Source organism: Paenisporosarcina sp. P4_B8, from assembly GCF_056402175.1.
On the sequence record NZ_JBFUHX010000018.1, the window covers coordinates 1 to 57,671 of the forward strand.

At 39.1% G+C, this 57,671-nt stretch carries 52 protein-coding genes and 1 pseudogene (1 of these 53 running past the window's edge); 39 read left to right on the plus strand and 14 right to left on the minus strand.

Annotation, left to right across the window (positions count from 1 at the left end):
* The first annotated feature begins 309 nt into the window (after window positions 1–309).
* The 6 genes from AC1DSK_RS14545 (at window position 310) to AC1DSK_RS14570 (ending at window position 4,975) form a co-directional block, all read left to right on the plus strand.
* Entirely contained in the window at window positions 310–897 is a 588-nt protein-coding gene (locus tag AC1DSK_RS14545) for a histidine phosphatase family protein (RefSeq protein WP_477598317.1), read from the plus strand.
* A 118-nt stretch (window positions 898–1,015) separates the two neighbouring features.
* The gene (locus AC1DSK_RS14550) at window positions 1,016–1,468 is read left to right on the plus strand and encodes a hypothetical protein (protein WP_477546376.1); all 453 of its coding nucleotides are present in this window, start codon (window positions 1,016–1,018) and stop codon (window positions 1,466–1,468) included.
* A 214-nt stretch (window positions 1,469–1,682) separates the two neighbouring features.
* Window positions 1,683–2,567: an aminoglycoside phosphotransferase family protein gene (locus AC1DSK_RS14555; RefSeq protein WP_477546377.1), complete on the plus strand. Its 885-nt coding sequence runs from the start codon at window positions 1,683–1,685 to the stop codon at window positions 2,565–2,567.
* 385 nt (window positions 2,568–2,952) lie between these two features.
* Window positions 2,953–3,501: a hypothetical protein gene (locus AC1DSK_RS14560; protein WP_477598319.1), complete on the plus strand. Its 549-nt coding sequence runs from the start codon at window positions 2,953–2,955 to the stop codon at window positions 3,499–3,501.
* A 303-nt stretch (window positions 3,502–3,804) separates the two neighbouring features.
* Window positions 3,805–4,269 (plus strand): DUF3291 domain-containing protein, encoded by a 465-nt coding sequence (locus AC1DSK_RS14565; RefSeq protein ID WP_477546379.1) that lies wholly within the window; start codon window positions 3,805–3,807, stop codon window positions 4,267–4,269.
* 280 nt (window positions 4,270–4,549) lie between these two features.
* Window positions 4,550–4,975 carry an ester cyclase gene (locus AC1DSK_RS14570; RefSeq protein WP_477546380.1) on the plus strand — a complete coding sequence of 142 codons (426 nt, stop codon included), beginning with the start codon at window positions 4,550–4,552 and terminating at the stop codon, window positions 4,973–4,975.
* A gap of 174 nt (window positions 4,976–5,149) precedes the next feature.
* Here AC1DSK_RS14570 and pstA read toward each other — a convergent pair whose 3' ends face one another.
* The 7 genes and pseudogenes from pstA to AC1DSK_RS14605 all read right to left on the minus strand — a co-directional run bounded on the left by pstA (window position 5,150) and on the right by AC1DSK_RS14605 (window position 16,254).
* Entirely contained in the window at window positions 5,150–6,049 is a 900-nt protein-coding gene (gene pstA, locus AC1DSK_RS14575; protein WP_477546381.1) for a phosphate ABC transporter permease PstA, read from the minus strand.
* Window positions 6,050–6,051: 2 nt separating this feature from the next.
* Entirely contained in the window at window positions 6,052–6,981 is a 930-nt protein-coding gene (gene pstC / locus AC1DSK_RS14580; RefSeq protein ID WP_477546382.1) for a phosphate ABC transporter permease subunit PstC, read from the minus strand.
* Between the two features lie 78 nt (window positions 6,982–7,059).
* On the minus strand, window positions 7,060–7,920 hold the full coding sequence (locus AC1DSK_RS14585; RefSeq protein ID WP_477546383.1) for a phosphate ABC transporter substrate-binding protein: 861 nt from the start codon (window positions 7,918–7,920) through the stop codon (window positions 7,060–7,062).
* The gene (locus tag AC1DSK_RS14590) at window positions 7,917–9,707 is read right to left on the minus strand and encodes a stalk domain-containing protein (protein ID WP_477598322.1); all 1,791 of its coding nucleotides are present in this window, start codon (window positions 9,705–9,707) and stop codon (window positions 7,917–7,919) included. Before AC1DSK_RS14590 ends, AC1DSK_RS14585 begins: the two co-directional genes overlap by 4 nt.
* Window positions 9,708–10,078: 371 nt before the next feature.
* Complete coding sequence (locus tag AC1DSK_RS14595; RefSeq protein WP_477546466.1) at window positions 10,079–11,356, minus strand: endonuclease; 1,278 nt, start codon at window positions 11,354–11,356, stop codon at window positions 10,079–10,081.
* Between the two features lie 135 nt (window positions 11,357–11,491).
* Window positions 11,492–11,899 (minus strand): annotated as a pseudogene (locus tag AC1DSK_RS14600) (DUF6359 domain-containing protein); the annotation flags it as partial.
* A 38-nt stretch (window positions 11,900–11,937) separates the two neighbouring features.
* Window positions 11,938–16,254 carry a 5'-nucleotidase C-terminal domain-containing protein gene (locus AC1DSK_RS14605; RefSeq protein ID WP_477546385.1) on the minus strand — a complete coding sequence of 1,439 codons (4,317 nt, stop codon included), beginning with the start codon at window positions 16,252–16,254 and terminating at the stop codon, window positions 11,938–11,940.
* A 361-nt stretch (window positions 16,255–16,615) separates the two neighbouring features.
* On the opposite strand from AC1DSK_RS14605, the gene bcsD reads away from it, so the two are divergent.
* The gene (bcsD, locus tag AC1DSK_RS14610) at window positions 16,616–17,143 is read left to right on the plus strand and encodes a cellulose biosynthesis protein BcsD (RefSeq protein WP_477546386.1); all 528 of its coding nucleotides are present in this window, start codon (window positions 16,616–16,618) and stop codon (window positions 17,141–17,143) included.
* A gap of 116 nt (window positions 17,144–17,259) precedes the next feature.
* Window positions 17,260–17,418, plus strand: a complete 159-nt coding sequence (locus tag AC1DSK_RS14615) for a hypothetical protein (RefSeq protein WP_016428133.1) — start codon at window positions 17,260–17,262, stop codon at window positions 17,416–17,418.
* Window positions 17,419–17,456: 38 nt separating this feature from the next.
* On the opposite strand, the gene AC1DSK_RS14620 is transcribed toward AC1DSK_RS14615, so the two are convergent.
* Window positions 17,457–17,867 carry a hypothetical protein gene (locus AC1DSK_RS14620; RefSeq protein WP_016428132.1) on the minus strand — a complete coding sequence of 137 codons (411 nt, stop codon included), beginning with the start codon at window positions 17,865–17,867 and terminating at the stop codon, window positions 17,457–17,459.
* Between the two features lie 437 nt (window positions 17,868–18,304).
* On the opposite strand from AC1DSK_RS14620, the gene AC1DSK_RS14625 reads away from it, so the two are divergent.
* From AC1DSK_RS14625 to AC1DSK_RS14740, 24 genes are all read left to right on the plus strand, one after another.
* On the plus strand, window positions 18,305–19,894 hold the full coding sequence (locus tag AC1DSK_RS14625; RefSeq protein WP_477546387.1) for a SpoIID/LytB domain-containing protein: 1,590 nt from the start codon (window positions 18,305–18,307) through the stop codon (window positions 19,892–19,894).
* A 235-nt stretch (window positions 19,895–20,129) separates the two neighbouring features.
* Window positions 20,130–21,101: an N-acetylglucosamine kinase gene (locus AC1DSK_RS14630; RefSeq protein WP_477598324.1), complete on the plus strand. Its 972-nt coding sequence runs from the start codon at window positions 20,130–20,132 to the stop codon at window positions 21,099–21,101.
* 10 nt (window positions 21,102–21,111) lie between these two features.
* Window positions 21,112–22,068 carry a GNAT family N-acetyltransferase gene (locus tag AC1DSK_RS14635; RefSeq protein ID WP_477546389.1) on the plus strand — a complete coding sequence of 319 codons (957 nt, stop codon included), beginning with the start codon at window positions 21,112–21,114 and terminating at the stop codon, window positions 22,066–22,068.
* Window positions 22,069–22,072: 4 nt separating this feature from the next.
* On the plus strand, window positions 22,073–23,125 hold the full coding sequence (locus tag AC1DSK_RS14640) for a serine hydrolase domain-containing protein (RefSeq protein WP_477546390.1): 1,053 nt from the start codon (window positions 22,073–22,075) through the stop codon (window positions 23,123–23,125).
* Window positions 23,126–23,136: 11 nt separating this feature from the next.
* A complete protein-coding gene (locus AC1DSK_RS14645) occupies window positions 23,137–23,844 on the plus strand; it encodes a PIG-L deacetylase family protein (RefSeq protein ID WP_477546391.1) in 708 nt (235 codons plus the stop codon).
* Window positions 23,845–23,859: 15 nt separating this feature from the next.
* Window positions 23,860–25,428, plus strand: coding sequence for a beta-N-acetylhexosaminidase (gene nagZ / locus AC1DSK_RS14650; protein ID WP_477546392.1), 1,569 nt, complete (start codon window positions 23,860–23,862; stop codon window positions 25,426–25,428).
* Window positions 25,429–25,548: 120 nt separating this feature from the next.
* On the plus strand, window positions 25,549–26,697 hold the full coding sequence (locus tag AC1DSK_RS14655) for an anhydro-N-acetylmuramic acid kinase (RefSeq protein WP_477546467.1): 1,149 nt from the start codon (window positions 25,549–25,551) through the stop codon (window positions 26,695–26,697).
* A gap of 24 nt (window positions 26,698–26,721) precedes the next feature.
* On the plus strand, window positions 26,722–28,056 hold the full coding sequence (locus AC1DSK_RS14660; RefSeq protein ID WP_477546393.1) for an ABC transporter substrate-binding protein: 1,335 nt from the start codon (window positions 26,722–26,724) through the stop codon (window positions 28,054–28,056).
* A 60-nt stretch (window positions 28,057–28,116) separates the two neighbouring features.
* Window positions 28,117–29,061 (plus strand): carbohydrate ABC transporter permease, encoded by a 945-nt coding sequence (locus AC1DSK_RS14665; protein ID WP_477546394.1) that lies wholly within the window; start codon window positions 28,117–28,119, stop codon window positions 29,059–29,061.
* A gap of 14 nt (window positions 29,062–29,075) precedes the next feature.
* Window positions 29,076–30,047: a carbohydrate ABC transporter permease gene (locus AC1DSK_RS14670; protein ID WP_477546395.1), complete on the plus strand. Its 972-nt coding sequence runs from the start codon at window positions 29,076–29,078 to the stop codon at window positions 30,045–30,047.
* Complete coding sequence (locus tag AC1DSK_RS14675) at window positions 30,044–31,210, plus strand: exo-beta-N-acetylmuramidase NamZ family protein (RefSeq protein ID WP_477598326.1); 1,167 nt, start codon at window positions 30,044–30,046, stop codon at window positions 31,208–31,210. The genes AC1DSK_RS14670 and AC1DSK_RS14675 overlap by 4 nt, the downstream gene beginning before the upstream one ends.
* Before the next feature lie 12 nt (window positions 31,211–31,222).
* The gene (gene murQ, locus AC1DSK_RS14680) at window positions 31,223–32,137 is read left to right on the plus strand and encodes an N-acetylmuramic acid 6-phosphate etherase (RefSeq protein ID WP_477546397.1); all 915 of its coding nucleotides are present in this window, start codon (window positions 31,223–31,225) and stop codon (window positions 32,135–32,137) included.
* Window positions 32,138–32,143: 6 nt separating this feature from the next.
* Window positions 32,144–33,091, plus strand: coding sequence for a GNAT family N-acetyltransferase (locus AC1DSK_RS14685; protein ID WP_477546398.1), 948 nt, complete (start codon window positions 32,144–32,146; stop codon window positions 33,089–33,091).
* Between the two features lie 53 nt (window positions 33,092–33,144).
* Window positions 33,145–34,023, plus strand: coding sequence for a MurR/RpiR family transcriptional regulator (locus AC1DSK_RS14690; protein ID WP_477546399.1), 879 nt, complete (start codon window positions 33,145–33,147; stop codon window positions 34,021–34,023).
* 29 nt (window positions 34,024–34,052) lie between these two features.
* The gene (gene nagA, locus AC1DSK_RS14695; RefSeq protein ID WP_477546400.1) at window positions 34,053–35,231 is read left to right on the plus strand and encodes an N-acetylglucosamine-6-phosphate deacetylase; all 1,179 of its coding nucleotides are present in this window, start codon (window positions 34,053–34,055) and stop codon (window positions 35,229–35,231) included.
* Window positions 35,212–35,943 carry a glucosamine-6-phosphate deaminase gene (nagB, locus tag AC1DSK_RS14700; RefSeq protein WP_477546401.1) on the plus strand — a complete coding sequence of 244 codons (732 nt, stop codon included), beginning with the start codon at window positions 35,212–35,214 and terminating at the stop codon, window positions 35,941–35,943. Before nagA ends, nagB begins: the two co-directional genes overlap by 20 nt.
* 36 nt (window positions 35,944–35,979) lie before the next feature.
* Window positions 35,980–37,077, plus strand: coding sequence for an ABC transporter ATP-binding protein (locus AC1DSK_RS14705; RefSeq protein ID WP_477546402.1), 1,098 nt, complete (start codon window positions 35,980–35,982; stop codon window positions 37,075–37,077).
* A gap of 181 nt (window positions 37,078–37,258) precedes the next feature.
* The gene (gene glcD / locus AC1DSK_RS14710; protein ID WP_477546403.1) at window positions 37,259–38,671 is read left to right on the plus strand and encodes a glycolate oxidase subunit GlcD; all 1,413 of its coding nucleotides are present in this window, start codon (window positions 37,259–37,261) and stop codon (window positions 38,669–38,671) included.
* The gene (locus AC1DSK_RS14715) at window positions 38,664–39,977 is read left to right on the plus strand and encodes a (Fe-S)-binding protein (RefSeq protein ID WP_477546404.1); all 1,314 of its coding nucleotides are present in this window, start codon (window positions 38,664–38,666) and stop codon (window positions 39,975–39,977) included. Before glcD ends, AC1DSK_RS14715 begins: the two co-directional genes overlap by 8 nt.
* A 6-nt stretch (window positions 39,978–39,983) precedes the next feature.
* Window positions 39,984–40,388 carry a diguanylate cyclase domain-containing protein gene (locus tag AC1DSK_RS14720; RefSeq protein ID WP_477546405.1) on the plus strand — a complete coding sequence of 135 codons (405 nt, stop codon included), beginning with the start codon at window positions 39,984–39,986 and terminating at the stop codon, window positions 40,386–40,388.
* 531 nt (window positions 40,389–40,919) lie between these two features.
* Window positions 40,920–41,537, plus strand: coding sequence for a pyroglutamyl-peptidase I (gene pcp / locus AC1DSK_RS14725; RefSeq protein WP_477598329.1), 618 nt, complete (start codon window positions 40,920–40,922; stop codon window positions 41,535–41,537).
* A 616-nt stretch (window positions 41,538–42,153) separates the two neighbouring features.
* A complete protein-coding gene (locus tag AC1DSK_RS14730; RefSeq protein ID WP_477598332.1) occupies window positions 42,154–42,897 on the plus strand; it encodes an ABC transporter ATP-binding protein in 744 nt (247 codons plus the stop codon).
* A gap of 1,379 nt (window positions 42,898–44,276) precedes the next feature.
* Window positions 44,277–44,591: a hypothetical protein gene (locus AC1DSK_RS14735; protein WP_016428128.1), complete on the plus strand. Its 315-nt coding sequence runs from the start codon at window positions 44,277–44,279 to the stop codon at window positions 44,589–44,591.
* Between the two features lie 526 nt (window positions 44,592–45,117).
* Window positions 45,118–45,372: a hypothetical protein gene (locus AC1DSK_RS14740; protein WP_477546468.1), complete on the plus strand. Its 255-nt coding sequence runs from the start codon at window positions 45,118–45,120 to the stop codon at window positions 45,370–45,372.
* A 347-nt stretch (window positions 45,373–45,719) separates the two neighbouring features.
* On the opposite strand, the gene AC1DSK_RS14745 is transcribed toward AC1DSK_RS14740, so the two are convergent.
* Window positions 45,720–46,574: a dimethylarginine dimethylaminohydrolase family protein gene (locus AC1DSK_RS14745; protein WP_477546410.1), complete on the minus strand. Its 855-nt coding sequence runs from the start codon at window positions 46,572–46,574 to the stop codon at window positions 45,720–45,722.
* A gap of 177 nt (window positions 46,575–46,751) precedes the next feature.
* On the opposite strand from AC1DSK_RS14745, the gene AC1DSK_RS14750 reads away from it, so the two are divergent.
* Together AC1DSK_RS14750 and AC1DSK_RS14755 are read left to right on the plus strand one after the other, a co-directional pair.
* Window positions 46,752–47,498: a YqcI/YcgG family protein gene (locus AC1DSK_RS14750; protein ID WP_477546411.1), complete on the plus strand. Its 747-nt coding sequence runs from the start codon at window positions 46,752–46,754 to the stop codon at window positions 47,496–47,498.
* A gap of 348 nt (window positions 47,499–47,846) precedes the next feature.
* On the plus strand, window positions 47,847–48,842 hold the full coding sequence (locus AC1DSK_RS14755) for a YecA family protein (protein WP_477546412.1): 996 nt from the start codon (window positions 47,847–47,849) through the stop codon (window positions 48,840–48,842).
* 96 nt (window positions 48,843–48,938) lie between these two features.
* On the opposite strand, the gene AC1DSK_RS14760 is transcribed toward AC1DSK_RS14755, so the two are convergent.
* On the minus strand, window positions 48,939–49,844 hold the full coding sequence (locus AC1DSK_RS14760; RefSeq protein WP_477546413.1) for an LCP family glycopolymer transferase: 906 nt from the start codon (window positions 49,842–49,844) through the stop codon (window positions 48,939–48,941).
* A 211-nt stretch (window positions 49,845–50,055) separates the two neighbouring features.
* Here AC1DSK_RS14760 and AC1DSK_RS14765 point away from each other — a divergent pair, with 211 nt between their 5' ends.
* Window positions 50,056–50,328: an excalibur calcium-binding domain-containing protein gene (locus tag AC1DSK_RS14765; RefSeq protein WP_477546414.1), complete on the plus strand. Its 273-nt coding sequence runs from the start codon at window positions 50,056–50,058 to the stop codon at window positions 50,326–50,328.
* Window positions 50,329–50,389: 61 nt separating this feature from the next.
* Here the strand turns inward: AC1DSK_RS14765 and AC1DSK_RS14770 are convergent, their stop codons facing one another.
* Complete coding sequence (locus AC1DSK_RS14770; protein ID WP_477546415.1) at window positions 50,390–51,265, minus strand: SDR family oxidoreductase; 876 nt, start codon at window positions 51,263–51,265, stop codon at window positions 50,390–50,392.
* Window positions 51,266–51,622: 357 nt separating this feature from the next.
* On the opposite strand from AC1DSK_RS14770, the gene AC1DSK_RS14775 reads away from it, so the two are divergent.
* Complete coding sequence (locus tag AC1DSK_RS14775) at window positions 51,623–52,345, plus strand: gamma-glutamyl-gamma-aminobutyrate hydrolase family protein (protein WP_477546416.1); 723 nt, start codon at window positions 51,623–51,625, stop codon at window positions 52,343–52,345.
* A gap of 86 nt (window positions 52,346–52,431) precedes the next feature.
* On the opposite strand, the gene AC1DSK_RS14780 is transcribed toward AC1DSK_RS14775, so the two are convergent.
* Window positions 52,432–53,931 carry a UDP-N-acetylmuramoyl-L-alanyl-D-glutamate--2,6-diaminopimelate ligase gene (locus AC1DSK_RS14780; protein ID WP_477546417.1) on the minus strand — a complete coding sequence of 500 codons (1,500 nt, stop codon included), beginning with the start codon at window positions 53,929–53,931 and terminating at the stop codon, window positions 52,432–52,434.
* Window positions 53,932–54,187: 256 nt separating this feature from the next.
* Between AC1DSK_RS14780 and AC1DSK_RS14785 the strand changes: the two genes are divergently transcribed.
* A complete protein-coding gene (locus tag AC1DSK_RS14785; protein ID WP_477546418.1) occupies window positions 54,188–55,147 on the plus strand; it encodes an NAD-dependent epimerase/dehydratase family protein in 960 nt (319 codons plus the stop codon).
* 584 nt (window positions 55,148–55,731) lie between these two features.
* Here AC1DSK_RS14785 and AC1DSK_RS14790 read toward each other — a convergent pair.
* Together AC1DSK_RS14790 and AC1DSK_RS14795 are read right to left on the minus strand one after the other, a co-directional pair.
* The gene (locus AC1DSK_RS14790) at window positions 55,732–55,944 is read right to left on the minus strand and encodes a hypothetical protein (protein ID WP_477546419.1); all 213 of its coding nucleotides are present in this window, start codon (window positions 55,942–55,944) and stop codon (window positions 55,732–55,734) included.
* Window positions 55,945–55,959: 15 nt separating this feature from the next.
* A complete protein-coding gene (locus AC1DSK_RS14795; RefSeq protein ID WP_477598335.1) occupies window positions 55,960–56,115 on the minus strand; it encodes a nitroreductase family protein in 156 nt (51 codons plus the stop codon).
* A 67-nt stretch (window positions 56,116–56,182) separates the two neighbouring features.
* Here AC1DSK_RS14795 and AC1DSK_RS14800 point away from each other — a divergent pair, with 67 nt between their 5' ends.
* A complete protein-coding gene (locus AC1DSK_RS14800; RefSeq protein WP_477546421.1) occupies window positions 56,183–57,013 on the plus strand; it encodes an STAS domain-containing protein in 831 nt (276 codons plus the stop codon).
* 141 nt (window positions 57,014–57,154) lie between these two features.
* Window positions 57,155–57,671, plus strand: the start of a protein-coding gene (locus AC1DSK_RS14805; protein WP_477546422.1) for a YflT domain-containing protein. It continues 773 nt past the right edge of the window; 517 of the gene's 1,290 nt are visible here — the first part of the coding sequence; it begins with the start codon at window positions 57,155–57,157; its stop codon lies off the right edge, out of view.

Below are 57,671 nucleotides of genomic sequence, written 5' to 3' on the forward strand. Positions count from 1 at the left end.
TACTACGTGAATTTGCACAAATGCTTACAGAACACTTAGCATTGGCACATTGTGAAGTAATAATAAAGATTTATCAAGAGAACCCTGATAAAGCGATAGAACTAATGATGTTAACGAAATATGGTTTTAAAGAATCAGACATACCATTAGATAAGTTATTGCATTTTAATCAAGAGTAGAGGCCTTTAGTTCTTGTTCTACTAACTGGTGCTTTACTTCAATAAGGAGTACAGCCTTTTTTCTTATTGAACTAACGGGGCAGTAGAGTTGAAGAAGGAAAAATAAGAGAAACTTATTGGGGGGAATATATTGAGTACAGTTGTTTATATGGTGAGACACGGTGAGTCGCCAAAAGAAGGAAATGATARAACAAGAGGATTAACCGAAAAAGGTTATTTAGATGCTCAACGAGTAACTGATATATTGAAAGATGAAAAAATCGATGCAGTTGTTTCAAGCCCATACATACGTTCAATATTGACTGTTGAAAAGATAGCTCAACATATAGGGCAAGAAGTTTTAGTCTTTGAGGATTTAAAAGAGAGGATATTTTCTTCTGAAAACAAAAGATTAGCTGATAAGGAATTGGTTCAGATTTTGGAAAAGTCGTTTTTCGATTCGAATTTCTCCTTAGAGGGAGGAGAATCAAATGCTGATTGTCAAAAAAGAGCTATAAAAGTTTTAAAAGAACTATTAGATACTTTGAGAAATAAAAAAGTAGTGATAGGAACTCACGGGGCTATTATGACCTTGATGATGGGATATTTCGATAACACCTATGACTTGAATTTTTTACATAGCACATCAAAACCTGATATTTATAGAATGGAATTCAATGAACAGGAATTACTGAACGTTCAAAGAATATGGGGTGTAAGTATTAGCGTTAACCAATAAAAATTATTTCTTGTTCTTCAACTAACGGATGCTTTAGTTGAGTAATACATTCTAAGCTTTACTTATACCCGTAAATAACAAGCTTCACTGTTGATGTATAGAAAGAAGGGGCAATTAAATGAAATACCAATTACATTTTACCATTTCAGAATACTTTCAGGGGGTTGATGGATATCCGGTGCCTGAAGATTATGGGTATTGGGTTCCGTTAATGAAACACTTCATTGAGAGGTCGGATACAGTTGAAATCCATTGTTGGAATGAAGAAAAAGAAGTGATCAAGGAAATGAACGCCTTAGTTCAAAGTCATCCTAGGTTGCCAAAAGATGTAAACTTAACTATTTTTCACTGCAGTCTAACGGACGAGGTTGCACATCATCTCCTATATGAACACATAGCTGAAACGGAAAATATAAAATGGTTCTCTATTTTCTTAAGCAAAGGCGATATTACAATGTTTCACTCTGAACATTGGGGAACAGAATTTTTTGCCCCTGATCTTAGTCAAGAAGATATAGCGTATATTAGATCTGTTATGCCAAAGGTTACAAATTTCCACGAATACAAGTAGGGTGATTAATGAACAGTTAGCTACTATGTCATCTCTTTTTCTTCTTTAACTAACGGGGCAGGATAGTGGAATAAGAAGTCATTGTAGTAGTAAGTATATGGTACATTAAATGTAATCAAATTAAAGGGGTTGATAAGGATGCGTTTATCAAATAAATTTGTGACTGTAACTGGGTTTTGGGTGATGAATAAATAAAATTATAGGGAGAAATTAAATGATAAAAATCGACGTAGATTTAGTATCGAAGTTAATAAATAGCCAATTTCCAGAGTGGTCTAATTTGGAAATAAAGCCTGTTAAAAAAAGTGGAAATGATAATAAAACTTTTCACTTAGGCAACAGTATGAGCGTTAGGTTACCAAGTGATGAAGCCTATGTACCCCAAGTTGAAAAAGAACAAAAATGGTTACCCATTTTAGCCAAGCATCTTTCTACACCAATATCTGAACCATTAGCTAAAGGAGAACTAAGTGAGGATTACCCACATCCTTGGTCAGTCAACAAATGGTTGGATGGAGAGACATTAACTTTAGAAAATATAGATGATTCAAATCAATTTGCAAATGATTTGGGGAAATTTTTAGTTGAATTACAATCTATTGACGCCAGTGAAGGTCCCTTCGCTGGCGAACATAATTTTTATAGAGGCGGAGATATTGTTGTATACGATGATGAGTGTAGAGATGCCATTAATAATAATGTAAATACTTTTAATAAACACCTATTGAAAGAAATTTGGGAATTGGCATTAACTTCAAAGTGGGCTGGTGAACCAGTTTGGGTCCACGGTGACATAGCCCCAGGAAATATATTAATTGAAAATGGTAAATTGTGTGCGGTTATTGATTTTGGGATATTGGGAGTAGGAGACCCTTCTTGCGATGCTGCAATGGCTTGGACTTTTTTTGATGATAGTAGCAGAAAGACATTTAAGAATGCATTGAATTTTGATGCAGAAACTTGGAATAGAGCAAGAGGTTGGGCTTTATGGAAGGCTTTAATAACCTACAACTATAATAAACAATCTAACAAAGCAGTCGCAGATGAACAATGTAATATTATAGAAGTAATCATTAATGATTACGAAACTGAAAGATAAAGGCATTAAAATAGAATTTTTTATTGAACTAACGGGTGCTTTAGTTAAATACCCGGCAGCCTTTACAAGGCGGCTTTTTCTTATGGCCTAGATTTAATCGTGTACCTATACTTAGCTGTCGTATAGGTTACTGAACTTAGATTATTGAAAAAGTTCTTGAACATTAATAAAAGAATTAACCTCACAAAACACTGTAAATATAGGGTGTTTGTTCATTAACTCCTGGTTTTCTGAACAAAACCCTTCGGTTCAGTGATTGAATCGGGCTTTATAAGATCTTTGAATAAAACGTTACTAAACGGCGAATTATTTGGTAATTCATTTACAGGGGAGTTTATCTGTGGTAATATAACTAAATATTCCCAAGATTAAAGGAGATTGAATGATGAAAAAACTATTATTGCTTATTGCTTCACTTTCTTTAGTTCTTGCAGCTTGTACTGAAGACAAAGAAGACAAAGAAGAGAAAAAAGTTACAACGACTGTAGGAACTAAATCTGAAGAAACTGCATCTGAAGAAAAAGCGAACCCTGCTGGAGATATGATGAAGTTTTACTTATCAATCTCTCAATCTATTAATGCTGTAGATTCAGATCTAAATGCTTTTGAAAATGTAGATGTAGAAGCACCTCCAGAAGCTGCTGAGCTTAAAAAAATGCGGGATGCTGCAAAAACAGCTGCTGCAAATACTGCGGTTAAAGTAGAAGAATTAGAAGTTCCTGCTGAATTAAAAGATCATCAAGAAAMAATTGACTCAGCATTAAACAAAATGCAAGAAGCTTATACAATGAAAGCAGACGCATTAGCTGCAGAAGGTGAYGTTGTATTAGATGAGGCAAATGCTAAATTTGAAGAGGCTGAAGCTGAATTAAATGAGGTACTTAAAGAAGTTGGCTTAGCAGAATCAAGCATTGCCAGCGAAGTAGCACAATAAGAAAAAATCGTCCGATTGAACGGACGATTTTTTTATTTTACATTATGTCAGTTGGATTATATACAAATGTGTAGCCAGCTGCCTTTAAATGGCAGCTTTTCTTATGGAGTAATGAAATCGAATACTTCCCAATCCGGGTGTTATGTCTACTAGGAGTGCATGCAGCACACTCGTTCAGCGATAGAATAGATATGTTACAGATTGCATTTTTTCTTCAACTAACGAGGCAGGTTAGCTGAAGAAGGAATTTTCACATTTTTACTTGAATATATCTAGGAAAAGACTATAGATGGAGGGCTGTTTATGGCATTAGTTTCAATCTATACTGTTGGTAGGCTAAACCACCCCTATGACCACCCTGCCTCTCGTGAATTTTTTCAAGTGGGAAATGAAGTATATCGTCAGGCAACTAAATCAGGACTTATAGAGGCGTTTTCACCTGAAGGAGTCTCTTTCCCTGAAGAAACCGTAAAGGGAAATGGTTCTCCTATTCTTACACTAACAGTATGGAGAAGCCTTCAATCCTTATATCGGTTTACCTATTCAGGACAGCATATGCAAGCATTACGAGATAGAAGCAGATGGATTGAGCCATATCCAGAGAAACACCTATCTTATGTAGTTTGGTGGACAGAAAAGGTTAAGGATGTCTCATGGGAGGAGGCATTCAAGAGATACAACTATTATATTCAGCATGGTCCCACTCCTTTTGCATTTGACTTTAAGCATGCATTTGATGAAAAAGGGGAGACGTTCTTGATGAAGTAGCAGGGGGGACCCTTTATTAATTGGGGAATTATCCATTGAAACTAATGGTGACGTTAAGGAGTAATACACCTTCCTGTGACATTTTTATCGCCATTTTTATTTATTCTAGAGGAAATTGTGAAGTATTACACTTCAACTATCGGGTACGTTAGTTGAAGATCAATGAGCTGCATTGACGGCTCTTTTTTCATGTTAAACTAACGCACTCGTTAGTTTAATAGTTAGCTAAAATCACCTATGATATTATTAGTTTTGAATTCATTAATAAGGGGGTTTTTAAATGACACCAGAACAAATTGTTAGAGAATTTTTTGAAGAAGTACGTTCAGGTAATAATCCTGATTACTCAAATCAATTAATGGCAGAACAAGTATTGGCACATCAAATTGTATCTGAAGAAGAACAAACAGTTTTGAGGACACCTAAAGATTATGCTGAACACGTAAGAGAAATGATTGACGCATATGGTAATTTTTCTTTAGAAATTCAAGAATTTTTAGTACAAGGAAATAAAGTATATGTACGTTGGAAACAAGTAGGTAAACACGTAGGAGAAATCGATGGTTTTTCCCCAACGGGTCTTCCAGTAATTGAAATTGCAAGTGCTGTATATAAAATAGAAAATGAAAAAATTGCTGAGTATTGGATTCAAATTGATAGGTCAGGTATTCAAAAACAATTAGAAAGTAATAAAAATATTAAGTAGTTTATTTTCCGAACTAATCGTGTCATTTCTGTCATTTAACCAAAAAAAATAACCCATCCTAGTTAGACGCAAAAGATGGGTTACTTCTTCATAAGTGAAGTTGTCATCCATAGTAAGAAGAACCAGCTGCCTTAAAAGGGAGCTTTTTTCTATGGAGTAATGAGGTGTTACTTCCTATTTCATACGACTTCTCATTTTGTAATCTCTCAACCAGAGTGGAAATCTCATCGTTAAACTAATTATTAAGACGATTAACACTAAAACCGCTGCAGACATGTCTGCAATATCTGCAGCATCTTCTACAATCGCGCTTGATTGAAGATACCAAAGATGGACAGGTAAGGTTCCACCTTGCGAAAGCAAGTTAAAGTCCCACATATTCCCCGATGTCCCCGTTCCACCAACAAGTAAAATAACAGCAGATTCACCGAAAGCACGGCAGGTGGCCAAGCTTAATCCAGTTAATATCCCACCCATGGCGACTGGAACGACTACATTGACAATCGACTTTGATTTGGTTGATCCTAACGCGTAGGATGCTTCTCTTAACTCGGCTGGAACAGCTTGAAGCGACACCTCTGTTACTCGTGTAATAACAGGTAAATTAAGCAACGATAAGGCAACACCAGCTCCTAAAATGGTTAAACCTATATTAAAGATATCTACAAATACAACATAGCCAAATAATCCAAATACAATCGAAGGTACGGTTGCTAAACTCTCAACACATGTTCGTATAAATTCAGTTAATCGATTATTTGGCGCGTACTCTGATAGATAAATCCCTGAGCCAACACCAATTGGAATCGAAATGACCAATGAAATAAATAAGACGTAAAAGGAGTTAATCAGAAACGGCCCAACACCTCCTCCTGCTACAATTTCATCTGGTAATCCAAAGAAAAAGTGAGGAGTCAGTTTTGGTAAACCCTTTGAAAGAATAAATAGAAGTAACGCAGCGATGAGAAAAAGAATGATCACTGTTAATATCCATAAGCTAATTGTCAGCATACGATCAACAAGGTATCTTGATTTTTTATTTTTTATCAGTTCGTTTGAAATACCACTTCTCATACTTATACCCCTTTTGGACGAAGTTTGCGGATTAGGACAATCATAAGTGACGAGATGATTAATAAAATGAAAGCCATCATGTACAAGGCATTACTCCATGTTGATCCAAATTCAACATCAATGATTTGGTTAACAATATTACTGGTAAGTACAGCGGTTGGTGTGACCAAATCAGTTGGTAGTTGTGCTGTATTCCCTATCACCATAACAACAGCCATCGTTTCACCAATGGCCCGAGCCATCCCTAAAATGATTGCAGTAAATATACCCGATTTTGCTGCTGGCAAAACAATCCCAAACACTGTTTGAAATCTTGTGCTCCCCATAGCATAACTCGCTTCTCTTAGCTCCTGAGGAACAGCAGTGATCGCATCATCACTAATTCTTGAAATCGTAGGTAATACCATAATCGTCAAAACAATGGCTGCAGCTAACAAACCATCTCCTAACAGACTTCCAGTCACTTGTCTTAAGAACGGTAAAAGAATGGTCAAACCTAAGTAGCCATAGACTATAGATGGGATTCCCACGAGTAAATCCAAAACAGGTCGAATTATACGTTTTAGTGATTCTGGTGCGATTTCAACCGTAAATATTGCTAGTCCTATGGAAATCGGTGCTGCAAACAACAGAGTTAATGCGGTCAAAGAAAGTGTACCTATGATAAAGACGGCAGCACCATACTTTTCTTCATAAGGCTCCCAAGTCGTAGAAAAGAGAAATTCAGTCAGAGAAACATCATTAAAGACTAAAAATCCTGTCCGCCCGATAAAAAGAACAAGTGCGAAAAGAACAAGTCCCATGAAAAGTGCGCTAGTAAAACAGAAGACTTGAAACAATCGATTATTAAAGTAGTTAAGTTTCATTTTCTTCATTTGATTTTTTGCAAATGAAACATTTACAGTGGGTAGTGGATGTGCGATCTTTGCCATAAAAATCCTCCAAACTAAATTGAAAGCCAGCTCTGAATAGAGCTGGCTTTCTATGTTTATGGTAAACATAGATTTAACTTAATTCATTGCACTAATAGGAATAAACTTTAGTTTCTTTAATGAACCATTTTGGAATTTACTGCTTTGAATGAACTTAATAAATGCAGCTTCAGAACCTTTAGGAGTGCCTTTTGTCAATAAGTATCCATAACCCCAAATTTTATAGTTACCATTCACAACGTTTGTCGTAGTTGCAGATACACCGTTGAAGCTAAGAGCTTTAATATCACCTTTTACATAAGCTAAATCTGTATAACCGATAGCATTTGGATTTGCTCCGACATTTTTAACCATATCTCCATTACTGCTAACTTCTTTATAATTTTCACCTTTTGACATAAAATCATTTCCAGCTAAAGCCTTCATTTGATAGTTAACACGTGTACCAGAACCATGTTTACGATTTACTACAACGATTTCTGAATCGTCGCCACCAACTTGCTTCCAGTTTTTAATTTTCCCTGAAAAAATATCTTGAAGCTGTTTTGTTGATAAATTTTTTACCGGATTTGATTTGTGAGTGATTGTTGCAAATGGAATAACTGCAATTTTGTGTGCTTTTAAACTATCAAAAGCGCTGAATCCAGGAACAGCTTTGGTTGCATCCCAGTCAGCTGCACCTATTGTTGCTGAACCTTTCATAACAGATTGAGGACCAGCAATTGAAGAAGAACCTGATACCGAAATAGAAACTTTAGGATTAGCTTTTTTAAATTCTTTTGCAGCTTGTTGTGTTAAAGGTAATAAAGCAGAAGAACCTGCAACGACGATTTTCCCACTTGTTGCTGCCTGAGCTGTTGTTGTTATTCCACCAAAAGTTAAACCCACTGATGCGACAACCACTAGTGCCGCTGCTGTAAATCGTTTCAAGATATTCATTTGTTATTCGCTCCTTTATTTTTCGTTAATGCTTCAAATTGACCGTTTTTCCATACAACCACAATTTCGCCGTCTTCACCCGGTGTAGTCGCAACAAGTGACTTACCGTCAGGAGAAATTGTGAATGATGTTAATGGAAGGTTAGTTTGAGCTAATTTTCTTAACCCTTTTGTATCTGTATTTACTTCGTAAAGAGTGCTCATGCTGTTTTCTTCAGCAACTAGAATCACTAGTTTTCCTTGTGGTGTTACCAAAGATGAAATAATGTCTTTGTTCTTAACAAGTACAGTCGTTTCATCCACTCCATATAAAATCTTTAACTCTGGAAGCTCTTCACTATCTGTCTTAGCACTTAAATACACGATGCCCGCATTTTTTAGGAACATAGAGAAAACTTTATTATCATTCGTCGTGGTCAATTGATCTGCTTTCACTTCTTTGCTCTCAAGGTCTATAGAGTAAATTTGAGGCTCAGTGCCAGTTAAATCGATAGAGTCCACATCTGTTTTGTCATCATCTGTATATTTTGTCGTTCCTTCTTTACCCACTACATACAGAACTTTTTTTCCATCAAAAGATAAATGTAAATCCGACTTGTAGGTCAGCTTATCTTCAAAAACTTTTGTAACCTTACCATCAGTAATTGTCATATATGAAATTTTTTCGTTTTTATCTCCTTGAAGGAAGTAAACCTTTGTTCCATCAGATGACCAAACAAATTCAACTTTAAGTGAGTCATCTTCTGCATTTACAACAGTATCCATTTTCGTTTCAAAGTCGACTAAATGCATAAATCCTGTCTCGTCCGAATAAACAGCTTTTTTGCCATTGGGTGAAACAATTAAATCTGTTGCATTAATTGTCCAGCTTGCTTTTTTAGTTTGGGTATCTAATAGCACTGAACGATCATTATTAGTAACTAATAGTGTTTTTTCATTAATGAATTGTGGCGCAAACGTATCTCCACTTACTAAACCAGAAGTTGCAACAAATAAACTGCTATTTAACTTTTGAACATCTCCTCCAAATGCAGTAACAATATCGTTCAGATCAGCGTAAACAATGCCTTTCACATGGACAGGACTTGCTACTAACTTCATGGATGTTCCATTATTTTGTAATACCTTGCTTAATAATTTAAATTTCAAAGTTTTACCTTGCTTAGAAAGAGTGATTTCATTATTCTTTCCGATTGTTGTGGTTGCAGAAAATAATTTTGAAATATCTTGAACAGAATAAAGCTGTTTGCCGTTTACAGTGAACGTATTCACTTGTTTTCCAGTACCGTCTACCATTAATTTGGAAGATCCAAGTTTAAAACTACCATTTACAGAGATTAATAGGTTTTTATCTGTTAATATATCTCCACCTAATGCTTTAACGAGGGGTGTTACTTGGACAAATAATGTTTTATGTTCTAGCTTTGCTGGAATCCCTAACTTGCTTTTTTTCCCATTTGCTACATAAACATTGGAGTTTTGAGTTAACTGGATTGTTTTTTTGTTTTTCCCTATTCCTTTTGTAATCGTGTATGTTTTTGTTTTTTGATTGTAAGTGATGGAAGCAGACATCATTTTAGCCAATTCTTGTACGGAGTGAAGCTTAATCTTGTTGATCTCAATAAATGAAACTGATTTTTCCATTCCCTCAACTAAGACCATTTCTTTTTTTACAGTCATATTTTGTTGCACGACTGCAGCATGTGCTTCATTAATTTCTACGGGAGCAAATAAACTACCCGATAAAACAGCGGATACAATAAATAAACTAGTTACTTGGCGCTTCATTCTTTCTTCCTCCTCTTTTATAGTTCAAATAAAGTAAACAAAAACCAGTAAATACCTCTCCTCCCAGTCTAATTACTCACTACTAAAGTCATTGTAGACTGCTTATATTAAGCTGGTGTGATTTTTTGTGTGAATATTGTAAAAATATCGTACGGATTTTATTAAGAATTGCAGTAGCAATAGAATATAAAAAGAATTGTTCCAATATAAAAACGGAACAATCCTTGTGAAATTTTAATATGTAAATTGAGTTTCTTCTATGTAAATAGGCTACATATCCAATATGACAGAGAGGGAGGGAGGGGGTGAGAATTTTGAGTCTTACATTGCAAAAAAAGCCCCTTCATCATGATGAAGGGGAGGAGGCTTGTTTATGATGCTTCTTCCAATTCGTTTGGATTAGCTGCATTCCAAATTGATTCTACCCATTGTGGGTTATCGATGAAAGGATTGCGGTTTCCTTGGATGCTGTAAATGACATTGTTGCGGTTCGCTTCGAATGCATCAACAGGATCCTGGATGTGCCATTGTAGCAATATGGACAGTTTACCATGGTAAGGTGCTGAACCATTATTTAAATTGTTGTTCAGTTCTAAATCCACGCGATCCCCTTTTTCATAGCGTGTTGCCATGTAGAAGAGCATGCGAGCAACGTCGCCTTTGACGCTATCAGGTGGCTCGAATGAACTGCCTGTTTTTAAGCAACCATTACAGCCACTTACTGGACTTCCGCCGTTATCGAAGTCAAGGTTTCCTCGGGAGCTGTTAACTTGAACGTTGGTTGGTCGCAAGTGATGGATATCAGTACCTGGGCCGTTGCTTGTGCCGAAATTGCCATGTGATTTTGCCCAAACGTGTTCCCGATTCCAGTTGGTTGTGGTCCCGCCGTTATTGCTTTTCGGGCTTGATACTTTTGAGTAGAACAAGATGACGTTGTTCGGGTTGTTCGGATCCTCGTCTGTTTCGCGGAGAGCTGCCCAAACTGCGTCATATGATAAGACTTTGTGATTTTTTATGATATCGTGTAAAGCTGTTTTTAGTGTTTGACCTTGTTTACCTTCTGCATCTTTGTAATAATCACCAGCGGTAGGTGGGATTACCGTATCTGATACAGTTACTGAGAAGCTTCCTGTGACTTCGAATTCGCCATCAGTTGCTGTAACTCCGACAATATAAGAGCCTTCAGGTAGTGATAATGTCAATACGCCATCTGTAATTGTACCAAGTGTAGACGTGTAGGTTAACTCATCGTTATCCACATCTGTGAAATGTTTAGCTAGGTTTATGGTGATGGTTTCACCTGTTTTCACTGATTTGTTCGTGAATATATTTGCCAGGATTGGGGAATGGTTTGCATTCGGATCTGCAGGGTAGTCAATTACCTCGCCTTTTACGTTCGTATATGCGATTGTTTCAGGATTAGCACCGTTAATGAAAGTTAGGGCTTGAATGTTTTCAGCGCCACGGATTTCCTTGACATTCGGTCCATCCACCACAATTTCGGAAGCAATATTACCTTTGAAATCAAAAATTGCTTCTGCAGCTACTGGATTAAGTGTCAGTTTGTTCGATGAGAATCCTTGTCCATGAAATTCACCATATGCTCCTATTGCAAAGATGCCATCTGTGATTGTCGAAGAACTGTCCATCGTAACGGAAATACTTGGGTCATCGATAGTGATTTTATTCGTTTGTATATTTGTGAAATTGAATGTTTTTTCTGGTGTAATCGGTGTTACCTCAATCGGTACTTCAGGTTCTTCAATGGTTGAAAATGCAATAGCTGAAGGGTTTTTCAAACCAGGCTTTGAAAAGTACGCTGTCAGATCACCTGAAATGTCCACTTGTTTTCCGATAAGGGAAGGGTTTGAGTTTAATCCCCAATCACTTCGGAAACTAGAAGTTACAGCTACGAAAAGCATGTTATTTACATTTGTCTCGTCTGCACGATCTGCAATAGCGAAGTTGAAATCGTCAGGCAGATTAGTTTTGGAGACATTTGAGGCACTGTTAATATGTCCGATAATATAGCCGCGAACGGTTGCTTTACCGCTGTTGGTGGCAATGGCATCTGACACTGTCTTAACTTCTTCGGCTTTTGCCACTTGTAATGTGTAGGGCATGACCATACTGAGTAATAAGATGAAAACCAGTCCAAGGAGACCAGTCTTTTTACGTTTTAAGTAAGTCATTAAGTACGCTCCAGTCTATTTGATTTTTTTCTGGGTGCTTAGAAAATGATGTCGCCATCCACTTGAATGCCATCAAGGCTAACATTGTTTAAATCTAGTCCGGAAAGGTCCATATTGCCTTCAACTTGAATGTTCAAGAATGACAAGTTAGTTGAAGAAGTTCCTTTGATCATCAGGTCGCCTGTAATTGTTGCATGTTGAAGTAATTGAGCATTTTCCATGGTTACAATAACATCACCAATAAATGTTTTTGGTGTCTCAGCAGATCCAGAAAATTCTTCCGGAGTAACTTCAAATGGTCCAGTTGGTTCAACAGGAACTTTAGCATCGTCCAAAATACGTTCTTCAATTTGTGGATTTACAGTACCTAATTTTTGAACATAGTCTCTTAAATTTTCCCAATCTGATAAACCTAAATCTGTAACGCGACCTTCGTCGTAAGCATTTTTGAAGACTGTAAAGCCGTCTCCACCTTTTGCAGTGAATGCGTTCGTCGCAATAACATAATCAGAAGTTAAATTGATATCCGAGAAAGAGCTATCTGTGTTTTTGACTTTCATCGAAGTAACACGATTTCCAGCTGCTCTGCGGCTGTCGTAAGTAAATTTCATACCAGAAATATGCAAGAATCCACCGTTTTCGCCTGGTGCTAGACTGACGCTATGTTCAAGTGCCATTTTGATTTCCGCACCTGACAGTGTCATGGTTGCAAGCGTATTACCGAATGGAAGGGTAGTCAACACTTCGCCAACTGTGATTGGTCCTGCGTCTATTGGATTTCGAATTCCTCCGCCGTTTTGCATTGCAATCACAACTTTGGAGTTATATTCTTTCGCTTTATCAAGCATGCCGTCAGTAATTAGATTTCCAAGTTTTGTTTCATTTGCCCGGACACTCTCCATACTAGTAGGTCCAAGGCGTGGGTTCGCTAGTTCTTCAAGTGCAGTAGCGCCTGTCGGTTCATTTTTAATTGTGGCAACTTCATCAGCGTAAGGTTGAAGTAATTCTTTTGCTTGCGCATCTTCCGCTTTGCCAGCAGTTGCGATCAATTGTCCATTGTGCGCAGTAATGATACCTGATTTATCAAAAGTCACATCCAGCGTGCCTAAGAAATCACCATATTGGTAGGCTTGTACGATGATTGTTAAGTCTTTTGCCACACCATTTTCGTCTACTGCCACTTCGACAGGAGCTTTTAATTGTGTATGACTATGGCCACCGACTATTACATCAATGCCATCTACATGCTTCGCTAATAATTGATCGTTATCGAAGGCAGGATTATCATCAAAACCTAAGTGGGTAATGGCCACGATTTTGTTTACGCCTTGGCTTTCCAGTTCTTCTACTGCTTCATTTGCAGAAGTGATGTAATTTTTGAACGTCACATCATTGGCGCTTGAAATTTGAACTGTTTCTTCCGTTGTTAAACCAAAGAATCCAACGCGCTGACCATTAATATTCTTAATAATCGTGTTGTACATTTTACCGCCGACCGGGTCAATACCAGTCGAATCGTTGAACAAATCTTTTAAGTTTGCATCTGCCGAAAAGTCCACGTTACTTGAGACAATCGGGAATTCTGCGTCTTTAATAAAATTAGCCAGTGCTTGATGGCCATCAGGTGATGAGCCAAGATCGAATTCGTGATTTCCAAGAGTCATGAAATCATATTGGGCCAAATTCATAAAAGCAAGGTCCGCTTGTCCCTGGAACTTGTTGAAATATAATGTTCCAGAGAAGACATCCCCAGCATCAAGTAACAATGCATCAGGTTTTGCTGCGCGAACTTCTTTAATGGCGGTTAAGCGTTTTGCTGCATTGTCTAAACGAGCGTGCGTATCATTTGTGTGCATCAATGACAACGTAAAAGGACCTGGAGGAACTACTGATGCTGTGTTTACGATACGACCTTCAACTTGAGGATCGACTGTGCCTAAGTTTTTAACGTAGTCACGAAGGTTCTCCCAGTCAGCAGCGCCAAGGTCGGTTACGCGGCCTGCTTCATATGCATTCTTGAAAACTGTGTAGCCGTCTCCACCTTTAGCTGTAAATGCGTTTGTCGCGATTACATAGTTGCTTGCTGGAACGATATCTGAGAATGAACCGTCTGTATTTTCAACTTTCATTGAAGTAACACGGCTACCGACTGCAAGTGAGCTGTCGAAAGTGAACTTCATACCTGAGATATGCAGGAATCCACCGCTTTCTTTCGGTGATTGGCTAACACTGTGCTCTAAAGCTGTTTTGATTTCAGCGCCAGAAAGAGTCATTGTTGCCAATGTGTTACCGAATGGCAATGTTGTTAATACTTCACCGACTGTAATTGGACCAGAGTTGATAGGAGCGCGAATACCTCCACCGTTTTGCATTGAGATGACTACGTTTGGATTGAATTGTTTTGCTTTCCAAAGCATACCGTCTGCAATCAAGTTACCCAATTTAGTTTCGTTTGAACGAACACTTGGACCTGTATCATTTGATCGTGGGTTGTCTAAAGCTGAAACAGCTGTAGCTCCAGTTTCTTCGAGTTTAATTGTTGCGATTTGATCAGCATAAGGTTGCAGCAAAGCTTTCGCTTCAGCATCTTCAGTTTTTGAAGAAATCGTGATTAATCCACCTGTTTTACCTGTTACAATTCCGTTTTTGTCAAACGTTACATCGAGTGTTCCAAGGAATTCACTGTATTGGTAGGCTTGTACGATAATTGTAGGGCTCTTCGCCACACCATTTTCATCCAAGTTTACTTGAACTGGTGCATCCAATTTTGTATGGCTGTGACCGCCTACGATTACGTCAATTCCATCAACATATTTCGCTAGAAGTAGATCATTGTCGAATGCAGGATTGTCATCATAGCCAAGGTGAGTGATTGCGATGATTTTGTTTACACCTTGACGTGTCAACTCATCTACAGCTGAGTTTGCAGATGAAATGTAATTTTTAAATTTCACATCTTTTGCACTTGAAATTTCAGCCGTTTCTTCTGTTGTTAAACCGAAGAATCCAATACGTTCTCCATTTACATTTTTAATAACTGTGTTATACATTTTGCCGCCTGTAGGATCAATTCCAACGCCGCTATTTTTTAAATCTTTTAAGTTAGCATCTGCTGAGAAATCAACGTTACTGCTGACAATTGGGAATTTAGCACCTTTGATGAAATCAGCAAGCGCTTTGTGACCTTCTGGAGTAGAACCAAGATCGAACTCATGGTTACCTAATGTCATCATGTCGTATTTAGCTAAATTCATGAAATCTAAGTCTGCTTTGCCCTGGAACTTATTGAAATATAAAGTTCCCGAGAAAACATCCCCAGCATCAAGTAATAGAGCGTTTGGCTTCGCAGCGCGCACTTCTTTTATTGCCGTGATGCGTTTTGCCACATTATCCAAATTTGCATGTGTATCGTTTGTATGCATTAGTGATAGTGTGAAAGGATTTGGATTACCGGGTGTTATTGGTGGTGTAACCACTACTGGTGCCGCAACAGTAACTGTTAACACTAAGTTAGTTGCTTTGTTTCCAGCTTTATCTTCCGCACTATATGTTATCGTGTACGTACCTGAGTTAGCTGTGTTAATCGTGCTGATTTCAGCACCTTCACTGTTACGAATTGTAGTTTTAACGGGAACGCTAGCATCTTTGTTATCAGTTGCTGTAACAACTGGAACAGCAAATTGGCCATTGTGTGCAACATTTATAGATGTAGCTCCTGTGTAAGTGAAAGTAGGTGCTACTTTGTCAGTTGTTTGGTTCATGTCTTTGCCACGATATAGGAACATAGCCATTTCGCCACGAGTCACCGCTAAGTTTGAGCCAAATGTAGTGTCTGTTTTCCCTTCAGTCAATCCAGCTTTTAATAGTGCGTTTACATATGAATCCCAGCGATTATTTACATCTGTAAATGTGTTGTTAATCCCAGTGCCATCTAACTTGTAAGCACTTGCTAAAACTTTAGCCATTTCGCCACGAGTGATTTTAGCATCTGGATCGAAAGATGTTTTCGTTTTTCCATTAATTATTCCAGCTGCAAATAGAGCGTTAACTGAACCTTCAACTCGTACATTTAAATCTGTGAAAGTAGATTTTGGAGCGGTGGCTACATTAAGACCGATTGCTTTAGCAATCATGATTGCCGCATCTCCACGTTTTAATGAATCGTTTGTTCCAAATGTTGATTCGCTATACCCTTGTGAGATACTTTCAGTTGTTACGTAATTGACTGCTGCTTTAAGTGTACTTGGTACGTCACTATATGCTGCAGAAGCGGCAATCGGTAGTGTAGATGCGACTAAAGCTGCTGTGGCTGCTGTAGCAACGAACTTTTGATGCCTTTTAACATGAATAGACATTCGTCAATCCCCCGTATAGTTATTTTTGTTTAGAAATATATGAATATTCCATCACATTATAATCTTAACACTACTATTATCATAATAGCTAACTAAAAACACAAGACTATTAACCTATTAAAAGGGTAATTCATTCGAAAGTTTACAAAATTTACTTCTTAACAATGTTGAAACAACTAAGTTTCACGTGCAATTAAGACTACTTTTTTAAATTTGAGTAAATATGTAATTTTTTCGTAAAGCTAATAGAATATCGGTTTTCTCTATGAATAAGTTAAAAAATCAGAAAATTTATGTTGAATGTTCAATATTAATCTATTAAACTGTTGAAGGAAAAATTTATTTTAAGGGGAGTTCGTGAATGACAGACTCTATCACAGAATTTAGTATTAACAGAGATGAGTTTATATGGAAAATGGAAAGAGGACTATTCTTTCAAAATGATGCCTCTGCAATCGTATTATGGGACTTAGCAATTGAAATCTTATTGCAAACTTTGGATGAACACTTGGATATCGAAAAGAGCAATACAATATTGAAGGACTTTGGATTTCGCATGGGAGCAATAGCAAGTAAGGACTATTCTGAACGGATGGATCTTGAAAATATTTTAATTCAATTCAGTGATATTTATCGCAATGCCGGTTGGGGAAATGTGAAAATCACTAAGTTTTCCCACGAAGATAGAAAGGTGATTATTGAACTTCACAATAGCTGGGAACATCGGGTTTTCAAATCAATTAATAAAGATCAAGAATGTATTATAATGCCGAGTTATTGGACAGGATTCATGAGTGAATTGTTGAAAGAAAATATGAGCTATTCATTGACAATCAAAAATCAAAATTGCATGGATTATTGTGAAATTAAACTGTTTGTAAAAGAATAGTACTTTCGATGTAATCTAACTCTTCATACATAAATATTTAAATTTCATGTTATAAGTTTGATTATTAGGGAAAAATCAACTATGACGGAAATTTTATAATGGAGAGGTGAAAAAAAGTGAAAGATAATGAAAAACAATCTGCAAAAGAATTTGCAAATCAATCAGCTACTGAACAAACACAAAAAGAAGACCAGTTAAGTAAAGAAGAAAAAGAAAAACTTCAAGTGAAAGATGGTCAGAATAACCATCACTTGGATGAGCGTGGAGGGTACTAATCAAAAAACCGTGATCCCATAAGGATCACGGTTTTTGTTTATTCATTTGGCAATCTTTTTGCATTTTCTTGTTTCGCTGGTGAGTCATTGTTATCTTCAGGAAGTGATTCTTTTGATTTTGGTGCAGCTTTATGCTGAGATTTTGGGAAAGCTTGTTTTGCTTCTTTCTTAGTGTCCTTGCTTAGTACACTTTCGATATAATATTGAACACTGGTCATGGCGCCTTCTTCCACCATACGATTGTCATCCGGATCGTTAGGATCTGAGAAACCTGATTTTGTCATTTGGCATTGTTTTACATTTTTTGAATCCATGAATGAGGACACTTTTGTCATCGTATTATTCATCATGATTTTGGCTTTTTCACGATTTTCTGCTTTCTGTAAAAACATATAAGCCGTAGCTGCAAGACCTCCAATTAACAATGAACGTGTATTTCCTCTAGACATCGTCATCCCTCCAATTGTTGTTAAAAATCAGTTATCTTATATTGATACCCACTTTCACAGACAATCACACATCTTCTTTCATAATTCCAATTTGCTTTCCTAAAATAATTTTGGTGGATACTATTTAACCGTAAGAATGAAAGGTAAATACGATGGTATTTAGGAGATTTCGTGCTGTACATCTTTTTGAGTTGAATAACTATAATTTAACTCAAAATAAAAATTATTCTTCTAGTAACTGTCCGTAAAAATATTTCTTTCGAATTTATACTAACATTACAGATTGATACTTATTGCTCGGTTTTTCATTTTCTAATATGGTACTTATTAATTATTAAAATTAAATATCACAAATATTTAAAATATTTAAAAGGAAATATCATTAATATGTCGAATCCTACTCTCTTGTAACGAAAACTAGTTAGAGAGGGATGGGAATGTTGAAAAATTTGTTCAAGTATTTTGTCGTCTTTACAATTGTAAGCGCTTTATTTTTTCAAGGAGTAGGTCAAAATAAAGCTGCAGCTGAAAACGGTGCAGAACCAGTTATCAGGATTGGTATGATACCTGATGTTCAAACACTGAAGGTTGGGGGCAAAGGAACTTTTGATTTAGTTGATAAGATTACTGGTGAAGTATTGTTCAGTGGAACGGATGAAGAATTGTCAGTGGAGTTGGATTCAACTTCGGAAATCAAAACAAATTATCGTCTGCAAGTTTCTTATTCTTCAAGTGAGTCTTTAATTTTGGATTGGGTGAGTCGTGCAGAAGCTGCCGGGTACCCGACTTATGTTGAAGCTTATGATAATGGATATTATCGTCTATATCTAGGGGAATTCCCTGCAGATGCTTCATTCTCTGTCCGTACAAATTTCAAAAATGAATTGGTGTCTAAAAATTTGGCACCTAGCGATGCTTTCTGGAAAGTGATTACGATCGCTGAAGGTGAAACGAAACTGAAAGTAACGAAAAATGGGGAAGTTAAATCAACTTCGAATCCTGTTCAAGTACTTGCACCATCTGAGCGGGTAACCATTAACGGCAAAACGTACCGCGGTCTTGCGGAAGTAGGATTCAACAGCAAAGGTACATTAGCAGGAATCAATGAATTATTAATTGAAGAATATTTATATGGAGTTGTTCCACGTGAGTTGCCACCAAATCCATATGGCGAACTAGAAGCACAGAAAGCACAGGCCATTGCAGCCCGGACTTATGCGTTATCCAATCTAGGAAAACGTAGTGCGGATGGCTATGATCTATTACCAACAACATCCGATCAAGTGTATGGCGGATTTGAAGCAGAGCATCCGATTTCAAATGATGCCGTCGAGACAACAAGAGGAATCGTGGCAACCTATGAAGGCAAGTTAATTACTGCCGTATTCCATTCAACGAGCGGTGGGTTCACTGCAAATAACGAGGATGTTTGGAATTCAGAAGCGGCGCCATACCTTCGCGCAACTCATGTAGGGCAAAAAGGAAACTCGCTTAAATATGTTCCAGCATTGGATGTTTATAAATTTGATGAGGAAGAACAAACAGAATCTCTTCGTGAATCGAAGAAAGGTGATTTTGAAGCGGGCAAGTCAAAATATTATCGCTGGAATTTCGAATGGACAGCTGAAGAAATCAGTGACATTCTTAGCACTTACTACAATAAAGAAGTCGGCAAAGTATTGGCAATCAACGTGACAGAGCGTTCAAGTTCAGGTCGCGTAGCGAAAATTGAATTTGTCACGGAAAATGGAACGTTCTATGAATACAAAGACCGTATTCGTTGGGCACTTCAATACATCAATGCTAGTGGGAATCCAGCAGTATTGTTGAGCACATTGTTTATCATCGAACCGGTAAAAGACGAAGTGACAGGAGAAGTGACGGGCTTCAAAACGAATGGCGGAGGCTGGGGACATGGTGTTGGGATGTCACAAGTCGGTGCAGTTGGAATGGCGGAAGCTGGCTATACTTATGATGTGATTTTGAAACACTTCTATCAAGGCATTGCATTGGAAACAAAATACTAGTTTTCATTGTTAGTTGGAAAAAACGCGAACTTAGTTGGAATCTCGAGAGAAATTGCATTGAATTGTCCCGCCGGCTGCCGCTTGGCGGGTTTTTTGTTGGAAATGAATCATATTTTCTCGGGTATTCCAATAAAATTGAAATAAAATAACGAATATTCATAGATAAGTTGAAAAAATATTTCAACAATTTATAATGAATTTAGAGAGTCGAAATGTAAAAGGTGGAATTCATTATATGTATGTTCTAGGAATAGATGGTGGTGGAACGAAAACGACAGGGATGGTCGCTGATGAAAATGGAAACGTTTACATGCAGACCGTCACGGGGCGAAGTAATCCCAATACGTTGTCACAACAGGAATTTGAAAAAGTCATGAGTGATCTGATAATGGATTTGAAGAATCAACGACCGGATGTTTTCGATGACGTCTCCGTGTGTTTTGCCGGGATGGCAGGAGTCGGGGAAAGTGGACGGGACATTGAAGTTGCAAAACTGTTGAAGAGATTTCTACCCTCAAAAACGGATGTCATCGTTAGTAATGATGCGGTCAATGCTTTGTATTCAGGTACGCTAGGTACGCCGGGCATTGTGCAAATTGCCGGAACAGGTGCCATTGCATTTGGCATGAATGAAGACAATAAAATGGTCCGCTCTGGTGGATGGGGCTATTTGTTTGATGATGAAGGAAGCGGCTTTTATTTAGGGAATGAAGCCCTGCGTGCAGTATTTCAGGCATTCGACGAAAGAGGTCCCGCTACTGAATTATCTAATCGGTTGTTACAACATTTCAATGTAAATCGTATTCCAGACATCATCGGTCAAGTATACGGCCAGGAGCATCCACGCTCTATTATTGCACCACTCGCACCGTATGTGGTGGAAGCGGCAATGTCTGAAGATGAAGTCGCTATAAACATTGTACAAAAAGCGTGTGAAGCCATGATGTCATGTATTGAATCTTGCCATCAAAAGCTTTTTGATGCGAATCATCCAACGATGATTGTATTGTCAGGCGGGGTGTTTTCGCATTCAGAGCTATTTATTCAACAGCTCTCAAAATTAGCAGAACTACCATTGCCGAACGTTACGTTCCAGAAGACAATGGTTCCTCCAGTTGGGGGGGCGATTATCGCTGCGCTCAAAACACAAAATATTAAACTCGGGGAACACTTTGCCAAGCAAATGAACGAGAAAAGCAGAAATTGAGGTGAAACACATGCAACTTGTACATGTCCGCGACATTGAACCAGCAATCATTGTAAACATGTGGAACGAAACCATCGGTCATTCGTTTCCGATGACGATTCCGTTATGGAAACAAAACACACTTATAGAACCAAACGTTATGAATGAAGTATCCATTGCGCTGATGGAGCAAGGGGAACTTCTCGGCCTTGTTGTGGCCAAGCGATATCAGGAAATTTTATCAGCTTCCATGGCAACACATATGGGGTGGATTCAATGCTTACTTGTAAAGAAATCGGCCCGCCATAAAGGCATTGGCACACGCTTGATTCAGCATGTGGAAAAATCGTTCATTAAAGAAGGAATTACAGAAATTCGGCTTGGACGTGATCCTTGGCACTACTTTCCAGGAGTTCCGAATGAAGACAAGCATTCATTTGAATGGTTTGAAAAGAAAGGTTATATCACTGAATCCATCGAAACGGATTTGATGAAATCATTAAAAGATACGACGCCTTACAAGCTCACTAATCCGGATGAGCATTACCGAGTTCTAAACTCACAAGACTTGCCGGAACTTTTGCAATTTCTTGAGCAAACTTTCCCGGGCCGTTGGCATTACGAGGCGCTTCATTACGCGATGGTTAATGGGACCGGCCGGGAGTTTATAGGCTTCTACGTCCATAACGAATTGAAAGGGTTTTGTAGAATCAACGACTCACTGTCGCCATTCATTGCTCAAAACGTTTACTGGTCTAACGATGGCACCTTGGGTGGAATTGGTCCACTCGGAATCGACCGCTCGATTAGAGGTCAACACTTCGGACTCGATTTGGTCAAAGCGGCCGCAAATGAATTGATGAAACGTCATGTCAACCATATTGTCATTGATTGGACCCAGATAGGGTCATTTTACGAAAAGCTCGGATTTACTCCGTGGAAACAGTACATAACGATGGCAAAACCCATTTCTGCAAAGGAGGAATGACAACATGAGAGAGAAAGTACTCACATTTCTGCAACAGGAAATAGACCAGCAAGTGACACCAGGTGCGGTCATTCGGATCAAACATAAAGGCCGAGTTGTTGTAGATGAAGCTCTCGGCACGAACAGTTTGCAGGAAGATGGCGTAGCCATGACGAAAAAGCATATATTCGACATGGCTTCATTGACGAAAGTAATGGCCACAATGCCTGCGATGCTCCAGCTCCTAGAAGGTGGGGAAATCCATCTGAACGATAAAGTGGGAACATTCCTTCCTGAGTTTGCAACGCATCAAAAAGAACAAATGACTTTGAAACAATTGATGACGCACTCGTCAGGTCTGATTGCACATCGTCCCTACTTTGAACGGAAACTTACTACAGCAGAAGTGCTGCAAGATATTTACGTAGAAAAACTGTCGTATCCCTCGGACAGTGATGTCGTTTACAGTGACCTTGGATACATTTTACTGATGGCCGTTATTGAAAAAGTGACGGGACAACCTATACAAGACTATGTCCAAGACCATATTTTTAAGCCACTCGGGATGGAACATACAGGGTACCTCCCAAAATATGAGCGTCATGAATATGCGCCTACTGAATTTCTCGACCATTTACATGACCATAAGTACGGAATTGTTCACGATGACAACACCGAATTCATGGGTGGCATCAGTGGACATGCAGGATTGTTTTCATCAATGGAGGATGTCTCAATCTTTACTACGATGCTTGAAAATGAGGGTATGTATAACGGAAAACAAATTATTGACACTCGCTGGCTGGCGAAATCTCGTGAAAACTTTACACTTTTTTCGACAGAAAGCCGTGGTTTGGGCTGGCAGTTAAAAGGGGATGGTCCGAATCCCATCGGAGATCTCATGTCCAATGATACGTATGGGCACACAGGCTATACGGGCACCAGTTTTTATATTGACCCAGTGGAGCAACTGACCGTCATCCTGCTGACGAATCGCGTGTATTTTGGTCGACATGACCCAATCATCAGGTTACGACCACGTTTACATAATTTAATTGTTACAAATTTATCTAAATAGGAGGAGTCTTCATGCATTTAATGATTGTTGGGGCACATTGCGGCGATGGAGAAATTCAAGCGGGGGCAATTGCCCATAAATATGCACAGGCAGGGTACAAAGTGACGTTTCTTCATTTAACTGCTGGAGAAAAAGGTGCGCCTGCCCATCTCGACGTTGAAACTTATCGCAATCAAAAGATTATGGAGGCTGAAAAAGCGGCAGCGATTTTGGGAGGGACAAGCATCACATTGAACCACCGTGATGCAGAACTTACATTTAATGAAGAGCTTGCCAAAGAAGTGGCAACGATTTTCAGGAGAGAGAAACCGGATTTTGTCATCACACATTGGGTCAACAGCATGCATCCTGACCATCGGATTTGTCAGTTGGTCGTACAGGATGCGTGGTTAAAAGCATCGCTACCCGGATTTGATTTGGACGGACTTCCGCCACATGGCCTTCGCCGAGTGTTTCATAGTGAAAACTGGGAGGACATGGACGGCTATGAGCCGGATATTTATGTCGATGTCACCGAATCGTTTGATGCTTACTTGGAAGCCATGTCCTGTTACTGGTTTATTATGAATTCTAAAAGCTTCCGCTATTACGATTACTACAAAGCCCTTGGCACGACGCGGGGCTGTCTGGCCAGTACGACATATGCCCAAACATTACAGAATTCAAAAGGTCTACACGTTCGTCGTGAAGGACATATACCAGGATTTCCGATTTCTTAAGGAGGATAACATCTAATGAGCTTACAGAAAAAAGTTGGCCGGTTGTTAATTGCCGGATTTAAAGGAATAACGATGTCTTCTGAAATTGAACGATTGATTCATGAATACCATATCGGCGGCATCATTTTATTTGGACGTAATATTGGTACACCAGAAGAAATATTGGCATTGACACAAAGCTTGCAGCAGGAAGCGAAAGCTGCAGGTTATACGACACCGTTACTCATTTGTATCGATCAGGAAAACGGAGTGGTAAGGAGATTAGGCGAAGGAACTACCATCATTCCTGGCGCGATGTTGCTCGGTGCCACGCATGAGCCGGACCATGCTTATAAAGCTGGGGTGATGACAGGGAAGGAACTGAAAGCCCTCGGCATCAACTGGAACTTGGCGCCTGTCGTAGACATCAACAATAATCCGAAAAATCCTGTAATCGGAGTACGTTCATTTGGGGAAGACACGCAGGAAGTAACAGTAATGGCGAAAAATTCAATGCTTGGCATGCAACAAGCAGGTATCATGACAACACTTAAGCACTTCCCGGGACACGGTGATACGAGTGTTGATTCCCATTTGGATTTGCCTGTCATTGCCCACGATTTGAAACGGTTGCACGAGGTGGAATTGGTACCTTTTAAAGAATGTATCGAAGCAGGAGCAGATGCCATCATGAGTGCGCATGTGTACTTCCCTGCACTCGAATCACAGGCCAATACTCCTGCAACTTTATCACGTTCAGTTATTACCGGACTTCTAAGGGAAGAACTGGGGTTTGACGGGGTCGTAACGACAGATTGTATGGAAATGGACGCAATCGCTAAAGGAATCGGGACGGTTAATGGATGCGTAAAAGCTGTAGAAGCGGGAGTGGACCTTGTGATGGTGTCACACATTCACCCGTTGCAGGAACAAGCCGTCTTGAAAATCGTGGAAGCCGTTGAAAATGGAACGATTTCCGAGCAACAAATTGACCAATCTATCGATCGAATCGAGCGAATGATTGCAAACTATACTTCGTGGGAAGACATCGAAAATTCACGTGAACTGCCTTCATTCATAGGATCAGAAACGCACCACGCTGAAATGAAAGCTATTTATGAAGATGGAATTACGTTAGTGAGTGGCGATGGTCAACCAATTGGAGTGGATGACAAAGTACTGCTCATCTATCCGACGAATGAATATGCAACGATGGTCGAGGACAAACGCTATGCCACATTGTCGATGGCTGAAAAGCTGAAGAAAGTTCATCAGCTTGTGGATGTCATTGAAATTGTTCCAAGCCATTATGAACAGTCCATCTCACAAACTATGCAGAAAGCTGTCAATTACGACCGAATTGTTGCGCTGACACTTAATGCCGTACAACACCCTATTCAACAACAACTTATTCATCAGTTAATCGGTACTGGGAAGCCGGTGGACGTAGTGGCAATCCGTTCACCGTACGATGCAGCTCATTTCCCGCAAGCGAACCGCATGATTTGTACGTATGAATTCACAGAAACAGCTTTTGAAGTAATAGCTGAAAATTTAGTCGGTCATACGAGAATAAACGGAAAACTACCCGTCTCGTTAACCTAAGTGATATATTTTTTTAGAAAATTAAAAAAGTATTGATATTTAATTTCGGAAGAACTAAAATATGGGTAAGCGCTTTCATATCACGCTTGCTTTTGGAAAGGAAGGGTCATTGTGAAGCCCATGCGAGTTTGTGGACTTATGTCAGGAACTTCTCTGGACGGATTGGATATCGCAATTGTGGATTTTTCTGAAGATGCTGAACAAGTAGCGCACGAATTGATACACTTCGTAACGATGCCTTACACGGAAGAACTAACGTCTCAACTGTTCCAATTGATGGACCCATTGGCACCATTGCACAAAGTATCATCGATGAACATGTATTTAGGCGAACTTTATGCACAGTTAATCAAAGAATCTTTGATAGATTCCGAGATTACCTACGAGTCGATAGATTTAATCAGTTCACATGGACAAACGATTTGGCATGAACCAACTGTCGATCAGGAACGCTTGTATGCTCGACCGAATACTTTGCAAATCGGAGACATTTCAGCACTTGCTGAACATTCCGGGAAACCAGTGATTGGGGATTTTAGGACGCGAGATGTGGCAGCAGGCGGACAAGGAGCTCCGCTCGTTCCATTTGCAGACCAGGTTCTATTCCAATCCGCGACGAAAGGTCGGGTGATTGTCAATATTGGTGGAATAGCCAATATGACGGTCATGTCACCACGTCATCAAGAACAACCTGTCATTGCGTACGATACAGGACCCGGAAACATGGTGATTGATGCGTTTGTCATGAAACATTCGGAAGGCACACAAAGCTATGATTCAAACGGAGATTTGGCCAGCTCTGGCAATGTCCATGAAGAATGGTTGAACGAATTGATGAGGCATGAATACTTCTCCTATCCTGCACCAAAAAGTACAGGCAGGGAATTATTTGGTGCTTCCTACGCTGATGCAATGTGGTCACAAGGTGATGATTACGGTCTTTCATCTGTAGACAAAATTGCTACGGTTACGATGTTCACAGCTAAATCCTTGGCAAGTGAGATTCAGAAACACATCCAGACACACGATTTGAAAGAGGTCTTTCTAAGCGGTGGCGGTGTTCATAATAAAACATTGCTGAATCATCTTCGGGAACAACTTCCACAAATCGAAGTACAAGCATCTGAAGCGATTGGTATGAACAGTGATGCGAAAGAAGCATTTGTATTTGCTTTACTTGGATACTTAGGTTTTCACAAAAAACCAAATAATCATCCCTCAACAACAGGGGCAAATCGACAGACAATTTTGGGGAAAGTTGCTTGGTAAATAACATTTGGGGGGAAATGAAGAATGAAGAATGTGTTTAAGAAATCCGTTCTCACAATAGCATCTTTGGGCTTGGCAGCATCTGTATTGGCTGGCTGTAATGGCGATGCGGAAAAAGCGGGCAATGCCGACGAATTTAAAGGAAAAATCACGATTTGGGATGGTCCAAGATGGCCAGACAAAGAAGATAATAAATACCATTGGTTAGAAGCTAAAATTAAAGAGTATGAAAAAGCGAACGAAGGTGTTGAAGTCGAATTGGTTCAAGTTCCTTGGGCTGAGATGGGCGACAAGCTAGGCGTTGCGATCGCAGGTAAATCATGGCCTGATATCGCACCTGTGGATATCAGTGGAAGTGCTGTGAGTATCGATCACATCGAGCAAGGTGTTATTGAACCGTTGGATGCTTATTTCGATAAAGACGCAAAAGCTGATTTCTATGAAAACGCATTAGACGCATACACATATGACGGCAAAATGTATGGAATTCCAAATGCCATTACACTTCACTCGATGCTTCTGAATTTAGATTTATTCGAAGAAGCTGGAGTTACACCTCCTGAAGGTGGCGAATGGACATACGATGAGTTCCTTGAAGCTGCGAAGAAATTGACATTTGACCGTGATGGCGATGGGAAAACAGATGTGTACGGTTTCTCAACTTATGTTCTACCTGGATACTATGAGTCTTGGCCTTTCTTCTATAAGAATGGTGGATCTCCTTTGAACGAAGATATGACTGAATTCACGTTTGACGATCCAGAAACAGTTCAGGCAATCCAAGATTTAGCTGACTTGAAATTAAAAGAAAATGCAGCTCCTGAAACATTGGGTGGTAATGACGTTGGTGGTACATTCCAAGCTTGGGCAAATGAAGAACAACGTACTGTAGCTATGCAGCCTTGGGCAACTTGGGCAATTGGTGCAGCACAAGGTAAATACCCAACAAACTTTGCTGTAGCAAACTATCCAACTGGCAAGTCTGATAAACCTGTAACAATCGGTGGCGTTGGTGGATGGGTAATGTTCCACCAAGATGAAGATGCAAACAAAAAAGCGGCAGTTGCTGACTTCATGAAGTTCATCTCTACTGATAAAGAACAATTTGAAATGGCTCAAAACTATGGTATTTTCCCAGCACGCAAAAGTGCATCTGAAATGGATCCTTTCAAAGACAACCCAGAAATGACACGTGCGATGGAAATGTCTGATCAAGTGGTCATGCTTCCTCGTCACCCAGAATGGCAAAAAATTGATGAAGCGATTCAAACGCAGCTTCAATTAGTCTTTAATGGTGAAAAAACAGCTGAAGAAGCAATGGCGGATGCGAAGAAAGCCGTCGACGAATTATTAAAATAATCAAGTTAAAGCAGGCTCTGCATCACGCAAGCCTGCTTCATTTTTAGGAGGTGTCCCATTTTGACGCAAATACCGATGGGTGCAGTACCAAAAAAAGACAAAGAAAAATTAAAAGTGTTAAAGAAACCGAATAAAAATGTCTTATTTCAAATGAAAAAAAACTACAGTGCTTATTTGTTCCTATTGCCGAAATTAATTTTGTTTACATTGTTTGTTGCGATTCCGGTCATTTGGGCGTTCGTTCTGTCATTCCAAGAGTACAAAATATTCGGCAGTGAATTTGTCGGACTGGACAACTACATAAAAGTATTTCAAAGCGATGCCTTCCTGGTGGCGTTGAAAAACACCTTACTGTTCACAGTTGTGACGGTGCCTTTTAGCGTATTGAGTGCCCTCGTTATCGCTTCCATGATTTTTGTGCTGGGGAAAGTGTCTCAAAGCTTTTTCCGATCTGCATTCTATTTGCCGACCGTTACCTCTATGGTTATCATTGCGATGGTTTGGCGCTGGATGTACAACTATGAATTCGGATTGTTCAACTATGTCCTTGGCTGGTTCGGAATTGAACAGATCAACTGGTTGGGGCAATCGAGCAGTGCATTATGGGCGTTGATCATCATGTCATGTCTGATTCCATTCGGTGTCGGGATTATTATGTATTTGGCTTCTATGGGATCGATATCACATTCGCTTTACGAAGCAGCACGGATGGATGGAGCTAGTAGTTTTAAACAATGGCTGCATATCACGATTCCATTATTAAAACCTACCACTTTATACCTCGTATTATTAAGCACGATTGGATCATTCCAAGTGTTCACCCAAATCATCATGATGACAGGTGGAGGACCGGGGAATGCGACCGAAACATTAGTGCATCTCATCTACAAAACAGGTTTCCGTGACTTCGAGTTTGGACTCGCTGCCGCACAATCTGTCGTATTATTTGTGATCATCCTTATCTTCTCGATCATCCAGTTCAGGGTGCTTCGTCATGATGAGTGATTGGAGGTTTGACAATGAAGAAGAAACCGCTTGATAAAGTAAATAAATTGATTATATATGTGTTGCTGACAATCTTCGCAGTTGTGTCATTACTTCCCTTGTATTGGGTATTCTCGACTTCTCTGCAGTTAAGCAGTTACCAGTCGGAAGATATGGAACGTCCCGTTTCTTACGTCGATTCCAATCCACCAAAAATGTATCCGATGGGTATCCCACTTTACTTTGAACATTGGGGTGAAGCACGCGATGCCGCTAAGGCAGGAGATGCAAAGGAAGAAGCTTACCATCGTGACATGATGGATCATATCGTGGACAACACGTTCTCAAGTTACGAAAATTTATTCAAGAAAAATGATGTCGGGAAATGGTTCTTTAATAGTTTCTATATTGCTGTCGTCGTGACTTTGGGGATATTACTTCTTGATGCTATGGCTGGTTATGTACTTGCCAAGAAAAAGTTCCCAGGACGAAATTTGATTTTCTGGGTCATCATTTCAACGATGATGATTCCGGGGCAAGTGACACTTGTTCCATTGTTCATAATGGTTGGGAACCTGGATTTGATGAATACGCACTGGGCGTTAATTTTACCCGATTTATCAATGGTCTTCGGAGTATTCCTGATGAGACAGTTTATGTATTCCATTCCGGATGAGTTGCTGGAAGCGGCGAAAATGGATGGAGCGAGTGAGTGGCGGACGTTTTGGACCATTGTATTGCCATTGGCAAAACCGGGTCTTGCAGCACTTGGGATCTTCACTTTCATGAACGTCTGGAATTCGTTCTTGTGGCCGATTATCGTTTTGAATAGCTCTAAATTATATACATTGCCTGTAGGATTGAAAACCTTGCAGGATGCGAACCTGGCAAGCTTTAAGTTACTGATGAGCGGTGCGGCGGTTTCCGCCATTCCGATGATTATTGTCTTTATCCTCTTCCAGCGCTATTTCGTGAAAGGTTTGACACTGGGCGGAGTGAAGGAATGATGAACACTCAAGTAAGGCTTGGGCTCGAAATGTTTTTGGAACGACATGTGGCAGATGTGAAAGGTAAGCGTGTCGGATTGCTGACGAATCAAACAGGTGCCAATCGTGAGCTAGTCTCTACGATCCGGTTGTTTCATGAACATCCTGATATAAATCTGACGGCGCTGTATGCACCAGAACATGGGGTGAAGACGAATGCCAAAGAAGGCGAGAAGTTTTCGGACTTTGTCCACAGTGCTACAGGCGTGACGGTTTACAGTCTATACGGAAAATCGAAAAAACCGACGGATGCCATGATGGCTGAAGTCGATGTCATCGTGTTTGATATGCAAGATATTGGTGCCCGCTACTATACGTACATTTACACAATGGCGTATATGATGGAGGCTTGTGCGCGGACTGGTAAGAAAATGTTCGTTCTCGACCGCCCGAACCCAATTGGTGGCATTGAGGTGGAAGGGAACTTTATAGAGGCAGATTATACCTCGTTTGTCGGACTATACCCGATTCCGAATCGCCACGGCATGACTGTCGGCGAACTGGCTTCATATTTTAATGAAGAGTTTTCCATTCATTGTGATTTGGTTGTCGTTGAAATGGAAGGGTGGAAACGGGACAGTTTTATAACAGAAACGAATTTGCCGTGGATTCCACCATCTCCAAATACAACGGGACTCGATATGATGTTGCTATATCCCGGTACCTGTTTAATAGAGGGAACCAATTTATCTGAAGGTCGAGGAACGACACAACCATTTGAAATCATGGGTGCACCGTTCGTTGATGGAGAACAATTACAGGATGAAGTAAATGCACTCGGCCTAGCAGGTGTTCGAGCCCGAGCCCTTTCCTTTACACCGACCTATCAGAAGTTTACAGGTGAATTGTGTGAAGGCATCCAGTTGCATATTACCAATCGACAGACGTTCAAACCGCTTCATGTTTTTGTCCGTGTGTTGGCAGTTATCGCTCAACTGTATCCGAATAAGCTGAAGTTTTTGGAATACGGAAGTCTGAAGCATCCAATGTTTGACCTGCTATCAGGTAATGCACATTTACGTTTGGCATTGAAAGAAGGCACTGTAGAAAGTTATTTACAACAGTGTCACCGTGAAACCGAACAGTTTTTAATGAAAAGACAATCATACTTAAGATATAGATAGGAAGGCGGAGCGATGGAAAAATTATCACTTCTCACAACAGAAGAATTTAACCCGAAGTCACAGAGACTGGATGAAATGTCCATAAGAGAAATATTGAACACCATGAATGATGAAGATCAGACGATTGCACTCGCGGTCCATCGAGTGATCCCTGCCATTGAAGAAACGATAGAAAAAGTCGTAGCTGCCTTCAAAAATGGTGGCCGGCTCATCTATATTGGTGCAGGTACCAGTGGACGAATCGGTGTATTAGATGCAGTCGAATGTCCACCTACATTCAGTACGTCACCTGAACTTGTTCAGGCAGTTCTAGCTGGTGGAGAAGGAGCGATGTTCCAGGCAGTGGAAGGTGCAGAAGACGATGAACTACTTGGCGCTTCCGATCTTCAAAAACTTGATGTCACTGAAAATGATGTCATTATCGGCATCGCTGCGAGTGGCAGAACACCTTATGTCAAAGGTGCATTGATGTATGCGAATTCATGCAGCGCAACGACTGTCAGTCTTGCGAGCAATGAACACTCGACAATCAGTAACTATGCAGATATTAAAATTGAAGTCGTGACTGGTCCGGAAGTATTGACGGGTTCCACTCGTTTGCGTGCAGCTACAGCACATAAAATGATTCTAAATATGATTTCAACGGCATCCATGATCAAGACCGGTAAAGTATATAAAAATTTGATGGTTGATTTGAATGCCAGCAACTATAAATTGCGTGAACGCGCGAAACAAATGGTCCGCTCGATTACGGATGTCTCTTACAAAGAGGCAGAAGCAGTGTTGGAGAAAACGGAGTTCGATGTGAAACTGGCAATTGTCATGATTTTAACGAGTGTAGATAAATCACAAGCACAGCAACTCATTGCGCAGTCCGGCGGATTTGTACGAGACGCTGTGAAACTGGCGGAAATCAAGGAAGGATGATTGAAGGTGTACCGTACATTTCAAAATGGAGATGAAGTAGGCATTGTCGACTTGTGGAATGATGTTTTGCTGCATGATCCCATCAATCAGACTCGATTCCGCACTCAAGTCTTACTTGATGCGAATTTTGATTCACGTGGGTTATGGGTCGCGGAACAAGACGGCAAAATAGTAGGGGCAATCTTGGCGATTACGCGCAAGCTTCCAATGGAAGGAACCAACTTGGAAAGTGACAGTGGCTGGATTACGTTCTTTATGGTCCATCCAAGCGTTGAACGTCAAGGAATCGGCCATCAGTTAATGGAACATGCAACGGCGTATATCCGTGGCCAAGGCGCAGAAAAGGTTTTCTTTTCTTCCTATGCACCGAATTATTTTCTGCCAGGTATAGATGAAGTCAGGTATCTGAAGGGCTTTGAGTATTTGAAAAAAGAAGGCTTCCGCAGACTTTATTCTCCTGTTGCGATGCACCGTGCATTGACGGACTATGTTTATCCGCAAGAAGTAATAGTGCTGAAAGAGCAACGACAAAGTGAAGGTTATTCTTTTGGTAGCGTGCAGGACGGTGATTTCCCGGCAGTCATCCAATTTGCGAACAAGCACTTCAACCCGGACTGGGGTAGAGCCATCCGGGAAGGTGTGTTACAAGGAATCTCTCCATCTCAAATATTGGTTGCCAAAAAGCACAATCAAGTTGTTGGGTTTGCCATGTATGGTGGCTACGAACAAATACGTGAACGTTTCGGTCCTTTCGGTGTGGATGAAAGCGAACAAGGAAAAGGATTAGGTAAAATTTTATTACACGAAACTTTACATGTGATGAAACAGCAGACGATTCAGGGAGCCTGGTTTTTATGGACGAGTGAAACATCTGCAGCAGGTCATCTCTACTTGAAAAATGACTTTAAAACGTTCAGGACGTTCCATGTCATGCTAAAAGAGTTGACAAACTAGCAGCACCGTCAGATGATTCGATTATATTAGTAAGTGAAGAAGGGTTGATGGACATGGCAATATCAAGTGGTGGATTGGTGTTAGTAAATGAAATGCGACAAATGCTTCCTCCGTCAGAACAGAAGATTGCAGACTATATTTTGGCGAATCCAGAAAAAATCGTCAGTATGACTGTATCTGAACTCGGCGAAATGAGTCAGACGAGCGGAGCGGCAGTGACCAGACTATGCAAATCTTTGAAACTCAAAGGTTTCCAAGAGTTGAAACTTCGGATTAATGGAGATTTAGGTCGCAAAATTGAACTCACTAACCGTGATATTCAGCCAAACGAACCCGTTTCAACGACGATTCAGAAAGTGACGGAACATGCCGTTCAAACCTTGCTTGAAACAGCGGAATTATTGGATAGCAAACAGCTTGAAATGGCGGTGGATGCGATTGTGAATGCCAAAAACATTCACTTCTTCGGTGTTGGAGCCTCGGCAATTCCCGCTATTGACGCACAACAAAAATTATTGCGTATTCACAAAGCTTCCACAGTCAGCACTGATTTACATATGGGCGCAACCATCGTGGCAAATGCCAATCAAGATGATGTAGTAGTTGGCATTTCATTTTCTGGTTCAACATTTGAAGTGGAAAAAATCTTGGAGCTGGCAAATGAAAAAGGTGCAACGACCATCAGTTTAACGAAGTTTGGCCAATCACCGGTATCGGAAATTTCACAGATTCATTTAACGACTTCACCGACACGAGAAGCCAACTTCAGGAGTGGAGCGACATCTTCAAGGCTTGCCCAGTTGCATGTCATGGATATATTATTCATGTCTGTGGCTTCCAAGCAATACGATACGACGATCACATATCTGGATGCCACTCGGGAAGCGATTGAAGATATCCAAAAACAAACGTTTCGTAAAAAGAAAAAATAACGTTTTTCTATAAGAAGAAGGTGTTTGAAATGAATTCAATGCTCATACACAATATTCGAATCGCTTTACCAAATGGACAGCTGATGACTGGTGAAATCCTGATGGCTGATGGGAAGATCATACAGGTTTCTGAACTGCCGATTGATGGATTTTTAGGTGCTCGATTCGACGGCGAAAGCTGTATGGCGCTTCCTGGATTTATCGATCTTCATATACACGGCGCAATAGGTGCTGACTTTATGGATGGTGACAAGCGTGCATTTGAAACAATCGCCAGCTATTTACCACAAGAAGGAACGACTTCGTTTTTAGCGACGACACTGACTCAGTCTGTGCAGAACATACAACGTGCTGTGAGTAGCGGTGAAAGATTTATGGCAGGAGACTCTTCCATTCCAGCTAAGGGTGCAGAAATGCTGGGCTTCCATCTGGAAGGTCCTTTCATTCATCCGGATCAGGCTGGTGCACAGCCTTTGGAGTTTATCAGGGAACCTTCTACAAATTTATTGCATGGATGGTTTGGCGAACGGCTTGAGCATTTGAAAGTGGTTACGTTGGCACCTGAAAAAGACCTTGATTTTAAAGTCATTCACTATTTGACGGAGCAAGGCGTTATCTCTTCAGCGGGTCATACAACTGCAACCCATGAAGAAATTGAGCAAGCGACGCAACACGGATTAAGTCATTTAACGCATTTTTGCAATGCGATGAGTGGTCTCCATCATCGTGAAATCGGTGTAGTTGGAGCCGGATTACTGAACGATCAACTGTTTTGTGAAGTGATTGCGGACGGTATCCATATTTCCGACGATATGTTGAAGCTGATGCTGAAAGTAATCGGATCTGAACGCATCATTCTGATTACGGACTCCATGCGTGCAAAAGGCTTATCAGACGGCACTTATACATTGGCCGATCAACAAGTGGAAGTCATCGGGGCGAGGGCAACTTTGGCAAATGGAACATTAGCTGGCAGTGTGCTGAAAATGAATGATGGAATGAAGAAATTACAGAGTTTAGCTCATGTTTCGATGAAAGACATCATGAATATGACGTCTGTTAATGCCGCAAAGAGACTTGATGTGTACGAGCGAAAAGGGAGCATCGAAGTCGGAAAAGATGCCGATATCGTACTTGTGGACGATCAGTTCGATGTTCATTCTACATTTTGTATGGGGAGGATGAGTTATGCCCGTGATCACTTCTAAACAATTTCGTTGGATTGAAGTCGAAAATTATGCGGAAATGAGCCGGTTGGCAGCTACAATTTTTGAAGAGCAACTCCTTCAAAAACCAGACAGCGTATTGGGGTTAGCAACTGGGGGCAGTCCAATTGGATTTTACGAAGCACTTGTCAATCGGTATCAACAAGGCGGATTTTCCTTTAAGGAAGCACAGTCGTTTAACTTGGATGAATATGTAGGGATAGCGCCTTCCGAATCAACAAGTTACCACAGTTATATGGAAAAACAATTGTTCTCGCACATCGATATGCCGATTGAAAACAGGCGCTTGCCAAATGGACTGGCTGAAAATATCCTTGCTGAATGTGAAAACTACGAGCAGGCGATCATTCAAAGTGGAGGCATTGATTTGCAACTGCTAGGAATCGGTGTCAACGGACATATTGGATTCAACGAACCCGGCACTTCATTCCAATCCAAAACACATGTCGTCGAACTGGCGGATGAGACGCGTGAAGAAAATTCGAAGTATTTCCCTTCTAAAGAAGAGGTACCTACGCACGCCATTACAATGGGAATCAACACGATTTTGCAAGCGAAACAAATTGTTCTGCTTGCATTTGGAGAACATAAATTAGAAGCAATCAAACGCTTGCGATTTGAAGGGATTACAGAAGATTTCCCGGCAAGCATTCTGAAGGAACATCCACATGTCACGGTACTGTTTGGCAAATAAGTATTTCTATTAAGGTGATTTGAGAGGAGACTTCGTATGGCAGAGTTGAAGTTAGTCAATTTGACGAAGGAATATGATAAAGGTGTAATCGCCGTAAAAGACTTTAATTTACATATCCAAGACAAAGAATTTATCGTATTTGTCGGACCATCGGGTTGTGGGAAATCAACGACCTTACGTATGATTGCAGGTCTGGAAGAAATTTCGGATGGTGATTTTGAAATTGATGGCAAACGTATGAATGATGTTGCGCCAAAAAATAGGGATATCGCGATGGTATTCCAAAACTATGCTCTTTATCCACATATGTCAGTCTATGAAAATATGGCATTCAGCCTAAAGCTTCGCAAAGTACCGAAAGATCAAATAGAAAAACAAGTAAATGAAGCAGCCAAAATCCTTGGCTTAGAAGATTATTTGAAACGCAAACCGAAAGCACTTTCTGGCGGACAACGCCAACGTGTAGCACTTGGCCGTGCCATTGTACGTGATGCGAAAGTCTTCTTGATGGATGAGCCCTTATCCAACCTGGACGCAAAGCTTCGCGTTCAAATGCGGGCAGAAATTCAAAAACTGCACCGACGTCTTCAAACGACAACCATTTATGTTACACATGATCAGACGGAAGCCATGACGATGGCAACGCGCCTTGTTGTCATGAAAGACGGTTATATTCAGCAAGTCGGCACTCCGAAACATGTATATGATTATCCAAACAATGTCTTTGTCGGTGGATTCATCGGATCTCCTGCTATGAACTTCTTCACAGGAACGTTGACAGCTGATGGACTATTGATTGGTGATACAAAAATTCATATTCCAAGTGACAAGCGTGCAGTGTTAAAGGAAAAAGGGTACGAAGGCAAAGAATTGATTTTAGGTGTGCGACCTGAAGATATTTATACGAATGCACAGGATATTGAATCAAATGCATCATCTACATTCCACGCAAAGATTGAAGTATCGGAACTTCTTGGTGCAGAAACGTATCTATATTCCAATTTGCATGGTTCAGACTTCATTGCCCGAATCGAATCAAACACAACCATCCAACCTCTAGATACCATTCAGTTGGCTTTTGATATGGAAAAAGCTCATTTCTTTGACGCTTCTACGGAAAATCGTATTTTTTAATCGACCGCCTGGCAAGGAAATTTGCCAGGTTTTGTTATATATATCAAAGGAGGAATTGGGCGAAAGGGAATAAACAGTGGTTGAAGAGGAATAAACACCTAGCGAGAGGGAACAAACGCAACTTAGGGGGAATATACTTATTCCCCCAACCTAATGATTTCAACTGAAAGGAGAACTAAACATGGACCCACGTGTACTGAAAAAACTAGAAGTCATCGTTTCTGCCCAGCATGTTCAAGCATCAAAGGCAGCCTTACTTGCCTACTCATATGATGCTACCCCTAACTTTCAATCATTGCCGGATGTTGTTGTAGCGCCAAGCAACGTACAAGAAGTACAAGCCATCGTTTCGTTATGTGCACAGGAAAGAATTCCAATCGTTCCGCGTGGCTCAGGAACCAATTTGGCTGCGGGAACGACACCTACTTCCGGCGGTCTCGTCATGTTATTTCACCGTATGAATCAAATCCTGGAATTGGACAAAGAGAATTTAACGATACGAGTTCAACCTGGCGTCATTACAGAACATATCCATAAGACGGTCGAACGTGAAGGATTCTTTTATCCGCCTGACCCTAGTTCCATGAAAATCTCCACAATTGGTGGTAATGTCAGTGAAAATTCTGGCGGCCTGCGCGGCTTGAAGTATGGCGTGACAAAAGATTATGTGATGGGCCTGGAAGTCGTATTGACAAATGGTCATGTACTGCGTACAGGGGGCAAACTTGCGAAGGACGTTGCCGGTTATGATGTTACGAGTTTGTTTGTGGGAGCTGAAGGCACGTTGGGCATTGTAACTGAAATTTTGTTGAAGTTAATCCCATTGCCGGAAACGAAACAAACGATGGTGGCCATTTTCCCGTCATTGGAAGAAGCGGGAAGTGCAGTATCCGCAATCATTGCCGAAAAAATCACACCGGTTACGCTGGAATTTATGGATAATGGCACGATCCGTGCAGTTGAGGCGCACGCTGGAATTGGTTTGCCTATAGAAGCTGAAGCGTTGTTACTGCTCGAACAGGACGGGACAGCAGGACAAGTGCTAACCGATATGACTTTAATGGCAGATGTCTGTAAAAAGCACGGAGCCATTAGTGTGCAACTGGCTCAAAATGAAGCGGAAGCTGAACAACTACGACTTGCGAGAAGAACGGCTCTATCTGCACTTGCTCGTATCCGTCCGACTACCATTCTGGAAGATGCGACTGTACCTCGATCAGAAATTGCAACAATGGTCCGGGAAATTCAGCGAATCGCCAAAAAATACGATGTATTGATTAGCACATTCGGTCATGCCGGTGACGGTAACTTGCATCCAACCTGTTTGACGGATGTACGAAATGCTGAAGAAATGCATCGAGTGGAAGCTGCATTTGCGGAAATTTTTGAAGTGGCAATTCGCCTTGGCGGTACAATCACCGGAGAACATGGGGTGGGGGAAATGAAGGCCCCTTATCTGGAATGGAAAATAGGCGCTTCAGGTATTGAAGTCATGAAGTCAATTAAAGCAGCATTCGATCCGGGCAATATAATGAATCCCGGAAAAATATTTGCTAAGGAAACGAAAAAAAGAGTGGTGCTTACTAATGGTTAGTGTGCCTGCAAACCCAATGCAACAAGCATTTGTCGAACAGGTAAGTGAGGAGAAGCTTCTTGACTGCATGAGATGTGGATTCTGTTTGCCAGCCTGTCCAACATACATACATAGTGGTTTCAATGAAGTCCACTCGCCTCGGGGCCGCATTGCTATCATGAAAGGCATACGCGACGGTATCGTTGAGTGGGACAGTTCAACTGAGGAAGCGATTGATCTTTGTTTAGGTTGTCGAGCTTGCGAACCAGCCTGTCCGGCAGGCGTTGAATATGGACATCTGCTCGAACAGACCAGAGCTGCGGTGCAGTCAGTGAAATCGTCTTCGATAAAGGAACAAGTCAGCCGAAAAGTGGCTTTTGATCATCTATTCAAAAACCAATCAGCAATGGTGGGTGCAACGAAACTGGTCAGAGCGTATCAAGCATCTGGATTGCAAAAAGCTGTTCGGAAAATTGGTTTCATGGAATTGTTTCCTCCAATGCTCAAAGAAATGGAAAAAGCGATGCCAATGATTCCAAAGCAAACGAAACGACAAGCCACAGTGACAGAGAGTAAGAATACCATACATGTTGCCTTCTTCACCGGCTGTTTGATGGATACGATGTTCCGTAAAACAAATGACAACACGATTCAATTGCTGGAAACGCTCGGATGCAAAATCGAGATTCCAAAAACTCAAGTTTGCTGTGGTGCGCTGCACGGACATAGTGGGGAACTGGAAAAAGCAAAATGGAATGCTCGCCGCAATATTGATGCGTTTGACCTTTCTAAGATTGATTTCATCGTGAACAATGCAGGTGGCTGCGGTGCCTTTTTAGCTGAGTATGGGCATTTGCTAGCAGAAGACTCGGAGTACGCCGATAGAGCAAGGGAATTCGATCGAAAAATCATTGATGTTTCCAGTTTACTGGTCAAGCTCGGAATAAATGAAAAGTTGAAGACTACTGTTCACGTAAAAAGCGATTTGATTACTTATCAGGACTCGTGCCATTTACGAAACGTAAATCGGGTAGTCCATGAACCACGTGAAGTCTTAAGAAGTATTCCTTCAGTTGACTATATTGAACTGCCTACATCAGGTCTTTGCTGTGGTTCTGCAGGTATTTATAACTTGTTGAACCAGGAAATGTCGTTGCGTATTCTGGATGATAAAATGATGGATGTTCAGAAAACCAAAGCTTCGATTATCATTACTACAAATCCAGGTTGTTTGTTGCAGATGCGCGCTGGTATTAATCGGGCGGGGATGAGTGAATTGGTAAGGGCTGAACATATTGTTGATTATTTAATTGAAGTATTAAATTAGAATCTAGTGCGTATCTCTAAGGAGAAACGCGAGAAGAATTTCGCCATTCTTTATTTGGATATGGACGACTTTAAGCGCATTAATGATGAACTAGGACATGCAAAGGGTGACATTGTACTGCAACAGTTTGCTGAACGAGTCAAGGCAAGTCTACGTGAGCAAGATATCCTAGCCCGTTTGGGAGGAGATGAATTTGCAATTCACTTAACGAATATTCGTGACAGAGACTCTATTCAGTCACTCGTTTACAGGGTACAAGAGGCAATTTCGAAAGCCTGGATCGTAAATAATCATTGTATCTATACGAGTTTTAGTATAGGAGTCGCTTATTATCCTGAAGATGGTCGAGCTTATAGTGATTTGCTTCAACACACTGACCACGAAATGTATAAACACAAGCAAAATACTTAATGCATGATCCCTTCACATGTTGTGAAGGGATTTTTTCGATTTAAAATATTACCCGTTTTGATAGGACTCTTTTGCTTAGTGGGAAAAATTGATCTTTTAGTTGGAAATGTAACTAACTGAATGAAAAAAAGCATCCGAAGTGGATGCTTATTGTGACTGGAATTTATGTGGGAAATTCATTGGCAACAGGTTAATTTCTTCTCATCATTTGATAAAAGAGAGAAGTAAACCGAGATTGAGAAGATGGCAAGATGCAGATTCGTGTAAGTAGAGATCTTCTTCCAGAAACATGTGATTTTTTTAATGGAAGCATTAAATTCTCCTTGCGAATATTCTCGTGATTGCTCACAAAATAGAATTATAGGGAAAAATAAAATGTAGAGTCAACAAAAAAATACCAATAGAGTGGTCTATCTATCTGGACTGAAATCGATAAAATTCCAAATAATATTATCCATAAATTGTTTGCTTTTCGAAATGAAAGAAGCTATACGGTACAATAAAATTACGGGAAAAGGAGGTTACTAGCTTATGAAGAAAACTTTGTTACTGACAGGTTTTGAACCCTTTTTAAAGTTCACGGTAAATCCAACTATGAAAATAGTGGAGGAATTAAACGGACAAACGATTGGAGATTATCAAATTGTAGGGAAAACGATGACGGTTGATTTTAAGTCATCAGGGGACCAATTAGTCGCTTTGATAGAAGAGTTACAGCCGGATGCAGTCATTTCATTGGGACTGGCAGGTGGTCGCTCAAAAATAACGCCAGAACGCATCGCGATCAATGTAAAAGATGGTGCTGCAGATAACGAAGGACATACACCTGTGGACGAACTTATTCAACCTGAAGGTCCCGCAGCCTACATATCCACGTTACCGATTCGAGGGATGGTAGAAAAATTAAACGAATCCGGGTTTCCTGCATCCATTTCAAATACTGCTGGTACATATTTGTGCAATAACGTGATGTACGAAGGACTTCATACAATTCATACAACCAACTTAAATATCCCATCCGGATTTATTCATATACCGGCTTCCCATGAATTGGCCATCCAACATGGAAATATCCCAAGCTGGTCGCACGAAGATTTGAAAAAGTCGATATCGATTTGCATTACAGTGCTAACCGAGAAATCTATTTAATCAAAACAAACACCATAGCGAAAAGCTATGGTGTTTGTTTTGTAATTGGATCTGTAAACATTAATGTTGTTATCTACATTTACACTAAGTTGCATGTTCCGCATGAGCCCACAAGTATGAAGACCACATACTTGTGGGTCTCATTCTTCACGCACTTTCGGCATGCAAGGCGTAATACACTCTCACGTTTTTTATTCAATAATCTAAGCATGCATATCATAGCCACTTGTGAAACGTAATCGTAATACCTACTATCTCTAATAACTAAATTTAGTGTAAAAAATGGGAAATTTATTTATAAAATTATGGAAAATAATGCTTTTTCGGAAAAAGTTTCTCAACTTAAATAAGTAGCCTTTTTTTTCTATAATAGTAAAATAAGTATATAGATTACAAAACGAGTAGCCATCAAGAATTTTTCCTATTTGTCATTTTACATTTCTCAGTTAAGTAAACAAAAAGCATTTTTTAAAGTTTTTTATAATAAATTTTAAATATTCCGAAATAAATTATTGACTAATTTTTCCTTTATGTTACATTAAAAAAAACCATTTTTTAACTTAAAATCGACTGATTACCAATAAATGGATTTTAATATGCCTGCGGGGGGTAAATAATGCTATCTCTTCAAAAAATTCACCATTCTTATGATAAAGAACAGCCAATTTTTAATGATATCAATTTGGAAATTAAGAGAGGAGAATTTGTAGCAATTGCTGGACCCAATGGATCAGGAAAAACCACCTTAATTAAACTGGTATGCAATTTACTGAAGCTACAAAAAGGTTCTATCACTTTCAATGGAACATCTCATACTTCTTTGTCTGTACAGAGTAAAACTGTCTATCTACCGAGTGACGATTATATTCCCGAATTTTTAACAGGTCGAGAGTATATTATGTTGATGTCCAAGTTATATAAAAAGAAAATAGACGAACAAAATTTACAAGTAATTTCATCTCACTTAAGCATGAATAAGAAACTTTCGGAGATGGTGGAATCCTATTCCCATGGAATGAAAAAAAAGCTTCAATTAATAAATGCTCTTTTGTTAAATCCTCCATTAATGATTATAGATGAAACCTTAAATGGCATTGATGTTGAGGCGAAAGAAATTATAAAAATTTTACTCAATGAGTATACGAAAAATGGTGGCACCATTATAATTTGTTCACATGATTTAGAGTTGATGCAGGAGATAAGTAATAGGGTGATTCTTTTATATAAAGGGGAAGTATATCTGGACGATCTCGTAAGTAATCTTACACAATCACTCTCAGATTCATTTAAAGAGTTGATGAATTTAGAGGAGGTGAAAAATGAGATCCGCACAAGTTTTCAATTTAGTACATCTGATTAGCTTATATTTCACCAGAAAGGTTTTTAACATCGGTCCTCTAAAAAGCAAAGCATTTAGGGTTATCTTTCTATTAGTCCTAGTAATGATGCTCGGTATTTTCACTTTTATGTTGTATTCATTCTTTAATCTAATTGGGAATGAAAACCTTGAAGTTCCACTTATCTTAAGAGTTTATAGTATGACAATCATGTTTTGGTCTTTAATTATTTTCATGTTTGTCAAAATACTTTTTATGAAGTCCAACAGTTTTCTTAAGATGACAACCACTCTTCCCGTAACGATGAATGAAAGAAATAGCGCACTTTTAATTTTTGAAACGGTGATTTCTATTATTTTAATCTCATTGTTGTCAAGTGCTGTTGTCCTTTCACTGATCCTTACATATGGAACTCAATTCATTTTGTTATTAATTAGCACAGTCTTCTTCTCTAGTATTATTACGTATTTAATCTTACAACTTATTAATAAAGTCATCGTCTTTATTCTCAATTTTTTCAACCTGAATCCTTTAAAAGACATCGTGACAATCTTTATTTTTAGCCTAGTGTTCTTCTTTTTATACCAAGATGCTAATTCTGTGGCAGAGTCTGTTGTATATGCATATCTCGACGAAAAGGATGTTGGATTTAATATTTTAATATCATGGTCGATTTTCTTTGAACGATTCGACTTTTGGATTATTTTGGTCACTTTTATTATATCGTTTTTACTTTTGAGTTTCTTGAATATCAAAATACCTGATAAAGCGTACATGTCTACGCAAAATTATTTGAAAATTGAATTATTTAAACGATTTAATAACCTATTGGTCTCCTATGTGTATAGTATTCTCAGGAAGAAAGATACCTTTAATTACATAGGTGTTTCGTATATCATCTTCCTCTATTTATTTATGGATAATAAAAGTGAATACTCATTATATGCACTTCTACCTTTGGCGTTTAATGGAATTTATCATTATGTAAATACCAATTCTATTAGAAAATTATGGTGGAAAACGAATTATACGGTTTGGAAAGACTACGTATTCCTTATTAGTAGTCAGATTTTATATATACTGTTCATTTCATTGCCATTGGTGATAATTGTATTGATTTTTAATACAAGTCTAACAACCAACTTTATGGCTTTAGCTTCTGTAACTGTTGCCGTTTTTTTATTCACACTGGTGGGTATCCTTTTTCCACCATACGATGATAATCCATTCTCTGTCATTATCAGTTTCGTAATTATTTTCACGATAATATGTGTTTTGGCGATAGGGATAGCAATACTTCAACTGTCTACTACTCAAAATTTTATATTTGTCGGTTTTATCTTTTTTGTAATTATATATTTTAGTATATTTGGCTTAAAAAAAATAAGGGAGGAAGTATAAGATGAAAAAAGTCTTTATAGGATTCAATGCATTTTTGGGGGCATTTGTCACAACTTTAGTAATTCTAGTTCTTTCATTTCTTTATATGTTGTTCAGTGAGGGCGGCAAATTAGGAAAGAGAACAGTTTACTTTGACACTCTTTTCTTCGATTCAGCCGATAAGGCTGATGGTTCCGTTTCTTTACACTTTGGAGTTGAAAATTATCTTCCAGCAATCCTTACAGTGATTATACTTACTATATTTTATATGATTGTTTTCTTCACTTATAAACTTTTACGACAAAAACAAATCCAACTTAAAAATAGCCATAATTAGGCCATGAAACAAGTCACAAAAACAGTAGAAGACATAAATCTTATGAATTTTTCATGGTTATTCCTTAAAATCAATAAACCACTGGTGATAATGATCATTGTAAGCATCTTATTACCAATGCCACTGTTTTTGAAACTAGAAGTTGCTTTTTTAACAGTCCAACAATTCACCTTGATTAGTTCGTTGCTTATTTCATTCATGCTGCATGAATACTTTCATATCTTATCATTTAAGATTTTGAAAAAAAAAGGTGCTGTGCGAATTGAGAGTACATTTTTGCGAATTTCGGTTATCCCTCTTTTTCACCTAAGTAACTATCAGATAGTGATGATGGCTATGATGGGACCGTTGATTTGTTTCACTATAGGGTTGATTCTTTTCATGACAGCTAGTTCTCAGTTAATGATGTATGTCTCTTATATTTTTCTTCTACACATAATCTTTCTCTTGCCTCCCTTTGGAGACGGGATGATGATTATTAAAGCATATCTCAGTTCTCAATTGAAAGGAGGTGAATAAATTGACAATGTCCATAAATAACACTTTACTCAGTATTTTGGTTTTTCTACAAACCATGAAGGTGAAAGCTATTAACTCTTTTCAAAAGCAAATGGTTAAAAGTGATGCTTGGTTTTTAATCTTTGCAGCAGTATTACTAGGTTTGGCATTTACTATTTTTGCAGGTCTAATGATTTGGTGTGTTGTGTATCAAGGCAAAAAATTCACAGGCAACTGGAAATGGTCCCAGTGGGGAGTCAGCGTTTGGGCTGAATGTGCATAAGAATTCTTTAGTCTGAGCCATAGAGAAGTAGTTACAAAAAAATCATGTCTTTATCATCACTTCATTCCATAATCCTAGGGTGAATGATTAACGGTGTATTGGATTTGAAACATAGGTTAGTAAATCACTTATATTCTTCTGCTGGAACAGAAGATATCAAATGACATTATAGAACTCATACTGTTCAACCGTTTCAATGATAACCACCATATAAACATATGATAAATGAAAGTGTTTCTTTAGGGTATTATATTGTATTAAACAAAAAGAATCCATTTTGAAGCAAGACTGATCAAAATGGATTCTTTTTATTGTGATTTAGTATGCAATTTTATAAAACTGCCACTTTATCCTCGTGCAATTGGCATAGTACAACATCTGAAAGATCCCCCAGATTTGATGATTTCTGAAAAGTCCACTTCAATTACTTTATAGCCTTGACTCCGCATTTTATTGTTTACTTGGGCGTTTATAGGCAAACTGAAAACTTTTTTATGTCCAATGGATAACACATTCGTACCCAGCGTAAATTGTTCTTCCTTACTTACTTCAATTAAATGATAGCGGTTTGTTAAAAATGATACAGTTTCCGCGTCCAGTGCTTGTGGGAATATTAATGCATCGGCGGGGGAAAGTATATTGAATACACAATCCAAGTGTAAATATTTAGGGTCAAATGGAATTGCAACGATTTCAAAATTCGGCAAATCGGAGCGAAGCTGTTCAATTGCTGAATTACATGTTCGATGACTAAGCCCTATATAGATTGTACTACCGTCAATGATGACATCTCCACCTTCAATATGGTTTTGAGATAATTTTTGGAAAGGTACATGATGTGTGTTTAACCACTTCTCTAGAACGGTTTCTTCCCCTTGTCGGATACTACTTGCCATTTCAGATACAAAGGTCTGATTGCCAAGAGTAAATCCGATATCCCGAGTAAAAACTTGTTCAGGATAAGAGGCATTAGCGGGCAGTGTAATGACGTCGACGCCTTCTGCACGCATTTTCGCAACAAAATCATGATGTTGGTTCAAAGCACGTTCAATATTGATATTTTCATCTTTATATTTTTTTTGAACATCGTTGATTATTTCATCAATCGACATAAATTGGGGTTCACAAACAATAACTTTTCGCAAAGTGTCATATTCACTTTGGCAACTCGTTTGAATAGAATCGGAACTTTCAATGCTCATCTTTCATCCTCCATGAAATTGTAATCGTTTCTTCTGTTATTCCCGTAACGGAAATAAATTAACATAAAAAGAAAGAAAAAATTTTTCAATGTTTAAATGAGATTGTTTCGAATCAAAGGTACAGGGTATTTGATTAATAAAATATGGCATTCATGCTATTTGGTGGAGGGAATTTGGATGATAAGAAAGGAACAGGCTCTATTGACAAAAGAGGATTTTTCCACACGATCGGATTTACCACAATGGTTACTCGATGAATATCAAACTTTTCATAATACAGTTACGGATAAAACTTTTCCCTGTTATTTCGGGATGAGTGGAGAGTTAAAAGGCGAATTGCGTTATGGCTATATCACACAGGACGATTGGTCAAATCTACCCAAAACGTTGGAAGGTTTTTTGGACTTGTTTAATAACCCTAAACATAAGCGTCATGGCTTATTTGTTTTTGTTGAACCATTTGAAGTCGAAGGCAAATTAGAGCAATACCGCAAACAATTTTGGGATATTCTTCAGTATTTACACGAAGTCGACCCAGTGGAATGGCCTGAAGATGCACCACTGAATCCAGCCCACCATTTATGGGATTTCCGTTTTCATGGGGAACCTATTTTTGTCTTTGGTAATGCTCCAGCTTACAAACAAAGAAAAACACGACATTTAGGTAACTCCATGGTGCTCGGTTTCCAGCCACGAAAAATATTCCAAGGGCTAGAAGGTACTGAAAAAGGGGGCATCATGTCCCGCGAAAAAGTACGCGAACGCGTAGAGGCATGGGACCACCTGCCAACGCATCCGGATATCAGCCATTTCGGTGATCCAGAGCATAATGAATGGAAACAATTCTTTATCGGAGACGACATTGAACCCATTAAAGGGAAATGTCCATTTAATCATAAAGCAATGACAACCGTTGAAAGTTAATTTAGTCATGCCTTTTGTTATTAGGTCAAGATTTGTTTGAATTTATTGAAACGAGAATAGAATGTACCTGAGCGAGAATAGTCGACAGGAAACCGCGAATAGAGAACCTGGATTCGCGAATAGAACTGAGGAAACCACGAATAGACAGAAAAATCATCAAAAAAGTGTCCAACTCTTGTTGTATGACCCTTTTGTTTACAGCTAATCCCTGTCAGCGTGCATATCTTAACGATAAATTTATCCATATCCGCGCTATTCCGTAAGTCCCACATCCTTCGTACCCTGTATTCATGCTGGATTGCATGTTACACTAGGGCGTAAACTTTATTAATCGAAGGACGTGTTTGAATGGTAGGACGTAATGATCCGTGTCCATGTGGAAGCGGGAAAAAATTTAAAAAATGTTGTGAACGCAATCAGGAGCCATCAATTGAAGCTGTTCGTTCGGAAGAGTTGGATAGAATGCTCCAATCATTTTATGACGAGTATCCCGAACGCAAGGATTTTCCAGCATTGCTAAGTGTAATTAAGGAATGGAAATCGAAGCTAGAGAAGTATTTGCTTGAAGAAATGATAGAAGCTATTGCAATCGATGAATTCTTCTTCCATCATAAACCAGAAATCTGGTTGAAATATGTTGAAAAGCAACAAAAGAAAGCGGTGCGACCATCTGTTATCAATGTTCTGGAGCATTGGAAAACGCCTTCCGTACTTTTGGGAGAAGTCGTAGAAGTAGCACAAGAGTTTATGAAAGTAAAAAATATCCTTACGAATGAAACACTTTATTTAAAACGTGAAAGTGAAAAGCCTGTTCCTGTTGGCGTGCATGTTTTCTGCTTCATGCTGCCGGATATCAGTTTAAAAGCCAATCACTTCTTGGCGGTTTCAAGCTTAATATTCCTCCCAACTGACCATCGGGATGTTATCAATACCTACGCACAATCAAATGCTGTCAGTACGAAGGAAGAGGCAGCCCACTTCTTGCAATCTCACCTCATCGATTTTTGGGAACTATTAGGGGCAAACGGTTACGCGGGCGGCGAATTTACCGATTTCGAAGCTGGTATCCTTCTTGAAGTAATGGATCGACTCGAGAAACAAAATCGTAATCCTAAGCAATTGTTGAACATCATCGAAGATTATTTGGTAACTAATCAACCGAATGCCAGAAAAGAAGCGGCCGTAGCTGCAGGTGCCATTCGATTTGGGCAAGAGCATCAATTGTTTGAAGGACCATATTGGAGCGTTAAAGAAATAGCTGAATGGTATGGAGTATCAACTCATTCATTAAATAAATATTATAAAGATATTAATGAGTTTTATTCAGTAACGTTAGCTAATTAATTTGTAAATCCCGCCTCTATTTACAATAGGGCGGGATTTTTTAAATTGCATCAGTAATCATACATAAAAGCTTCTTCAATTTTGAATGGAGCTTTTTCAATCTTTCAATTCTAAATGTGTCTGCAATTGCAGCTGTATCTTTTCAAGTTCATGTGTATCTAACACGTAATACCAGACACCATCCGAAATTTGCCCATGCCCTTCTTGTAAAGAAAGTGATTCCAGATGACTAAAAGCCTCTTTATAATCTTTAAAAATTTTCTTCATTTCATCAAACGTTAAATTCGTGTGCACATTGTCGCCTGCAACGGCTAACAATTCTTTATATTTCCAAACACTATTGAAAGATTTCAGTTTGTTGAAAATAGCATTAAGTACGATTTTTTGACGTTCTTGTCTGCCGAAATCCCCATTTGGGTCATCATATCTCATTCGAACGAATGCCAATGCTTGTTCACCTTGCAAATGAATGGGACCAAGTTGATACTTAAAATCATCCACTTCAAAAGCTAAATTGTTTTCTACGTCTACCCCCTCAACGGCATCAACTAAACCGATAAATCCTTCCATATTAATCGAAACTGTGTAATCTATAGGAATCTGCATTAAATTTTCAACGGTTGCTTTGACCATTTCTACACCACCAAAAGCATAGGAGTGATTAATTTTATCTTCTTTGTTCAATCCAATCAATGTTGTATAGGTATCTCGGGGGATGCTAATGATTTTCGTCGTATTATCAGTTGGATTTACGGTGACTACAATCATTGTATCCGCTCGTCCTCTGTCGGCTTCTCTCTCATCCACTCCTAATAACAGAAAAGAAAGAGGGGGCTTCTCTTCAATTAGTATAGGCGTAGATCGGAAAGTAGACTCAGGAAATTTTAAGGGTTCGTGCATTTGTTCAACTGTGGATTCAACAGTTGAATAGACATGATAAATTGCAAATCCTGTAACCAGAAATAAGAAACTAACGATAGTGATAAGCTTATGACTCAACATCCATTTCACTTGTATTTGAACACCTCTCTTCACAATATATCCAGCAATAGTGGCAATTAGAAGTGAGTGTATCGATTTTAATAGTGATGAAAAAATTTAAAGGGAGATTAGTAAAGCACACTTGATAAAAACAAATAAATTAGATTTTCTGGACAAATAGTCTATTTTTAATGTATGATATTGGTAATTAAGTAGTGTTGGAGGAATATTAATGAAAAAGAGAATAACTAGTCTTCTTCTTTCTGTTGCATTAATCGGAGGAATGGTAGGACATACACAAGTGGAAGCAGCTCCTAAGGTGACAGTAAAGGAATATAGTAACTGCAAAGAAATTAATAAGATTTATCCAGGTGGGATTGCACGGTCATCAACAGTGAAAAATAAAGGTGGGGCAACTAAGTACAAGCCTTTCGTTAATCAGAAATTGTATGATTTAAATGATAAGAGTGATCGTGACAGAGACCTGATTGCTTGCGAACGTTAAACAAATAACCATAAGAAAAAGCACATCTATGATGATGTGCTTTTTCTTTTTTTATGATTTTCTACGAAGTAACGAAGTCTCCACCATTTACATGTATCGTTTGTCCGATCATGTAGCTTGAGTCAGAAGATGCTAAGAAAACGTAAGCCGGAGCATTCTCTGCAGGTTGTCCACGTCTTGCCATTGGTGTGTCGTCTCCCGCCTTGGCTACTTCTTCTTTGCCAAATGTTGCAGGAATCAAAGGGGTCCAAATCGGTCCTGGCGCTACTGCATTCACTCGAATACCTTTATCGACCAAGTTCAGTGCCAGGGAGCGGGTGAATGTAGTGATGGCACCTTTTGTGGACGAGTAATCGATTAAATGTGGCGATCCTCTGTAAGCAGTAACTGAAGACGTGTTGATAATGGTGTCCCCTTTCGATAAATGGGGAAGTGCTGCCTGAGATAAGTAAAACATCGAGAAGATATTTGTTGAAAATGTTTCTTGCAATTGGTCTGGAGTGATTTTCAAGAAGTCTTCTGTAGGAAATTGCTTACCAGCATTATTCACCAATATATTTAGCTGACCAAATTCTGCAATCACCTGGTCAATGGCGTCATGGCAATTTTCATCATCACTCAAATCAGTTGCAATTTTCATCCCTCTACCGCCATATCCTTCAACCAGCTTCACCGTTTTTTCAGCATCATCATGCTCGTCTAAATAGGCGATAGCAATATTCGCACCTTCTTTGGCATAAGCCACGGCAATCGCACGACCGATACCACTATCTCCACCTGTAATGAGTGCCACTTTTCCAGTCAGTTTGCCAGATCCTTTATAATCTTTATCGTCGTAAATCGGTTCGGGATTCATTTTTGATTCAATTCCGGGTTGGTGATCTTGGGTTTGACCTTTAATTTCTTCGTGAATTTTTTCGTATTTATCTTTTGCCATGATACGCCTCCTCAAAAATTATGATATAAAAATTATTCCCTTCACAGGCTGATTCAAACGTGAAAAAACGTTTCCTTTATGACAACGTTTGATTCATTCAAGTTTCTTAATAGTGATTGCTGCGTTTACGATGATCTCATCACTTTCGATATCAGTCTGTAAGTCTACATAAGTAGAAGATGATGTTTGATTTCTTATTGTCAATTTACTATTAGATTCTAATGTAAGAATGACTAAACCAGTTTTAAAGGGGGGATATCCTTCAGATGACATTTGGAATATTTAGTTACGTTTTTCCTGAATCTAAGAGGGTAGATAAAGGAATAAGAACTTTTTTAAATAGAACGGAGAATATACATGAAACCAATTGTTGGAATTACCGCAGAAATTAAAGAGGGAGGAGGATATTTCATGCCCTGCATTTATCCAGATGCTGTGACACAGGCAGGTGGAATTCCTTTAGTGATTCCTCTTATTCCGGGAGGAGATATCGATGCACTTTGTGAACAAATTGATGCACTGTTTGTAACAGGAGGGGAAGATATCGATCCTTCTTATTATGATCAAGATCCTCATGTGCATTTAGGGAAAATCGCTCCACGTTTGGACGCGATGGAGCATGCGTTAGCGCAAAAAATGTTGGAGCTTGATAAACCATATATCGGTGTATGCCGCGGTTTACACATGTTAAACGTTGCAACAGGAGGTTCTCTCTACCAAAGTATTCACTCTCAAAGAGAAGAAGCAGTAATGCAACATAAACAACAAGCAGAGCGTACTCATCGTTCTCATCAAGTGAAAGTAGACAAAGATAGTCGAATGTTTGAAATGCTTAAAGAAGAAGAGTTCAGAGTGAATTCTTTCCACCATCAAGCCTGTCATGAAGTACATAAACCGCTAAAAGTTGTAGCTCGTGCTAAAGATGGCATCATTGAAGGAGTGGAAAGTACGGAGCATTCCTTCGTTTTTGGTTTCCAATGGCATCCAGAGGAATTTGCAAAAGCTGGAGATGAACCGTCTAAACGAGTCTTTAAGGCATATATTGACGCAGCGATTAAACGAAAAGAAAAGAATAACTAAACCAAAAAGAACTGCCGGCTTATTGGCAGTTCTTTTTTAGTTTCATTTAAGAAACAAAAAACCTGTAGGCGCGTGGCCAACAAGTTTTATACGCTCAATTTTGTATTGTAAAAATAATTGTGAATAATTTCTTCATCCGAATGGGGAATATATTCGCCTTTTACAATTTGAGAGCCGTTTATACATCCACTCGTCAGTAAAACAATATCACCAGGTTCACTCGCTTCCAACGCTTTCATAACGCCCTCATGTCTTGAAGGAGCGGTCAAAACTTCTTGTAAATATGGTTCGGTAAAACCCTTCAGGACAGCGTCAACAACATTCCAAGGATCATTATAGCCAGGATGATCAACTGTGACAATCAACGCATCTGCTTTTCCTTCTGCTGTTTTTGCCATTTTGGGCATCTTAGAGAAATCTCTAATGCCTATTCCAGTAATTAAAGTGATTAATCGGTTATGAGGCAATTTTTTTACAGCCTGCATAATCGCTTCTAATGCAACTGGTGTATGTGCATAATCCAAAACGATTGTTCTATTTTCAGGTCCGTGAATAACTTGGAAGCGGCCATCTACTTGTTGCATCTTGGGGAGGACTTGCAATATTTCCTGTAGGGAGACATTCGCAAATAAAGCAGCACCAATCGCGGAAACTAAATTACCTACATTATATTCCCCGTAGATGGGGACATTAATACGATACGTCTGGTCTTCATAAATTAAATCGAAAGACATTCCATCAAGATGATGCTGTATGTTTGTCCATACTAAATCTGCATTGGATTCCACATTACTGGAATATGTCATTAAAGATCCTTGTACGGCTTGAATAATGTCTTGACTCATCCCGGCATCGTCCAAATTAATAACACTTGCTTTCGCCTGTGTAAACAATCGAAGCTTGCACATCTTATAATGTTCGAACGTTTTATGATATTCCATGTGCTCTTCAGAAATATTTGTATGGATTGCCACATCAAATTCAAATCCACTTACTCGATGCTGATCTAATGCAATCGAAGACACTTCCATGGATGCCGCTTTGTCCCCATGGTTCACAAGCTCAGTGAAAATAGCTTGTACATCCGATGACATCGGGGTGGTAGGCGTGCTTTTTTTGAGATGAAGTTGTTCATCTGAAGTGAAAATGCCATTCGTACCGAGCATCCCACAAGGCAAACCGAGTAAATTTAATAAGTTTCTTACATATGAAGCAACTGTTGTTTTTCCATTCGTACCGGTAACACCGACTTTGAATAATTTATCTGAGACATAAAGATTAAATTCAATCGCTATAAAAGCCAAGGCTTCCCGTGAATCATGCACTAATACAAAAGATAATAGGGGATGGGAAGAAGCATAAGATTCGAAGGTACTTTTGTCTGAACCCACGATAGTGGTAGCGCCGTTTTGAATTGCTTCATCTATGTATAAGTGACCGTCGGTTTCTTCTCCTATAATGCAAAAAAAGGCATACTGATTTTGTACATCTCTTGAATCGTACACAATCCCAGCCGTTAGCTGCATAGACGGTCCATATACGTGGAGCGCTTTTATTTGAGGAAGTTGAGTCCATTGAATATCCATGAAATGCTCCTTTATCTTCAATAAGATTAGGTTAGTGTAACATTGCACGCATTGAATCTATAGCACGGTTCGACAAAATGCGAGTATTTTCCCACACGGTTTGCTACTCCATACCCTATATCTTTTTCTCATCTAACTAAAACGTCCTATGTCGTATTTAGTATGCTTTAAAAACAAGAAGCAATGCTTTAACTAAAATTTTTAAAGGTTTTTTTTAATATGCGAAGAAATTGTAAGAAGTAGAGGAGATGGGAAAATGAAAATTTTAGTACTTGGTGGAACTTCTTTTGTTGGACGTCACTTAGTGGAAGTGGCAGTCAAAAACGGACATGAAGTGGTATTGTTTAACCGGGGAAAAACAAATCCTGAGGTTTTCAAACAGTTAAGGCATATTCAAGGAGATCGGCGGAAAGATGCGGAGAAGTTAGGCGAAGAAGAGTGGGATGCAGTCTTAGATACATGTGCTTATTCTCCTCAAGACCTGCATCCAATGATAAGCGTATTGAAAAATAAAACAAATCATTATATGTTCATTTCGACCATTTCGGTTTATGACGATTACAAAAAAGGCAGACCTAATGAGTCAAGTTCTACTTTTGCACAAAAAATCGAGTCAGATGAAGTGACTGGTGAAACTTACGGACCATTAAAAGTTATGTGCGAAAAATTAATCAACGAAACCTTTAAGGACCGTGCTTTGATTATTCGTCCATGTATCGTTGTAGGTCCGCATGATCCTACAGACCGATTCACGTACTATGCGAAAAGGTTAATGGAAAATGGGAAAGTTGCTTTACCCGGTGGGAATGAACCTCATCGCATGGTCCAATGGATTGATGTAAGGGATATGGCTAGTTGGATTGTGCAAATGATTGAAAATGGGACAACCGGTACATTTAATGCAGCTTCAAATCCACTTTCAATGGAAAAATTCATTGACAGTATAACGACAGCTACAATTGAAAAACAATGGATTCCTGACGCCGTTTTGGAATCAACGGACTTGGGTTCCCGAAGATATCCTTTTTGGGTATCCATTTCACAAGACTATCCCGAAGGTTTTATCATTGTTGAAAATCAACGAGCCATCGACAAAGGGCTGACCATTAGACCTTTAGCCACGACTGCACAGGATACAAGACAATGGGCAATAAATCGAGAGTTAAAGGCGGGGCCGACAATTGAACAAGAGCAGTCGCTTCTCAAAAACAAGTAGTAGATTAGACATAAGAAACCTTTGAGAAGTGCAAAAAAATAGTGTATACTTAAATCAGAAAGACTAGGTGTGTCAGCACCTAGTCAACAATCGCTAATGTACAAAATAGCGGTTGATCCAGATTAATTCAGAAAAAGCCGTCTCGCCTAATCAGTGGGGACGGCTATTTCTTTTTAGCGAAGAAAATGACTAATGATACAACGATTGAAAAGCCCCCGATCATTACAGTTGCAAGCTGCATAAGCAAACTCATCGATTCAAAACTTGTCATAGGCATCACCTCCATTCCCTGGAAGTGATCATCCGCTACCTGTCATCTACAATTGTTCCTTTTATTATAACATAAACAGAATATATGTTCGTATTTTTGTTGAAAAAAAGAACATAATTTTGGCAATGCCATTTTTTGCTGTTAACTTTCATTAACGAGGTGTTTTACATTTTTCAGGGAACTTCATTTCTTTAATAGAGGGAATCTCAAAAGGATTGATTGAATGTCCTTATGAATCAGAAATTTTATTTCCAAATAAAACCTTGTTTTTTTAGGAAATCGGGTCCAGTTGGTCGTCTTTTGATTTGAACCTCTAGTAGTGTACAAATACAATAGCCGCTATAGCCAAATTTTGTGCGAAAATTGCAACATCTGTTGTTCCGACGATTACATTTTCTGTTGTATCCGCTACAATAGTAGTATCATTAATTACACCAGCAATATGAAGTCTCTTAAAATCATCACAACAAACAAATACAGCTCCAGCTGTTTCCATTTGTGTCGGTTTTTTTGATAATTGCCCCAATTTGTTCTTGATAACTTAGTCCGTTATCCAAATAACACTATAAGCTTGTACAATATGAGAACTCGCTGCATGTTGAGCAACTGAAATAAGTTCAAAAACTTCTTCTTTTGACAATTTCTTGTTTTTATATGTACGAATTGAGGTTTGAGAAGAAAGTAAATCCAAGACCAACCGAAATCATCTCCTTTCTACATATCGTCACAGGAAGGATTCTAAAATGTGAAGGAGTGCCCTCAGCATGCACAGGAATATGGATCTTTATAAATACTTAATAACAAAAGCCGAAAAATTAACTGATGACTGGTACAAATCGATTGATCAATCTACTGCAGTAGGTGTATATGCATCTAAAGATGAAAAAGATATTAATCGTTTAAAATCTCAAAATTATAGTTTTCATGAACATTTAATTCAGGTTTTTTTGGAAGATGAACATGAATTCTTTAAATCTTTTGAAGTGTGGTTAAACGAAATTGTTACCGATACTGGTCATCAATCTACACCCACTCATATAATTTTGCAGGAATTCCTCAATGTACAAAGACAATATCTTAGTATGATTGAGAGTTTCGAAAGAGAGAATGAAGGAACTTATACAAAAGAACAAATTTACTCATGGAATCATATTATTCTAAAAGCGTTCAGTAGGGTTATGACTAGATTTGTAGAAGATCACGATCAGCTATCTTTGCGAAGGCTAAAAAGTCAGCAGGAATTGATTAATGACTTGAGTGCTCCGGTGATTAAATTACATCAAGATGTTGGTTTACTTCCTGTAGTGGGTGAAATCGATACGCAACGAGCTAAATATTTGTTGGAAAATACATTGATGGAATGCACGAAAAAATGCATTACTCATTTGTATGTTGATTTATCAGGTGTAAATGTAATTGATACAATGGTAGCCATGCAAATTTTCCAATTAATAGATGCATTGAAGATTGTCGGAGTTAAGACTACATTATCCGGTGTTCGACCAGAAATCGCTTTGACAGCAGTTCATCTTGGTTTGAACTTCAAAGACATCCATATAACTGGAAATCTATCTCAGGCATTACAAATGAAATAGACTAAGAAAAACCTGTGCTCAGCTGAGCACAGGTTTTTTTGTGCAATCATATTACAGTCTGATTAAAAGTTTTCAAAAGTGTTTAACTTTAATAAAGCGTTGGGTAGATAGAATGTAAATCAAAAAATAGGAGGTAACCCCATGAACTTTGAATCAAATCGTAAAATTGAAGTTGCTCGTACAGAAGATGAAATGTATGAAAAATTAGAACAACTAAAAGAACAAGGTTATTCCGAGAGTGATATACATGTCATTTCAAAAGATCATGCACACATGAGTACATTAAATCGCTATTCTGAAGTTTCGACGCATGAAGCGGGTACATTCATGGATAAATTCAAATCATGGTTTACGGGAGAAGATTCCGTTAAAGAAGGTCTGAGGAAATTAGATTTAAATGAAGCAGAAACTGATCGCTATTCAAAAGATGTTGCTAGTGGTGGGTTTTTACTGTATACCGATGCATCGCTAAACGATAGTGTCACAGATTCTCACCAGAATGAGTTTGAAGAAGGCTATGATACGTTTGGATCAACTGGAAACAGTTATGAATCTTATCATGGGGAAGAGCGGGCAGTTCAACCAATTGAACCAGGTTTCGAAGAAAAGATTCATAACGAAGCGACAAGTCAGTCAAATGAGTTTACCTCTTCAGCAC

Bases quoted from the DNA above. Each gene is read 5' to 3' on its own strand.
- nagB (WP_477546401.1), top strand. From the start codon at position 35,212: ATGCCCGTGATCACTTCTAAACAATTTCGTTGGATTGAAGTCGAAAAT.
- AC1DSK_RS14605 (WP_477546385.1), bottom strand. From the start codon at position 16,254: ATGTCTATTCATGTTAAAAGGCATCAAAAGTTCGTTGCTACAGCAGCC.
- AC1DSK_RS14770 (WP_477546415.1), bottom strand. From the start codon at position 51,265: ATGGCAAAAGATAAATACGAAAAAATTCACGAAGAAATTAAAGGTCAA.
- AC1DSK_RS14590 (WP_477598322.1), bottom strand. From the start codon at position 9,707: ATGAAGCGCCAAGTAACTAGTTTATTTATTGTATCCGCTGTTTTATCG.
- AC1DSK_RS14630 (WP_477598324.1), top strand. From the start codon at position 20,130: ATGTATGTTCTAGGAATAGATGGTGGTGGAACGAAAACGACAGGGATG.
- AC1DSK_RS14715 (WP_477546404.1), top strand. From the start codon at position 38,664: ATGGTTAGTGTGCCTGCAAACCCAATGCAACAAGCATTTGTCGAACAG.
- AC1DSK_RS14635 (WP_477546389.1), top strand. From the start codon at position 21,112: ATGCAACTTGTACATGTCCGCGACATTGAACCAGCAATCATTGTAAAC.
- nagZ (WP_477546392.1), top strand. From the start codon at position 23,860: ATGAGCTTACAGAAAAAAGTTGGCCGGTTGTTAATTGCCGGATTTAAA.
- AC1DSK_RS14780 (WP_477546417.1), bottom strand. From the start codon at position 53,931: ATGGATATTCAATGGACTCAACTTCCTCAAATAAAAGCGCTCCACGTA.
- AC1DSK_RS14625 (WP_477546387.1), top strand. From the start codon at position 18,305: ATGTTGAAAAATTTGTTCAAGTATTTTGTCGTCTTTACAATTGTAAGC.
- AC1DSK_RS14595 (WP_477546466.1), bottom strand. From the start codon at position 11,356: ATGGACAGTTCTTCGACAATCACAGATGGCATCTTTGCAATAGGAGCA.
- AC1DSK_RS14565 (WP_477546379.1), top strand. From the start codon at position 3,805: ATGGCATTAGTTTCAATCTATACTGTTGGTAGGCTAAACCACCCCTAT.
- bcsD (WP_477546386.1), top strand. From the start codon at position 16,616: ATGACAGACTCTATCACAGAATTTAGTATTAACAGAGATGAGTTTATA.
- AC1DSK_RS14620 (WP_016428132.1), bottom strand. From the start codon at position 17,867: ATGTCTAGAGGAAATACACGTTCATTGTTAATTGGAGGTCTTGCAGCT.
- AC1DSK_RS14765 (WP_477546414.1), top strand. From the start codon at position 50,056: ATGAAAAAGAGAATAACTAGTCTTCTTCTTTCTGTTGCATTAATCGGA.
- AC1DSK_RS14745 (WP_477546410.1), bottom strand. From the start codon at position 46,574: ATGAGCATTGAAAGTTCCGATTCTATTCAAACGAGTTGCCAAAGTGAA.
- AC1DSK_RS14550 (WP_477546376.1), top strand. From the start codon at position 1,016: ATGAAATACCAATTACATTTTACCATTTCAGAATACTTTCAGGGGGTT.
- AC1DSK_RS14640 (WP_477546390.1), top strand. From the start codon at position 22,073: ATGAGAGAGAAAGTACTCACATTTCTGCAACAGGAAATAGACCAGCAA.
- AC1DSK_RS14775 (WP_477546416.1), top strand. From the start codon at position 51,623: ATGAAACCAATTGTTGGAATTACCGCAGAAATTAAAGAGGGAGGAGGA.
- AC1DSK_RS14800 (WP_477546421.1), top strand. From the start codon at position 56,183: ATGCACAGGAATATGGATCTTTATAAATACTTAATAACAAAAGCCGAA.
- AC1DSK_RS14570 (WP_477546380.1), top strand. From the start codon at position 4,550: ATGACACCAGAACAAATTGTTAGAGAATTTTTTGAAGAAGTACGTTCA.
- AC1DSK_RS14730 (WP_477598332.1), top strand. From the start codon at position 42,154: ATGCTATCTCTTCAAAAAATTCACCATTCTTATGATAAAGAACAGCCA.
- AC1DSK_RS14760 (WP_477546413.1), bottom strand. From the start codon at position 49,844: ATGTTGAGTCATAAGCTTATCACTATCGTTAGTTTCTTATTTCTGGTT.
- AC1DSK_RS14735 (WP_016428128.1), top strand. From the start codon at position 44,277: ATGAAAAAAGTCTTTATAGGATTCAATGCATTTTTGGGGGCATTTGTC.
- murQ (WP_477546397.1), top strand. From the start codon at position 31,223: ATGGAAAAATTATCACTTCTCACAACAGAAGAATTTAACCCGAAGTCA.
- nagA (WP_477546400.1), top strand. From the start codon at position 34,053: ATGAATTCAATGCTCATACACAATATTCGAATCGCTTTACCAAATGGA.
- AC1DSK_RS14555 (WP_477546377.1), top strand. From the start codon at position 1,683: ATGATAAAAATCGACGTAGATTTAGTATCGAAGTTAATAAATAGCCAA.
- AC1DSK_RS14750 (WP_477546411.1), top strand. From the start codon at position 46,752: ATGATAAGAAAGGAACAGGCTCTATTGACAAAAGAGGATTTTTCCACA.
- AC1DSK_RS14755 (WP_477546412.1), top strand. From the start codon at position 47,847: ATGGTAGGACGTAATGATCCGTGTCCATGTGGAAGCGGGAAAAAATTT.
- AC1DSK_RS14740 (WP_477546468.1), top strand. From the start codon at position 45,118: ATGTCCATAAATAACACTTTACTCAGTATTTTGGTTTTTCTACAAACC.
- AC1DSK_RS14670 (WP_477546395.1), top strand. From the start codon at position 29,076: ATGAAGAAGAAACCGCTTGATAAAGTAAATAAATTGATTATATATGTG.
- pstC (WP_477546382.1), bottom strand. From the start codon at position 6,981: ATGGCAAAGATCGCACATCCACTACCCACTGTAAATGTTTCATTTGCA.
- AC1DSK_RS14690 (WP_477546399.1), top strand. From the start codon at position 33,145: ATGGCAATATCAAGTGGTGGATTGGTGTTAGTAAATGAAATGCGACAA.
- AC1DSK_RS14785 (WP_477546418.1), top strand. From the start codon at position 54,188: ATGAAAATTTTAGTACTTGGTGGAACTTCTTTTGTTGGACGTCACTTA.
- AC1DSK_RS14655 (WP_477546467.1), top strand. From the start codon at position 25,549: ATGCGAGTTTGTGGACTTATGTCAGGAACTTCTCTGGACGGATTGGAT.
- AC1DSK_RS14705 (WP_477546402.1), top strand. From the start codon at position 35,980: ATGGCAGAGTTGAAGTTAGTCAATTTGACGAAGGAATATGATAAAGGT.
- pcp (WP_477598329.1), top strand. From the start codon at position 40,920: ATGAAGAAAACTTTGTTACTGACAGGTTTTGAACCCTTTTTAAAGTTC.
- AC1DSK_RS14660 (WP_477546393.1), top strand. From the start codon at position 26,722: ATGAAGAATGTGTTTAAGAAATCCGTTCTCACAATAGCATCTTTGGGC.
- AC1DSK_RS14645 (WP_477546391.1), top strand. From the start codon at position 23,137: ATGCATTTAATGATTGTTGGGGCACATTGCGGCGATGGAGAAATTCAA.
- glcD (WP_477546403.1), top strand. From the start codon at position 37,259: ATGGACCCACGTGTACTGAAAAAACTAGAAGTCATCGTTTCTGCCCAG.
- AC1DSK_RS14675 (WP_477598326.1), top strand. From the start codon at position 30,044: ATGATGAACACTCAAGTAAGGCTTGGGCTCGAAATGTTTTTGGAACGA.
- AC1DSK_RS14585 (WP_477546383.1), bottom strand. From the start codon at position 7,920: ATGAATATCTTGAAACGATTTACAGCAGCGGCACTAGTGGTTGTCGCA.
- pstA (WP_477546381.1), bottom strand. From the start codon at position 6,049: ATGAGAAGTGGTATTTCAAACGAACTGATAAAAAATAAAAAATCAAGA.